The organism is Cognatiluteimonas weifangensis, from assembly GCF_003416885.1.
GTDB lineage: Bacteria > Pseudomonadota > Gammaproteobacteria > Xanthomonadales > Xanthomonadaceae > Cognatiluteimonas > Cognatiluteimonas weifangensis.
In genome coordinates, this window is the sequence record NZ_QVPD01000014.1 from 1 (window position 1) to 54,497 (window position 54,497).

The following is a 54,497-nucleotide window of genomic DNA, read 5'->3' on the forward strand; positions in this document are numbered from 1 at the left end:
GGCCCGGCCTGTGCGGGACCGTCGGCGGCATGGATGCCGCCGAGGAGCCTACAGGGACGTATTCACGGCGTGTCCCGCACAGGCCGGGCCACCGGCTTCGCCCGCGGAGATTCCCGCACTTGCACTTGGAAGGATGTCTTCATGGCGTGTCCCGTACAGGCCGGGCCGCCGGCTTCCCCCCACGGAAGCTTCCGCACTTGAAGGATGTATTCACGGTGTATCCCGCCCAAGCCGGGCCGCAGCTTCACCCACAGCAGCTTCCGCACTTGAAGCATGTAATTACCGCATGTCCCGCACAGGCCGGGCCAGCGGCTTCCTTAATCCGATCCTGCGGATGCGGCTTGGGTTCGCGCCGGGGCGGTCGCATAATCAAGCGATGGACATCCATTCCGACAACCCCGCGCACGGCTTCCAGTTCCCCGGCGAGTTCGAGATCAGCGCGATGGGCGCGGCCGGCAGCGGCCTGGAGGAGCAGGTGCCGTCGCTGCTGGAAGCCGCCGGGCTGCTGGTGCTGCGCGGCACCGTGACCACGCGCGAATCCAGCGGCGGCAAGTTCGTCGCGGTCAAGCTGAGCTTCCGCGCGCAGTCGCGCGAGCAGTACGACGTCGCCCATGCGGTGCTGCGCGAACATCCGGAAGTGAAGTGGACTCTGTGACGTGGACGCCCTAGCGCGGCCGCATGCCGGCCTGGTCCGCGACCTCGGCCGGCAGCCCTACGAACCGGTGTGGCGCGCGATGCAGCGTTTCACCGACGAGCGCGGCGACGACACCCCCGACGAGCTGTGGCTGGTCGAGCACGAACCGGTGTTCACCCTCGGCCAGGCCGGCAAGCCCGAGCATGTGCTGGCGCCCGGCGACATCCCGGTGCTGCACGTGGACCGCGGCGGCCAGGTGACCTACCACGGCCCCGGCCAGATCGTGGCGTATCCGCTGCTGGACCTGCGCCGGCTCAAGCTCGGCGTGCGCGAGTACGTGCGGCGGATCGAACAGGCGGTGATCGACACCCTGGCCGAGTGGAACATCGAAGGCCAGCGCCGCGACGGCGCCCCCGGGGTCTACGTCGCCGGCGCCAAGATCGCCGCGCTCGGCATCCGCGTGCGCCGCGGCTGCAGCTTCCACGGCCTGGCCTTCAACATCGCCATGGACCTGGCGCCATTCGCGCGCATCAACCCCTGCGGTTACGCCGGGCTGCAGGTGACCGCGATGCTGGACCTGGGCGGCCCCGCCAGCCTCGACGCGGTCAAGCCGCGGCTGCTGGATCACCTGGCCACCGGTTTCGGCCTGCGCCTGCGCGCCGCGCCGCCGCCGCCCTGGGCCTCCCCCGCATCGCAAGTCGCCTGAGCGCGTGAGCGGCGCCCCGCCAGAACCCGGCGCCGGTGGCCGGCGTCCCCGGCGCAGCCACCGTTCACCCGACCCGCGGGCGATCCCGCTAGAGTGGACGGCGCAACTTCCGGCACTGTGCGGCGGTCTCACCGGCCCGCACCCTGAGTCCACCCCCACCGGCGGCCGCCCGCGGCCGTGAGAGCCTCGATGAAAGCCCATCCCGCCTTGCTGCTCCTTGCCCTGATCGCACCGCTGGCGCTGCTGGCGCGCGCCCCGGGCAGCGACCCCGGCAGCGCGCTGCCGGCCGGGCCCAGCGCCGACCAGGCCACCACCGCCCGGCTGGTGTACGGCCTGCTGTCCGACAGCCGCTACGCCTACCGTCCGCAGGCGCTCGACGACGCGCTCTCGCAGGACATCTTCAAGCGCTACCTGGAGGCGCTGGACGGCGGCAAGATGTTCTTCACCGCGCAGGACGTGGCCAGGTTCGCGCCGTATCGCACGACCCTCGACGACGCGCTCAAGAGCGGCAAGCTCGATCCCGCCTACGCGATGTTCGCGCTGTACCAGCAGCGCGTGGCGCAGCGTTCGGCCTATGCGCGCCACCTGCTGCAGCAGGACATCTTCGATTTCAGCGGCAACGACCGCTGGTACTACGACCGCGAGGACGCGCCGTGGGCGGCCGGCGGCGCCGAGCTCGACACGCTGTGGCGGCAGTCGGTGCGCAACGACTGGCTGCGGCTCAAGCTCGCCGGCCAGCAGCCGGCGGAGATCCGCAAGACCTTGGACAAGCGCTACGCCAACTTCGCCAAGGCGGTCGCCGAGCTCGACGGCACCGATGCCTTCCGCAGCTTCCTCAACGCCTACACCGGCTCGATCGACCCGCATACCGACTACTTCGACCCGCGCAGCGCCGAGCGTTTCAACCAGTCGATGTCGCTGTCGCTGGAAGGCATCGGCGCGCAGCTGCAGAAACAGGACGACGTGGTGGTGATCCGCGAGGTGCTGCCCGGCGGCCCGGCGATGAAGAGCAACCGGCTGCAGGCCGGCGACCGCATCGTCGGCGTCGGCCAGGGTGCCAGCGGGCCGATGGAGGACGTGGTCGGCTGGCGCATCGACGACGTGGTGGAGAAGATCAAGGGGCCCAAGGGCACCAAGGTCCGGCTGGACATCATCCCGCCGGAGGCCGGCCTGGACAGCACGCCGGTGCGCGTGGTGCTGGTGCGCGACAAGATCCGCCTCACCGAGCAGGCGGCCAAGGCCAAGACCCTCGACATCCCGGCGCGCGGCGCGATGCCGGCCAAGCGCATCGGCGTGATCGAGCTGCCGGGGTTCTACCAGGACTTCGCCGGCCGCCGCAGCAACAACGGCGACTACGTGTCCGCCACCCGCGACGTGGCGCGGCTGCTGGCGCAGTTCCGCGCGGCCAGGGTCGACGGCGTGGTGATGGACCTGCGCAACAACGGCGGCGGTTCGCTGACCGAAGCGGTGGAGCTCACCGGCCTGTTCATCGACAAGGGCCCGGTGGTGCAGGTGCGCGAATCCGGCGGCCGCGTCAGCGTCGAGAACGACCGTGCCCCGGGCGTGGCCTGGGAAGGCCCGCTGGCGGTGCTGGTCAACCGCGGCTCGGCTTCGGCCTCGGAGATCTTCGCCGGCGCGATCCAGGATTACGGCCGCGGCCTGGTGATCGGCGAGACCACCTTCGGCAAGGGCACGGTGCAGAACCTGGTCGACCTGGACCGCTGGCCGGCCAACGAGACGCCGCGCTTCGGCCAGGTCAAGCTGACCGTCGCCCAGTTCTTCCTGCCCGGCGGCAGCAGCACCCAGAACAAGGGCGTGGTGCCCGACATCCGCTTCCCGGCCTCGGTCGACGCCAGCGAATTCGGCGAGAGCACCTACGACAACGCGCTGCCGTGGACCCGGATCGCGGCCGTGCCGCACACCCGCTACGGCAACTTCACCCCGCTGCTGGCCAAGCTCGATGCGCTGCACGACGCGCGCATCGCCGGCAACAAGGAATTCCAGTGGTGGTCGCAGGACGTGGCCGAGTTCCGCGCGGAGCGGGCGAAGAAATACGTGTCGCTCAACGAGGCCGAGCGTCGCGCCGAACGCGACAAGGACGAAGCCAAGCGCCAGCAGCGCCAGGCGCAGCGCAAGGCGCTGGGCCTGCAACTCGACCCGCTTGCGGCCGACGCTTCGGACGACGGCCTGCAGGCGGGCGAGCGCGACATCGTCGCCGACGCCGCACGCGAGAAGGCGGCCGAGAGCCGGCCCGATCCGCTGCTGCGCGAGTCCGCCACGATCCTCGCCGACGCCACCACCCTGCTCGCCGGCAGCAAGCAGCTGTCGGCGCAGGTGCTGCCGGAAACCGGGATGGCGACGCGCTGGGCGGAGTAGGGGCCGGGAGCCGGGCTGCTCCCTCGGGAGCTTGGCTTCGGACGCTCTCGTCAGCCGGCGGCTCGGGTGCTGCGTCCGCCGGTGACGTCGTGGCTTCGAGGAAGGCCTGAAGCGTCGTCGTCATCCGTCTTCGAGTCGGGTGCGGGATCGGCTGCGGACGGAGTCGCCGCCCGGCGGGCCGGGGGGTGCTGCGCCTTCCTGACGACCTCCTGTCTTTTAGTCTGGGCGCGGGTGATGCCTGGCCTGACGTCGAGTCATGGCCTGGACTCGGGAGATCGGCTTCGGCAGGAGTCGCCGCCCGACGGGCTGGGGGTGCTGCGCCCTCCTGACGACCTCCTGTCTTTAAGTCGGGTCGTGGACCATCCATGGTCCACTCTCCGCACCCCCAGCCCGCCGGGCGGCGACTGCGCGAGACTGGAGGTTCGTCGCTTCGGCTGGTTGTTCCCACGCACGCCGACTCACTTGCCGGAAGCCGGTGGCCCGGCCTGTGCGGGACCGTCGGCGGCAGGGATGCCGCCGAGGAGCCTACAGGGACGTATTCACGGCGTGTCCCGCACAGGCCGGGCCGCCGGCTTCCCTCGCAGAGGCTCCCGCAGTTGGGAGAAAACCGGATTGAGGGTCGCTTGCGCAGGAATCGGATAGCGGTCGCTGCCCGCCGCCGTTAGGGTGTCGTCATGGACCAGCGCAGCCGCCGCAAACAAGCCACCAAGGCCGCACCCGGCAATGGCCTCGATCCGCGCCTGGACCGCGCCCGCGCGCTGCTGCACGCGGGCGAACCCACGCTGGCGCAGCTGGCCGCCGCGGTCGGCCTCAGCGCCGGCCACCTGCAGCGCCGCTTCCGCGCGCGTTTCGGCCTGAGTCCGGCGCAATACCTGGCCCAGCGCAAGCTCGGCGCATTGAAGACGGCGCTGCGCGCGGGCCGCGACGTCAGCGCCGCGCTGTACGACGCCGGCTACGGCTCGCCCTCGCGCGTGTACCGCGACGGCGCGGCGCGGCTGGGCATGACCCCGGCGCGGTTCCGCGCCGGCGGCGCCGGCGAGGACATCCGCTGGAGCCTGGTCGAGACCGCGCTCGGCACCGCGCTGGTGGCGACGACCCGGCGCGGCATCTGCATGGTCGAACTGGGCACCGAGGCGGCGGCACTGGAAGCCCGGCTGCGCGCGGAGTTCCCGCGTGCGCAATTGCAGCGCGTGGACGCCGGCCGCGACGAGTTCCTCGCCCCGCGCCTGCAGGCGGTGGCCGCGCGTCTGGCGGGGCGCCAGGCCGAGGTCCCCGTGGACCTGCTCGGCACCGCGTTCCAGACCCAGGTCTGGGATGCCCTGATGAAGATCCCGCTGGGCGAGACCCGCAGCTATGCCGAGCTTGCGGCGCAGCTCGGGCAGCCGCGCGCCGCGCGCGCGGTCGCCGGCGCCTGCGCCCGCAACCGGGTCGCGGTGGTGGTGCCCTGCCACCGCGTGATCCGCGGCGATGGCGCGCCCGGCGGCTACCGCTGGGGCTTGCCGCTGAAACAGCGGCTGCTGCGACGCGAGGCCGCGCAACGGCGCTGACCCCGGCGGATGCCGGCGAGGCGTGACCAACGGCGCTGCGCATCGCTGCCGGGATCGCGTACGCTGCGCGCTTGCCGCGTGCCCCGCGTGCGTCCTGCCGGTCCCCCGCCCATGCCTTCCCCCGCTGCTCCCGCCGCTGCCCCCGGCGGCGTCGCCATTGCCATCGCAATGGCCGCCGTCTACCTGATCTGGGGCTCGACCTATCTGGCCATCCGCTTCGCGCTGGAAGGCGGCTTGCCGCCGCTGCTGATGGCGGGCGTGCGCTTCGTGATCGCCGGCGGCCTGATGTACGCCGCGTTGCGGTTGCGCGGCGTGCCGGCGCCCACGCGCGCGCAATGGCGCAACCTGGCGGTGATGGCGCTGCTGCTGCTCGGGCTCGGCAACGGCATGGTGTGCATTGCCGAGCAGACGGTGTCCTCGGGCATGGCCGCGGTGGCGGTGGCGTCGTCGCCGCTGTGGATGGCGGTGTTTGCCGCGATCCGCGGGGATCGGCCGACGCGGGTGGAGTGGGTCGGCCTGGCGATCGGCTTCGCGGGCGTGGTCTGGCTCAATGCGGGCAGCAGCCTGGCCGCGTCCACGACCGGCCTGGTCGCGCTGGTGGTCGCGACCATCGCCTGGGCGTACGGCTCGATCTGGAGCCGCGACCGCGACCTGCCGTCGCCGTTCATGGGCGCCGCCGGGCAGATGCTGCTGGGCGGGGTGATGCTGCTCGCGGCCGGCGCCGCCATCGGCGAACGCGTGCACGCATGGCCGACGCCCAAGGGCATGCTGTCGGTGGCCTATCTCGCCGGCTTCGGTTCGATCGTCGCCTTCAGCGCCTACATCTGGCTGCTGCACCACGTGCGCCCGGTGCTCGCGGGCAGCTATGCCTACGTCAATCCGGCGATCGCGGTGGCGCTGGGCGCGTGGCTCGCGCACGAACGGTTCAGCGCTGCGGAACTCGTGGCGATGGGCGTGATCCTGCTGGGCGTGGTTGCGATCACGCTGGCCAAGGCCATGCCGGCGAAGACGCGGGCGCCGGGCGCAAGGGTTTCGCGGTGAGCGCGGCGCGGATCGACCGCCGCGGCTTGTGGGTGGCGGTCGCCTCGTTCGTGCTGTGGGGCGTGATGCCGCTGTACTGGCACCTGCTGAAAGCGGTGCCGTCGCTGCAGATCATCGCCCACCGCATCGTCTGGAGCGCGCTGCTGGTGGCCGGCTGGCTGCTGTGGAAGTACGGCCGCGGCTGGCTGCGGCAGACCCTGGCGATCCCGCGCGCGGGCTGGATGCTGGCGCTCAGCGGCACCCTGATCGCGTTCAACTGGGGCCTGTACATCTGGGCGGTCAACGCCGGCCACGTGGTCGAGACCAGCCTGGGCTACTTCATCAATCCGCTGCTCAACGTGGTGCTGGGCGTCGCGGTGCTGCACGAGCGGCTCAACCGGGTGCAGTGGACGGCGGTGGCGATCGCGAGCGGCGGCGTGCTGTGGCTGACCGCCAATTACGGCAGCTTCCCGTGGATCGCGCTGGCGCTGGCCGCTTCGTTCGGCAGCTACGGCCTGATCCGCAAGCTGGTCGCGGTGCCGCCGGTGCGCGGCCTCGGCGTGGAGAGCCTGTACCTGGTGCTGCCGGCGCTGGCGCTGCTGCTGTGGGGCGAGAGCCACGGCGACGGCGGCTTCGTCGCCCACGGCGCGGTGCCGGCCTGGGGCTGGGGCGCGGCGGCGCTGCTGGTGTTCGGTGGCGTGCTCACCGCGCTGCCGCTGATCGGTTTCGCCGACGCGGTGCGGCGCATCCCGTTTTCGCTGGTCGGGCTGCTGCAGTACATCGCACCGACCCTGCAGCTGCTGTGCGGGGTGCTGGTGCTGGGCGAGGCCTTCGACCGCGACCGCGCGATCGGCTTCGCCTTCATCTGGGTGGCGCTGGCGATCTACGCCGTCGACGGCCTGCTGCGCAATCGCGCCGCGCCGGCGCTGCCCGGGTAAGGCCGCAAGTTCCCGCCGCGGGCGCGGCCCGCGCCGCGCTCACGCCCCGCGCAGCGCGACCGTCACCGGCAGCCGCGCGGCGCGCAGCGCCGGGAACAGGCCGCCGACCAGGCCGATGCCCAGCGCCCACTTCAGCCCGGTCCACAGCAATTCCGGCCCGACCCTGAACTGGAACACGACCTGGCTGAAGTTGCTGCCCAGCGTGGACACCGTGTAGCCGTTGAACACCAGCCACGCGACCGCCGCGCCGAGCACGCCGCCGGCCAGCGCCAGCAGCATCGTCTCCAGCATCACCGACACCACCACCGGCAGGCCGCGGAAGCCGAGCGCGCGCATGGTCGCGATCTCGCGCGCGCGGCCGGCGACCGCGGCGTACATGGTGTTGAGCGCGCCGAACACCGCGCCGATGGCCATGATCGTGCCGATCACCGTGCCGAGGATGCGGATCAGCTTGCTCAGGCCCTCGGACTGCTTGGCGTAGTAGTCATGGGTGGTCAGCACGTCCAGCTTGAGCCGCGGGTCGCCGGCGAGCGCGGCCTTGAGCTGCTTGAAGCCGGCCTTGCCGGCGAGCTTCACCGTCACCGACTGGAACGCGCTGCGCTGGTAGGCCGGGCCGAGCACGTCGGCGTCCGCCCACAGTTCCGACTCGTGCGCGTCGCCGGAGGCGAACATGCCGACCACCGTCCACTGCTGGTTGGCGAGCTCCAGCTGCCTGCCGACCTCGAGCCCGGCGAACTGCGCCTGCGCGCCCTTGCCGACCACGAGCTCGCGCAGGCCGGGGTTGAAGCGGCGGCCTTGCAGCAGTTCCAGGTCGGGCCGCAGCTCCCACGCCGCCGGGCCGACGCCGCGGAACTGCACGTTGGCGTCGGTGCCGTCGGCCTTGCTCGGCAGGTTGACCACCTGCGACAGCTCCGGCGACACCAGCGGGCGGCCGTCCTTGCCGCGCGCGATGCCGGGCAGCGCGGAGATCAGCGGCACCTGGTCGCGGGCGATCACCGAATTGGTTTCCGCCTGCGAACCGCCGCGCAGGATGATCGCGGTGGTGTCGCTGCCGGTGCGGTCGAGCGTGGCCTTGAAGCCTTCGCCCATCGCCAGCATCGCCACCAGCACGCCGACCACGCCGGCGATGCCGATCACGATCACGCTGGAGGCGCCCCAGCGCTGCGGCAGGCCGGCGATGCCGATCTTCGCCGCGGCCAGCGCCAGCCGGCCGCTGCGGGTGAGCGGCAGCCACAGCGCGACCAGCCCGGCAAGCGCCAGCACGCCGGCCCACGGCAACGCGATCCAGGCGGCGAGGCCGGCCGCCAGGGCCAGCACCACGCCGACGTTGCCGAACCACTTCTGCGCACGCTTCATTCAGGCTTCTCCGCGAAATATCCAGCGCCGGTCCGGCGCCGCGCGCCGGGCGTTCGCCGAGGTCGCGCGGCGGCGGCGCGCAGGCAGCCCCGGCGCACCGTCAGCGCCCGGCCAGCGCATCGACGATGCTCAGCCGCATCGCGCGCAACGCCGGCAGCAGGCCGACCAGCACGCCGATCGCGACCATCAGCGCCAGGCCGACGGCCCAGGTCTGCGGCATCACCGTCGGCAGCTGCAGCATGCCGCCGCTGGCGGCGCTCACCATCGGCATCAGCGCCGCCGCGGTCGCCAGCCCGAGCGCACCGCCGAGCACCACCAGCAGCACCGATTCGGCCAGCACCAGCCACAGCACGCTGCGATTGGAAAAGCCGATGGTCTTCAGCACCGCCAGCTCCGGGATGCGCTCGCGCACCGCCTGCGCCATGGTGTTGCCGGTCAGCAGCAGCAGGGTGAAGAACACCGCGCCCATGATCGCGGTGACGATCAGGCCGATGTCGGCGAACTGCTTGGCGAAAGCCTGGTTGAAGGCCTGCTCGGTCTGGGTCTTGGTCTCGTGGTCGGAGTTGGCGCTGAGCGCATCGATTGCCTGCGCGACGCGGTCCGACGCCGACGGGTCCGCCACCCGCACGATGTACCAGCCCACGCGCCCCTTGACGTAGTCGTTGGCCTCGTCGAAGTACGTCCAGTGGAACAGCAGCTGCAGCTCCTCGCCGCGGCGCTTGGGATCGGCGAGGCGGAAGATGCCGCGCACGGTCAGCGGCCAGTCGTTGCTGCCCTGGCGCGGGAAGATCGTCGCCTGCAGCGGGACGGTGTCGCCGACCTTCCAGCCGAAGCGCTCGGCCAGCGCCTGGCCGACGATGGCGCCGGTGCGGTCGGCGTCGAAGGCCTTGCGCTGCGCGTCGGCCAGCAGGTACTCGGGATAGAGGTCGAGGTAGTCCTCGCTCACCGAGAAGTTGGGGAAGAAGTTCTTCGGATCCCGGTAGATGCCGCCGAACCAGGCCGCGTAGGCCGCGCGCTTCACGCCCGGTACCGACTTGATCTGCGCGTCCAGGCTGAGCGGCAGCATCTGCGTGATCGACAGCCGCGAGGCCACCACCAGGCGGTTGGCGCCAGCCACGCTGCCGCCGGAATTGAAGGCGACGCGCACCGAGTCGAGCATGCCGAACAGCAGGAAGGCCGCGACCACCGACAACAGGGTCAGCAGGGTGCGGGTCTTGCTGCGGAACAGGGCGGCCCAGATCAGGGGCAGGTATTTCATGCTGGAAGCTCCCGTCGCCTGCCCGTGCGCGGGCGGGCGTTCCGATTCACGCCGGTGCGACCGACTCGACCAGGTGGCCCTTGTCGAGGTGCAGGATGTGGGTCGCGTACTCGGCGGCCTTGGGGTCGTGGGTCACCATCACGACGGTCTTGCCGTGGGTGCGGTTGAGCTCCTGCAGCAGGCCCAGGATTTCCTCCGCCGAGTGGCGGTCGAGGTCGCCGGTGGGTTCGTCGCAGATCAGCAGGGTCGGGTCGGACACGATCGCGCGCGCGATCGCCACGCGCTGCTGCTGGCCGCCGGACAGTTCGGCCGGGCGGTGCCGGCCGCGATCGGCCAGGCCGACCAGCTGCAGCGCGATCTCGGCGTTGCGCCGGCGCTGCGCCGCCGACAGGTTGGTCAGCAGCAGCGGCAGCTCGACGTTCTTCTGCGCGCTCAAGGTCGGCATCAGGTTGTAGAACTGGAACACGAAGCCGACGTTGTTGCTGCGCCAGTGCGCGAGCTGGCCGGAACCGAGGCGATCGATGCGGGTGCCGCCGACTTCGATCTCGCCCGCGGTCGGCGTGTCCAGCCCGCCGATCAGGTTGAGCAGGGTGGTCTTGCCCGAGCCCGACGGCCCCATCAGCGCGACGAAGTCGCCCTGCTCAATGTCGAGGTCGATGCCGTGCAGCACGTCCACCTTTTCCGGGCCGCGCTGGTAGGTCTTGTGCAGGTTGCGGATGCCGACGAGGGCCATGCGCTTGCTCCGTGGCTGTCTGTCTTGGGGTTGCGATCGTCTCGTCCGCCATCCGCGCCGGCGCGGGGTTGGCGGCTCATTCGTTGCCGGCGTCGGCCGCGTCGGGCTGCACTTTCACCCGCGCGCCGTCGGCCAGTCCTTCGGGCGGAGCCAGCACCACCGTCTCGCCGTCGCCGACGCCGGCCAGCACCTCGCGATCCTCGCCCAGCGGGCGTCCGAGTTCCAGCGTGCGCCGCTGCGCGTGGCCGACGCCGTCCTTCAGGCCGGCGACGACGAACGCGACCTGCGTGCCCTCGCGCTCGACGATCGCTTCGGCCGGCACCAGCACCCCCGGCTTGCGCTGCCCGGACTGCGGCGGGGCTTTCTCCAGGAAACTCACCCGCACGCCCATCTCCGGCACGATCCGCGGATCGCGCGCGTCCAGCGCGATGCGCACCTTGACTGTGGCCTTGCCGCGGTCGGCGGTGGGGACGATGGCGATCACGTGCGCCGGGATCTTCCAGTCGGGATAGGCGTTGAGGACCGCCTCCACCGGCATGTCGGGCTGCACCCGGCCGATGTAGGCCTCGCCGACGTCGACCTCGATCTCCAGCGACTCCATGTCCACCACCGTGCCGATGCCGGTGCGGGTGAAACCGCCGCCGGCCGACAGCGGCGACACGACCTCGCCCGGCTGCGCCGCCTTGGCCACCACCACCCCGGCGAAGGGCGCGCGCACGATGGTGTTGTCGACGCCGTGCTCGGCGATGCGCAGCTGGTCGGCGGCGACGTTGGCGTTGCGTTGCGCAGTGGCGAGCTGCGCGCGCAGGGCGTCGCGCTGCGCGATCGCCTGGTCGTACTGCGCGCGCGACACCAGTTGCTGCCGGACCAGGTTCGACAGCCGCGACGCATTCGTTTCCGCCTCGCGCAGCTGCGCCTGCACGCTGGCGATCTGGCTGCGCGCGGCGCTGAGCTGGGAGGCGGCGAGGTCGCGCTGGGCGTCGGCGTCGATCGGGTCGAGCGTGGCCATGATCTGGCCGGCCTCCACGCGCTGGCCTTCCTCGATCAGCACCTCGCGGACCTTGCCGGTGATCTTCGCCGACACCGTCGCCATGCGCCGGGCGACGACGTAACCGGTGGCGTCGAGGACCGACGCCGCGACGGCACCGCCGGCGCCCATCGCCACGGCCGTCTCGGCGCGCACCTGCACCGGACCCGGCCGGCCCAGCCACCACCATGCGGCCAGCGCCAGCAGCAGGACCACGAGCGCGGCCACGCCGACACCCAGCCACAGGCCCTTGCGCGGCGGCGGCGGGGCCTTGCGGTCGATGCGCAGTTCCTTGAGGAGTTCGGCCGAAGCGTTCATGCGTCCTGTTGCCTGGGGAAAGCCCTAGTGTGCGGGTCCCGGAGGTGCCATTCCACCCGTTCAGCCTAGGCAGGCGGCCCCGTCCTGTCAGGTGACGCCTGTCATGCGAATGGGGTGATACGCCGGACTGTGGCCGCGTCCGGCGCGGCGGCATCCTGCCCGCCATCCAGGAGAACGCCCTGCGGAGGCGGTGATGGACAGATCGGATCGGAGCACGCTGGCGACGCTGCGCGGGGTGCACAAGCAGTACGGCGCGGTGCACGCCTTGCGCGGCATGGAGCTGTCGCTGCGCGGCGGCGAACTGCTGGCGCTGCTCGGGCCCAATGGCGCCGGCAAGACCACGGCCATCGCGCTGCTGCTGGGCCTGCTGCGCGCGGACCAGGGCGAGGTGGCGCTGTTCGGCCGCGACCCGCAGGACATCGTCGCCCGCCGCCACATCGGCGTGATGCTGCAGGACGCGCAGCTGCCGCCGACGCTGACGGTCGGCGAGCTGCTGCGGCAGGGCGCCAGCTATTACCCGGCGCCGCGCGAGGTGGGCGCTTGCGCGGTGGTCGCCGGCGTGGACGACCTGCTGCGCCGTCGCTACGGCAAGCTCTCGGGCGGACAGCAGCGTCGCGTGCAGTTCGCGCTGGCCCTGGTCGGCAACCCGCGGCTGCTGTTCCTGGACGAGCCGACCGTCGGCCTCGACCTGCAGTCGCGGCAGGGGCTGTGGCGCGCGATCCGCCAGCTGGTCGCCGAAGGCTGCGGCGTCGTGCTCACCACGCATTACCTGGAGGAGGCCGAGGCGCTGGCCGACCGCGTCTGCGTGATGGCCGGCGGGCGCATCGTCAGCGAGGGCAGCGTGGACGCGCTGCGCGCGCGGGTGGCGATCAAGCGCGTGCGTTGCCGCTCGCGCGTCGGCGCGGAGGAAGCCGCGGCCTGGCCGGAAGTCGTGGAGGCGGGCATCGAGGGCGGGCACCTGTGGATCGCCACCGCGCGGCTCGAGGACCTGCTGCGTCGGCTGCTCGCGGCCGATGCCGGCCTGGACGGGCTGGAGGTGCGCGCCGCCGGCCTCGCCGAGGCCTTCACCGAGATCACCAATGCCGCGCGTGCCGATGCCGCGCGTGCCGAAGCCGCGCTCGAGGAGGCCGCCTGATGGACGCCATCGCCACCCTGCCGATGCCGCGCGCGCGCCTGCTGCGCGCCTATGCCGAGGAAGCCCGTTGCGAGCTGATGCGCTACCTGCGCGAGCCCGCGTTCCTGCTGCCGATCATGCTGTTCCCGGCCGTGTTCTACCTGATGTTCGGGATCCTGCTCGCGCGCGGCGACGGCGCGCAGCAGGCCGCGCGCTACCTGCTGGCCAGCTACAGCACCTTCGCGGTGATGGCGCCGGGCCTGTTCGGCTTCGGCGTGTCGCTGGCGCTGGAGCGCGGCGACGGTTTGCTGCAGCTCAAGCGGGCGATGCCGATGCCGCCGGGCGCCTACCTGCTGGGCAAGTTGCTGATGGCGGTGCTGGTGGCGCTCGCGGTGGGCGTGCTGCTGGTGCTGATGGCCATGTCGCTGGCCGGCGTGCCACTGTCCCCGTCGCAGATCGGTGCGTTGCTGCTCACCGACGCACTTGGCGTGGTGCCGTTCTGCGCGCTGGGCCTGCTGGTGGGCACGCTGATCCGCGGCCAGGGCGCGCCGGGCCTGCTCAACCTGCTGTACCTGCCGATGGCCTTCCTGTCCGGGCTCTGGTTCCCACTGCAGATGATGCCGGCTTTCCTGCGCGGGCTGGCGCCGATCTGGCCGAGCTACCACCTCAATGCGCTGTCGCTCGCGGCGGTCGGCATGGACGACGGGGCGCGGCTGCCGCACGTCCTGGTTCTGGCCGGGTTCTCCATCGCGAGCCTTGGGTTCGCGGCGCGCCGGCTGCGGCGCCACGGCTGAAGTAGGATCGCGCCATGGACGTCGCGCTGTTCCGCCGGTTCGCCCCCGCGCCCGACTCCGCCGTGGCCGATGCGCTGCGCTGCGGCAAATCGCCGTGGCACGACGCCGTCCACCTGCTGTGGTCGGCGTGGCTGTTCATCACGCCGATGTTCGGCAGCGGGTACGACTGGACGTGGGCGGGGTTCACGCTGCTGTCCTACCCGGTGTTCCTCGGCCTGTACGCCGGCGCGCTGCTGGCCTCGCGGCGTTCGGCCTGGCGCTATGCGATCGGCATGGTCCTGCTGTGCTTCGCGCTGTTGCGCTGGTATCCCTCCGGCCTCAGCTACTTCGTGTTCGGTTGCGTGATGCTGCACGTGGGCACGCGCGTGGCGCTGTGGAAATACCTGGTCCAGGTGCTGGCGCTCAACGGTGCGCTCGCCCTGCTCGCCACCTGGATCGGCTACCCGTGGCAGGTGCTGGCCTGGATGCTGCCGATGACCCTGGTGATCGGCATCATCGTCAACGTCGAGCGCTCCAACGAGGTGCGCGACGCCGCGTTGCGGCTGTCGCAGGAGGAAGTGCGGCGACTGGCCGCCACCGCCGAGCGCGAACGCATCGGCCGCGACCTGCACGACCTGCTGGGGCACACGCTGTCGCTGATCACGCTCAAGCTGGAGCTCTCGCGCAAGCTGCTGGACCGCGACGCCGCGGCGGCGCGGCTGGAGATCGCCGAGGCCGAGAAGGTCGCGCGCCACGCACTGGCCGAGGTGCGCAGCGCGGTCACCGGGTTCCGCGCCGCCGACCTCGCGGCAGAACTCGCCGCCGCGCGCCTGCTGCTGGAATCGTCCGGCGTCGCGCTGGAGTACGCGCCGCCGCCCGCCTTGCCCGGCGAACTCGAGCGCCCGCTGGCCCTGGTGCTGCGCGAGGCGGCGACCAACATCGCCCGCCACGCCGGCGCCAGCCGCGCGGAAGTCATCTTCGAGGCCACCGAGGCCTGCCTGTGCATGCGCATCGTCGACAACGGCCGTGGCGGCGTGGCGGCGCACGGCAACGGCCTGAGCGGCATGGCCGAGCGCGTGCGCGCGCTGCGCGGCCAGCTGCAGGTGCAGTCGCCGCCGCGCGGCGGCACCTGCGTCGAAGTGCAGGTGCCGCTGGGGGCCAGCGCGCCGGCGACGGTCGCGGCCGTGGAGCCGCCCGCGCCGGTGGCGGCGCTGGAGCGCCCGGCATGATCCGCGTGCTGCTGGCCGAGGACCAGGCGATGGTGCGCGGCGCGCTGTCGGCGCTGCTGTCGCTGGAATCCGACATCGAGGTGCTCGGCTCCGCGCCGGACGGCGAGGCCGCCTGGCGCGAGGTGCAGCGCCACAAGCCCGACGTGCTGGTCACCGACATCGAGATGCCCGGCCTTACCGGCCTGGAACTGGCGCAGCGCGTGCAGCGGCACGAGTTGCCGATCCGCGTGGTGATCCTGACCACGTTCGCGCGCCCCGGCTTCCTGCGCCGCGCATTGGACGCGGGCGTGTGCGGCTACCTGCTGAAGGACTCGCCGGCCGAACAGCTGGCCGACGCGATCCGCCGGGTACGCCACGGCGGCCGCGCGATCGATCCGCAGCTCGCCATCGACGCCTGGTCGGAGGCCGACCCGCTCAACGACCGCGAGCGCCAGGTGCTGCGCCTCGCCGGCGACGGACTGTCGGCCGGCGACATCGCGACGCTGCTCAACCTGTCGGCCGGCACGGTGCGCAACTACCTGAGCGAGGCCATCGGCAAGCTCAATGCCGGCAACCGGATCGAAGCGTTCCGGCTCGCGCGGCAGAAGGGTTGGCTGTAGGGTCGATCCGCGATCGGCCGTCCTTGCCGGCCATGGGCCGGCCCTACGCGAAACGGCCCTTCAGCATCGCCCACGCCGCGCGCAGGCCCTGCGCCTCGCCGCCGGCGGGATGGCCGGGGCGGTCGTTGTCGTTCCAGGCGTAGACGTCCAGGTGCGCCCAGGGCTGGCCTTCGGGCACGAAGCGCTCCAGGTACAGCGCGGCGGCGATGCTGCCGGCCATCTTCGACGGCCCGGAATTGGCGATGTCGGCGACGGGGCTGGTCAGATAGCGCAGGTACGGGCGCCACAGCGGCATCCGCCACAGCGGGTCGCGCACCTGCAGCCCGGCGTCGAGCCAGGCCGCGGCCACGGCGTCGTCGTTGGCGTACAGCGCCGGCAGGTCCGGGCCGAGGGCGATGCGCGCGGCGCCGGTGAGCGTGGCGAAGTCCAGCAGCAGGGCGGGCGAGGATTCGCCGGCATAGGCCAGCGCGTCGCACAGCACCATGCGGCCTTCGGCGTCGGTGTTGTCGATCTCCACCGACACGCCCTTGCGCGTGGCCACGATCTCGCCCGGGCGGTAGGCCTGCGGCCCGATCGCGTTCTCCACCGCCGGCACCAGCAGCGTCAGCCGCACCGGCAGCTTGCGCGCCATCACCAGCTCGGCCAGGGCGATCGCGTGCGCGCCGCCGCCCATGTCCTTCTTCATGTTGCGCATGCCGTCGCCGGCCTTCAGGTTCAGGCCGCCGGTGTCGAAGCACACGCCCTTGCCGACCAGCGTCAGCTTCGGGTGCGATTGGTCGCCCCACTGCAGCTGCAGCAGCCGCGGCGCGCGGTGCGAGGCGCGGCCGACGGCGTGGATCGCGGGGAAGTTCTGCGCCAGCAGCGCGTCGCCGACCACCGCCTCGAACACCGCGCCGTGCGCCGCGGCGATCCCTTCTACCACCGCGTGCAGCTGCTCCGGGCCCATGTGTTCGGTCGGCGTGTTGACCAGCTCGCGCACGCGCAGGCAGGCGGCCAGCACGTCGGCCACCTCCGCCTCCAGCCCCCCGTCGACCAGCAGCCGCGCCGGATCGCGCAGCGGCGTGCGGTAGCGCGTGAAGCGGTAGCTGCCCAGGCCCCAGCCGAGCTGCAAGGCGCGCAGCGTCTCGACGTCCAGGTCGCCGGCGGGCGCCCAGTCGCCTTGCGGCAGCGCGAACGGCGCGTGCGCATAGCTGTAGGGATCGCGCGCATCGCCGATGCCGACCACCGCGCCGCCAACCCCGTCCGCCCCCGGCAGCACCAGCACGCTGCCGGCCGCCGCCTCGAAGCGGTGCGCGTCCAGCCACGGCCCGAGCTCCCGCGGCTGCCGATCGCGCCATGCGGCCAGCTGCTCGCGGCCGACCAGATGCAGCGGGCGGGCGGCCTGGCCCGGGGCAGCAACGAATCCGTGCGGAAGGGTCATGGGGTGTCCTGCATGGGGTGGGGCGCCGCGTCCAGCCAGTCGGCCAGCGCGGCGAGGGTGGGGAATTCCAGGTCCGGGCGCGCTTCGCCCGCGGGCCACGCGCGCCGCACGCCGGCGGCGTCGGGCCGGTTGATCCAGCAACTGCGCAGGCCCGCGCGGCGCGCGCCGAGCACGTCCATCTCGATGTCGTCGCCCGCGTGCAGCACCTCGCCGGGCGCACAGCCCAGGCGTTCGCAGGCGGCATGGAAGATGCTCGCCGCCGGCTTGGCCGCGCCGTGCTCGCGCGCGCCCAGCTGAAACGCGAACACGTGCATCAGCCCGATCCGGTCGAGGTCGGCGTTGCCGTTGCTCAGCGCCGCCAGCGGCACCCGCGCCGCCAGCCGGTCCAGCGCAGCGAGGCTGTCGGCGTAGTGCTCGACCTCGCAGCGCGCGGCGAAGAAGGCATCGAACGCCGGTTGCACCAGCGCGAGGTCGTCGCCGGCCGCCTGCAGCATCCGCTGCAGCGAAATCAGGCGCTGGCGGGTGAAGTCGTGCGCCAGGTGCGGGTGTTCGGCTTCGACCGCGTCGCGCAGCGCCCGCCTCGCCTGCAGCGGAAAGGCCGCGGCGGTGCGTGGCGCGTGCGCCTGCAGCCAGGCGCCGAGCGCGGCCTCGGCGCGCGCCATCACCGGCGCGATCGGCCAGATCGTGTCGTCGAGGTCGAGGGTGATCGCGCGGACGGAAAAGCTCACGCGGCCATTCTATCGCCGCGCCGCGCGCGGCCCGCCGGCAGGCCGCGCGGCGTTTTTGCGCGCGCCGCAGCGTGCCGCGGAAGCAGGCTGCGCGCGGCGGCACCGCTGTTCACTCCAGCAGTTTCGCCCACCCCTCCATGCCCTCGATCTTCGCCAGCACGATCTTCACGCACACCAGCAGCGGCACCGCCAGCAGCAGGCCGACGATCCCCCACAGCCAGCCGAACAGCATCAGCGCCAGGATCAGCACCAGCGGCGACAGCGCCATCCGCGCGCCGAGCACGATCGGGGTGACGAGCTGGCCTTCCAGCGTGTGCAGGCCCAGGTAGATCGCCGCCGGCAGCAGCGAGCGCCACGGGTCGTCGAAGGCGACGAAGCCCATCAGCAGCATGATCAGGATCCCGATCAGCGGGCCGACATAGGGCGCGAAGTTGAGCAGCGCCGCCATCGTGCCCCACAGCAGCGCCTCGTCGGCCGCCACCCCGAGCCAGTACAGCGCGGCGGCCAGCGCCAGCCCGACCAGCGCGTTGATGATGCTGATGGTCAGCACGTAGCGCGAGATCTCGCGCTCGATCGACTGCAGGATCTCCACCGTCAGCCGTTTCTGCTGGCGGTCGGGCAGCAGCGCCAGCGCGTTGCGCTGCAGGCTCTGGCCGTAGACCATGAAGAAGAACGTCAGCAGCACCACCGCCAGCACCGAGGCGAGCAGGCGCGGGGTCGCGGTCAGGGTCTTGTAGGGGTCGTTGACTTCGGTCTTGACCACCGGTGCCGGGCGCGCGCTGCTCTCGCCGCCGGCGGCGCGGGCGATGTTCTCGGCAGCCTTGTTGGCTTCCTGCACCGGCTTGACCAGGTGCCGCAGCTTGGGCGCCAGGTCGCGCATCTCGCGCGGCGCCTGCCGCACCCACTCGCCGGCCGGCGCCACCAGCTGCTGGCCCAGCGCGATCGTGCCGGCGATGCCCAGCGCCAGCACCAGCAGCGCACTGACGAAGCGCGGCACGTACAGGCGCTGCAGCACGCGGATGATCGGATTGCCGACCAGGGCGAAGAACATCGCCAGCAGCACCGGCAGCAGCAGCCCGCGCGCCGCCCACAGGCTGGCGCCGACCGCGAGCGTGGCCAGCAGCAGCAGCGCGGTCGACGCCCGCGGGCGCGGCGGCAGCGGCGGCCGCGGTGCCGGCGCGGCGGCGGGGACGGGACCGCCGGCGGCGCCGCTCATGGCAGGCCCGCGTGCCGGTAGAGGTCCTGGGTGGCTTCGGGCGTGAGCTCGGGCGCGGTGGCGGGTGCGGCTGCGGCGGCAGGTGTGGGCCCGGGCTCGGTCCCGGCCGCGTCGGCGGTGGCGGCGGCGGCCTGCTGCGCGGTGGCGGCCGCCTCCCCGGCCGCGGCCTGCGCGCTGCCGCCGGCGAACAGGCCGGCCAGTGCGCTCAGCAGCTGCAGCGTGCCGCCGCCGGTCGCGTTGCGCGGCAGCTCGACCCGGCCGACCACGAATCCCGACACCAGGCCCGCGATCACGATCCGCCCCGGCGTCCACGCCTGGCGCCAGGACGCCCGCAGCTGGCGCCAGTCGGCCGCGGTCCGGCGTTCCTGCGCCTCCAGCGCGGCCTCGGCCTGGGTCACTTTCTGGATCAGCGCATCGAAGCCCATGTTCCGTCCCTTGCCTCGCCGTGCGGGGATGCCCGGGTCACGGCGGAGTGATGTCCACGCCCAGGCCTTTCTTCAGCGGCGTGCCGTCGCCGGCGGCGGCGACCTGCTGCGCGGCCTCGGCGCTGCTGGCGCCGCTGCCGGCCGCGGGCATCAGCCCGGACAGCTCGCCGATCCCCAGCCGCGCCAGTTGCCGCCGCGTCGCCTGCAGCCGGGTGTGCTCGAAGTAGCGCAACGCCCTCCACGCCGCGGCGACGGTGACCGCCACGCTCAAGCCCGCCGTCGCCAGCAGCGCCAGCGGCCACGACCAGCCCAGGCCGCGGCTCAGCCCCACCACCAGCGTGGCCATCAGCAGCAGCCAGGCCGAGGCGCCGAAGGCGATCGCCACCGCGGTGAACGCCAGCGTGCGGCCGAAGGCGCTGCGTGCCAGCGAGATGTCCGCCGCCAGCAGGATGCGCAGCGCCTTGCCGGCGTCGCGGCCGGCCTCGAGCGTGGCGCGGCCGCCGGCACCCAGTTCGCGCAGCGCCTCGGCGATGCCCGCGGCGGCGCGCTCGTGCGCCGCGGCGTCGGCGTGCGCCTGCGCGCCGTGCGGCGGGTCGGCAGCGTCCTGCCGGGCGTCGCCGTCGGTGCGCGCGCCCCCGGTTGCGCTCATCGCGTCGGCTACTTGTCGCCGCCGCGCGCGAGCTTGGCGATGATCCAGCCGGCGGCGAAGGCCACGCCGAAGGACGCCAGCGGGCGCTCGCGGATCAGGTCCGAGGCGCTCTCCAGCAGGTCGCGGCCCTTGTCCATCAGCGCGTCGACCTGTTCGCGGCTGGCGGCGCCGGCCTGTTCGACCGCGGCCAGCCCGGCGAGCGCGCTGTCGGCCAGTTCCGACTTCACCTGGGCCTTGCCCAGGCGCACCTCGTCGCCGGCGGCGCCGGCCGCGCCCTTGATCGCTTCGCCGGCGTAACCGGCGGCCTGCTTGAGGTGGCTGCCGGCTTCGCCCAGGTTGGTCTTCAGGCTGTCGGTGGCGTTGGGGCTCATCGTCGCTCTCCTCGGTGGGTTCGTCGCGGCGCGGCATGCGCCGGGACGGAAAGGCCGCGCGTCCGGCGCGGCGTCATTGCATCAGCAGGTCGCCCTGGGCGTTGCCGCGCACGATCCGCAGCACCAGCTGCGGCGGCTGTCGGGAAAAACTCAGGCGAAAGCCGGACAGGTCGTCGAAGCGGCCGCTGTTGGCGGCGATCACGACATCGCCCTGGCGCAGGCCGTTGTCGGCGGCGCGGCTGCCGCGGGCGACGCTTTCCACCAGCACGCCGCCGATGCCGGCCTGGCGCGCGCTGGCCGGCAACTCGGCGAAGCTCGCCCCGGACAAACGCGGGTCCAGAGTGGCGCCGGTCACCGAGCGCGGCTGCTCGCGCAGGGTCGCGGTCAGCTGCAGCGGCCGGCCGTCGCGGCGCAGGTCCAGCGTCACCTGGCTGCCCACGGCCTGCAGGCCTTCGAAGTTGCGCAGGGTGTCGCGGTCGTCGATGCGCTGGCCGTTGGCGGCGAGGATCACGTCGCCCACCTGCAGCCCCGCCGCGGCCGCGGCCGACTGCGGATACACCCGGGTCACCACCGCGCCGCGCGCCGCGTCCAGGCCGAGGCCGCCGGCGATCCGCGCGTCCACGTCCTGGGTGTCGATGCCGAGGCTGCCGCGGTGCACCTCGCCGGTGGCCAGCAGCTGGCGCATGACGTCGCCGGCGAGGTTGGACGGGATCGCGAAGCCCAGGCCGATGTTGCCGGCCATCGAACCGCGCGGATTGAAGCTGGCGGTGTTGATGCCGACCAGCTGGCCGTCGAGGTTGACCAGCGCGCCGCCGGAGTTGCCGGGGTTGATCGAGGCGTCGGTCTGGATGAAGTTCTGGTAGCCCAGCCCCTGCAGGCCGCTGCGGCCGACCGCCGAGACGATGCCGCTGGTCACGGTCTGGCCGATACCGAACGGATTGCCGACCGCGACCACGAAGTCGCCGACCTGCAGCCGGCTGCTGTCGGCCAGCGGGATCGCGGTCAGCGGCGTGTCCTTGGGCACCGGGATGCGCATCAGGGCGACGTCGGTGTCGGGGTCGGAGCCGACGAACTCGGCCTGCAGCGTGCGCCCGTCGGCCAGCGTCACCGAGACCTCGTCGGCGCCCTCGATCACGTGGTGGTTGGTCAGCACCAGCCCGCGCTGCGCATCGACGATCACGCCCGAGCCCAGCGACTGGTTGATCCGCTCCTGCGGGATGTTGGGGAACATGCGGCGGAAGAAGGGATCGTTGGCGAAGGGGTTGCTGATCCGCACGCGCTGCTGGCTGTGCACGCTGACCACCGCCGGCAGCACCCGCTTGAGCATCGGCGCCAGCGACGGCAGCGGGGTGCCGGCGACCGCGCTGGGCAGGGCCGCGGCCGCGGGCACCGCGGCGGGCGCCGCGGCCGCGGCGTCCGCGGCCAGCGCCGGCGCGCGCATGCCTTCGTGCACCGCGGTGGCGGCGAAGCCGCCGAAGGCGGCGGCCAGGGTCAGGGCGAGCAGGGTGCGGGTGGAGGCGTTCATGCCGTTTAGTTTGCCGTCAAACCGCGAACCGGGGATGAAGGCCGCCGCACCGGCTGCCGGCGGGGCGGTCGGGCCGCGCCGCGCCGGCGCGCGCGGCCACGAAAAAGCCCGGGGCATGCCCGGGCCTTTCGCGCACATCCGGCGTGCGGGGCTACAGCCGCTCGGACGTCTCCGAGCCGCAGAAGTCCATGTACTTGCTGTCGTTGGCCAGGTAGCGCGCGGCGCGGATCGGGCCGGACAGCTCCAGGCCGTCGGCGCTGAGGGTCACGCCCTCGCGGTGGATGCTCTGGTAGCCGTGGTAGTAGCCGTTGACGAACCAGAAGAAGCGGAAGTCGATCGTGTACGAGTTCGTGAGCGGGTTGTAGGACCAGGTGCCGAAGCCCGGTCCGCGGGTGTGCAGGCCGCTGATGCCGTGCAGGTTGGGGATGCCCGCCAGCGGCATGGTGTTGGTCTCCGACAGGGTGCCGCCGGCATTGAAGACGACATTGGCCTGGATGCCGCCCGACGGCGTGCCGCCGCAGGGGCCGACGGCGCCGACCGCATGCCACAGGCCGACGATGCGGTTGGCCGGCATCTGCATGGCGCCGTGGTGGACGAGGTCCACCGCCGCGGCCGGAAAGGCGGCGAGCGACAGCGGCGAGAGCGCGAAGGCAAGCACGAGGGGATGCAGTTTCATGGTGCGGCTCCTGGGTGATCGCCATGCCCCCATGGCGTGGCGTACGCGTATGCTTGGCCGGCGCTGGCCGGGAAGTCCTGAAAAATCCGCTGAAACCGGCTGAAATTTGCTGAAATGCGGTGGTCGCGTACCGCCTTCGCCCCCAGGAGCCATGCCGGACGCCCCGCGCCACTACCGCTTCGCCGGGTTCCTGCTCGATACCCGCACCCGCGAGCTGCGCGGCCCCGGCGGCACGCCCGTGCACCTCACCGCGAAGGCGTTCGACACCCTGTGCTGCCTGCTTGCCCACCGCGACCGGGTGGTCGGCAAGGACGAGCTGCTGGCGACGGTCTGGGCCGGCCGCGTGGTGGAGGAGAACAACCTCACCCAGGCGGTCTCCGCGCTGCGGCGCGCGCTCGGCGAAGCCGGCGGGCAGCGCTGCATCGTCACCGTGCCGGGGCGCGGCTACCGCTTCGCGGCCGAGGTCGCCGAAGGCGCGGGCGACGCGGACGACGCAACCGCCGGCCCCGCTGCCGGGCCGGCGGCGGCCGCGACGCGACCGGCGGGCATGCGTCGCGCCATCGTGCTGGGCGCCCTGCTGTTCGGCGTGGCGCTGTTCGCGATCGTCGCCTGGCGCCGCGAGGAGCCGGCGCGTGCGCATCCGGGTGCGGGGCCGGCGACCACCCTGGCCGTGCTCCCGTTCCGCTCCCTCTCCGCCGGCCCGCGCGACGACCTGCTGGAACTCGGCCTCGCCGAAACCCTGGCCACGCGCCTGCAACGCGCCGGCGCGCTGCGCGTGCGGCCGCTGGCCGCGACCCAGCGCCTGGCCGCGACCCAGCCCGACGCGCTGGCGGCGGGGCGCCAACTCGGCGCGACCTATGTCGTCGCCGGCTCCACCCAGCGCGTCGGCGACCTGGTGCGGGTCAACGCGCGGCTGCTGGCGGTGGCCGATGGCGCGACCGTGTGGGCCGACACCTTCGACACCCGCATCGACCGCGTGTTCACCCTGCAGGACCGCATGGCGGGAGCGCTGGCCCGCGCCCTGGCGCTGCCGCCGCTGCCGCCGCCGGCACGGACGCGCAGCGCCTGCGACGGGCAGGACCCGCAGGCTTACCGGGCCTGGCTGCGCGGGCATTACCTGCTGTATCGCCCCAGCCGCGAGAACCTGTCGGCGGCGCTGGCCGCCTTCCGCCGCGCCATCGACCTGGACACCGCGTGCACCCGCGCCTACGCCGACATGGCGCTGGCCTACCGCGGCCTGGCGCACACCGATCTGGACCCGCGCGAGATGTTCGCCCTGGCCAAGGCCGCGACCGCGCAGGCGCTGGCGATCGACCCGGACTCGGCCGACGCGCTGCTGGCGCAAGGCCGCAACCAACACCTGTACGACTGGGATTGGGCCGGCGCCGAGGCCTCGCTCAAGCGCGCGATCGAGCTCGACCCGGCCTCGGCCGAAGCGCATTTCGGCTACGCGCATCTGCTGATCGACCTGGGCCGTTTCGAGGAAGGCCTGGCGCAGGCGCGGCAGGCGCGCGAACTGGATCCGCTGTCGCCGATGATCAACGCGCTCACCGGCGGCTTCCTCACCGCCGCGCGGCAACCCGGCGCGGCGCGCGCGCCGCTGCAGCGGGCGCTCGAACTGCAGCCGGAGTTCTGGGTGGCCTTGCTGGTGCGCGGCGGCATCGCCCTGGATCGGGGCGACGTCGCCGCCGCGCACGCCGACTGGCAGCGCGCGGCCGCGCGTTCCGGGCGCGCCAGCCAGGTGCTGGCATTGCTGGCGGTCGCCGAAGTGGCGAACGGCCGCCGCGCGCAAGCGCAGGCGATCCTGCGCGAACTGCAGGCGCGCGACGCCGCCGGCTACGTCCCGGCCACCAGCCTGGCCGCGGTCGAGAACGCGCTGGGCCACACCGAGGCCGCCCTGGACCTGCTGGAGCGCGGCTACCGGGAGCGCGACATCCGCATGGCGTTCCTCGGCATCGACGCGCGCTGGAACAACCTGCGCACGCAGCCGCGGTTCCGGGCGCTGGCGCGGCGCCTGGGGCTGGCGGACGGCCGCGCCTACGGCCGCTATTGATCCGGTATCGCTCCGGCGCCGGCGCGTCCGCTTTGTGACCGCATCTGCGTTTTTGGTCGGCGCATTTACCCCATCGGCGCAAGCGGGCGCAATGCACTTCAATCCGGTTGACACCGGGTTGGGCCCCGGATAGCGTGACCCCCTGCGTCGCCACAACATCTTGGGGTGTGCGGAGCAGGCCGGGCCCAGTGCTGGGGTTGGCATCGGCAGGCGACAAGGGGCCGGTACCGGCCTGGAAACACGCCGACGGGGGTGGGCGGATGCGTGCAATGACAGGGTCGCCAGCGGCCCGCAGGTCACCACAACCAGGACACAAGGCGGCGCGCATGCTGTAAGGCAACGCGGTCGTCGCCGTCCCTCCGTCGCCGCGCGGCGCGGTGCGGCCAGGAAGCTTCACCGGCGGCGCCCACCCGGGCGCCCCGGCCAACAACAACGACGCGGCCCAGCCGCGCACGCAGGACGAAGGAGAAGGGACGGGATGAGCACAGTGCGCCTCGAGGCGGTGAAGACCGGCATGGACCAGAACACCGACGCCGGACAGGCCGGAAGCGACCGGGAGATCCCGATGCAGCCGGCTTCCCAGGACATCTGGGACAAGAAATACCGGCTCAAGACCAAGGCCGGCGTGCCGGTAGACGCCGACATCGACGGCACCTACCAGCGCGTCGCCCGCGCCCTGGCCGACGCCGAGCCGAGCGCCGAGAAGCGCCGCTACTGGAACGAGCGCTTCGTCTGGGCGCTGCGCCGCGGCGCGATCCCCGCCGGCCGCATCACCTCCAATGCCGGCGCGCTGGAGCACAAGCCCGCGACCAGCACCATCAACTGCACGGTCAGCGGCACCATCGAGGACTCGATGGACGGCATCCTGGAGAAGGTCCACGAGGCCGGGCTGACGCTCAAGGCCGGCTGCGGCATCGGCTACGAGTTCTCGACCCTGCGCCCGCGCGGCGCGTTCGTCGCCGGCGCCGGCGCCTACACCTCGGGGCCGATGTCGTTCATGGACATCTACGACAAGATGTGTTTCACCGTGTCCTCCGCCGGCGGCCGCCGCGGCGCGCAGATGGGCACCTTCGACGTCTCCCATCCCGACGTGCGCGACTTCATCCGCGCCAAGCGCGAGGACGGGCGCCTGCGCCAGTTCAACCTCTCGCTGCTGATCACCGACGGCTTCATGGACGCGGTCGAGCACGACGCCGACTGGCCGCTGGTGTTCCCGATCAACGAGCAGGAGGCCGGCGACCTCGACCTGGCCGACGCCGCCAGCGTGGTCTGGCGCGACTGGCCCACGCACAAGCACTACATCGTCCGCGACGACGGCCTGGTCGCCTGCAAGGTCTACGGCCACATCAAGGCGCGGCACCTGTGGGACATGATCATGGTCTCGACGTACGACTACGCCGAGCCGGGCTTCATCCTGATCGACCGCGTCAACGAGATGAACAACAACTGGTGGTGCGAGACCATCCGCGCCACCAACCCCTGCGGCGAGCAGCCGCTGCCGCCCTACGGCGCCTGCCTGCTGGGCTCGGTCAACCTGACCAAGTTCGTGCGCAAGCCGTTCACGGACGAGGCCAGCTTCGACTGGGACGAATACAAGGAAGTCGTGCGCGTATTCACCCGCATGCTCGACAACGTGGTCGAGGTCAACGGCCTGCCGCTGCAGCGCCAGCGCGACGAGATCATGCGCAAGCGCCGCCACGGCATGGGCTTCCTCGGCCTGGGCAGCACCGTGGCCATGCTGCAGATGAAGTACGGCAGCAAGGCCTCGTGCGAGTTCACCGAGCGCATCGCCCGCGAGATGGCGGTGGCCGGCTGGGAGATGGGCCTGGCGCTGGCGCAGGAAAAAGGCCCGGCGCCGATCATGGCCGAGGAGTTCGAGGTCACCGCCGAGATGCTGCGCAAGCGCCCGGAGATGGCGAAGGACGGCTGGAAGGTCGGGCAGAAGGTGCCCGGCCGCGTGCTGCACGCGCGCTACAGCCGCTACATGCAGCGCCTGGCCACGGTGGCCCCGGAGCTGGTCGACGCGCTGGCCGAGACCGGCGCCCGCTTCACCCACCACAGCTCGATCGCGCCCACCGGCACCATTTCCCTGAGCCTGGCCAACAACGCCAGCAACGGCATCGAGCCGTCCTTCGCCCACCACTACAGCCGCAACGTGATCCGCGAGGGCAAGAAGACCAAGGAAAAGGTCGACGTCTGGTCCTACGAGCTGCTGGCCTACCGCGCGCTGGTCAACCCCGCCGCGGTGCCCTTCGCCGAGGACCCGGCGGCGAAGCTGCCCGACTACTTCATCGCCGCCGACGACATCACCCCGAAGGAGCACGTCGACGTCCAGGCCGCCGCGCAGAAGTGGGTGGACTCCTCGATCTCCAAGACCGCCAACGTCCCCACCGACTACCCCTACGAGGACTTCAAGGACATCTACCGCTACGCCTACCAGCAGGGCTTGAAGGGCTGCACCACGTTCCGCTTCAACCCGGCCGCCTTCCAGGGCGTGCTGGTCAAGGAGCAGGACCTGGAAAACACCCTGTACCGGTTCGAGCTGGAGGACGGCAGCGTGGTCGAGGTCAAGGGCAACGAGCAGATCGAGTACGACGGCGAGCTGCACACCGCCGCCAACCTGTTCGACGCGCTCAAAGAGGGCTACTACGGCAAGTTCTGAGGGCTGCCGCGCGGGGCCGGGGCGTGCCTCGCGCCGGCCGCCGGCGGCAGCGGCCGGGAGGCGCCGTCACCGCCTCCGGATGGAACCCGGGCCGTGTTCCATCGCCGTCCTTCCCGTCGGCCCGGCGCGGACGCGCACGCCCCCTGCGCGCCCGCGGCAGGTATAGCATCGCGGGTGCGCCCCGGGGCGGCGCAGCAGGCGCGGTTCACAGCAGCTTCCAACAGCCAGACGTTTCCAGACGAGGAAGACACATGAGCAACGGCAACGGGGTGACGGCGACCCTTTCCAACGCCGCCGAAGCGGTGGCCGAAACGGCTTCGGAAATCGGCAGTGCGGTGGTGAAGACGGCGGGCAATGCGGTCAAGACGGTGCGCACCTCCGCGAAGAAAGCGGAGAAAGCCGCCAAGAAGACCGTGAGCAAGGCGCGCAAGGCGGCGAAGAAGGCGGTCGGCACGGCGAAGAAGAAGCTCGCCAGCGCCAGCGCCAGCGCCAAGCAGGAAGTCGCCGCGCTCAAGCGCGCCGGCAGCGCCAAGAAGCGCGCCGCCAAGAAAGCGGTGAAGAAGGCCGCGAAGAAGGCGACCGCAAAGAAGGCCGCGGCCAAGAAGGCCGTCCGCAAGGCGGTGAAGAAAGCCGGAACCGCCGCCCGGCGCCCGGCCAAAAAGGCCGCCGCAAAGAAGGCGCCGGCCCGCAAGGCCGCCCCGGCACGCAAGGTCGCAAAGAAAGCCACGAAGAAAGCCGCCAAGCGCCCGGCCAAGAAGGCCGTCCGCAAGGCAGTGAAGAAGAAGTAGGCGCCGCCTCCCTCTCCCCGCCGCAGCGGGGAGAGGGACCGCTGCGCGCAGCGCAGCAGGGTGAGGGGTGAGTCATCGCGCCCCTCGCCGCCGCCAGGCAGCCCGCACCACCGCCGCACCCCACAGCAACAGCCGCTCCCAGGAACACACATGGCCGTCAAGATCGACCAGAAAATCAAGGGCTACGCCGTCGTCACCGCCGAGGACAAGGCCAAGGCCGTGCAGGCCGAGGCGGTCTCGCGCAGCGCCGCCGAGGCCGGGCTGCCCGCCGAGCCGCACGTCGCCGACGTGATCCAGATGCACGAGCGCATCGAGCGCCCCGAGGTGCTGATCGGCAGCACCTACAAGATCAAGTCGCCGCTGGTGGAGCACGCCATGTACGTGACCATCAACGACATCGTGCTCAACGCCGGCAGCGAGCACGAGCAGCGCCGCCCGTTCGAGATCTTCATCAACTCCAAGTCGATGGAGCACTTCCAGTGGATCGTCGCGCTCACCCGGATCATGTCCGCGGTGTTCCGCAAGGGCGGCGACGTCACCTTCCTGGTGGAGGAGATGAAGGCCGTGTTCGACCCCAAGGGCGGCTACTTCAAGGCCGGCGGCGTGTACATGCCGTCGCTGGTGGCCGAGCTGGGCAGCATCGTCGAGGACCACCTCAAGTCGATCGGCATGATCCACGACCCCGACATGAGCCCCGAGCGCCGCGCGCTGATCGCCGAGAAGCGCCGCGCCTACGACGAACGCTCAAAAAAAAACGCTGAAATAAGCACCGCCGGCGAGATGGGCGGTGCGATGGTGGACCCCGCCGCCGCGCACGAGGAAGACATCGAAGTCACCGGCGAGGGCGCCTCATTCCCGCCGAGCGCGACCATGTGCCACAAGTGCAGCGCCAAGGCGGTGGTGATCATGGACGGGTGCGCGACCTGTTTGAATTGTGGTTATTCGAAGTGCGGGTGATGAATATCACTTGAAAGCATATTGAGGGTCAGGCACAGACATGAGCCTGACCCTTTTTCTTTTCGGGCAGCAGTTGTTGGGCTACCTCCGCCATGAGCATCGATATGAGTTTTCCTATATGCCTTGCCGCAACGGTTTCCGCTCACAACGGTTCCTACCAGCGACGCATAACCCTAAATAGGGGTCTTACCGTCCTGCTTGGTCCCAACGGATCCGGGAAAACCCATCTATTGAGATCACTAAAGAATAGCCTGCCTGCGCATATGGCCGGCAAACAAGTGCGTTTTCTTTCTGCGGGTCGAATGGGACTCATGGAGCGTTTTCGTTCGGACTACGACGGACAGCGTGGAAATATTAGGTATGACGAGGCTACCTACGGAAGCAAGGCGGATGCCGCTCGGCGACACCGAACGGAAACATTGAGTGGCGACTTTCAGACGCTCGCTGAACGCGCGGATATCCTCATAAAGATCCAGGAGCGCCTCAGAAAACTATTCCGACGTGACGTTCTAATTGACTGGGATGGAGGAAATCTCAAGGTTTCCTTCTCTCGAACCGATCATGCGGGTAACCCCTACTCCTCCGGCCGTGAAGCTTCTGGGTTAATGCATTTGGTCGGCATTTTGGCCGCCCTGTATGACGATGATGTAGGAGCACTTCTGCTCGATGAGCCAGAAGTTTCAATGCATCCCCAGCTTCAGGCATTTCTCTTGCGTGAAATGATTGGAGTCGCGGGTTTTCCAGCAGTTGGATCAAATAAGAAGATTATTGTTATTGCCACGCATTCAACCGAGATGCTTCAGATTCAGAGTGCCGACGATCTGTCATCGCTGGTTTTCTGCTACGACCTTGCTGTTGACCCGGTGCAAATTGAGAATGACGCGGCTGAGCTCAAGAACAAGAAGATTCAAGGCCTAATTTCTAGGTTGGGTCAGGAGCACAAGCTCTCGCTATTCTCTAAGAGGCCGCTGCTGGTGGAGGGGCCGTCCGACGTGATCATTTGCAGTGCTCTTGCGCAGAAGGCTAACGTGCATCTTGAGGGGGCTGGATCGCAACTCCTTCCCGTCATTGGGAAGGGGCAGATGCCAATAGTTGTAAAGTTGCTTCGTTTGCTTGGCAAAGAGCCGATCTGTCTTGCAGATGCTGATGCAATTGCAGACGGGCTTGATCTAGCGAATGCCTACATTGCTGATGATCAAAAGGCGGCAGATATAGCCGGAACGCATGGATTCTGCGATGCCAACACGATGGCATCCAGCATATTCTCTGACTTCTGCAAACTGGTTGAGGCTCGTTGGGAAGAGGTGGCGTCTTATGCAGAGTCTCACTCATACTGGATCGAACGAAGTCAGAGCGAGGAAGTGCAGGCAAAGCGCAGAGCAACACTCTGCACACTATTCCTGATTGCCGACTGTGAGCTAGAAAAGCTAGCTGATGATAGGGCGTGGATTCAAATAAAGCAGCGCTTTAAGGTGCTGTTCGAAATGTTCGCAGAGTGCGGGCTTCATATCCTGCGAAAGGGTTCAATTGAGTCCTACTACAACGAAGGTGACTGCAGCCGTTCAATCGGAAAGCCCATTGATGCGGTTAACGAGATCGGTCGTTTGAATGAGTTGAGCGGCTCGACAATTGAGACTCAATACGCCGACGTCCTCCGGTGTCTGCGCTATGCGGCCAGCGTCGAGCCAATTCGTGAAGCTGACGCACTTAGGGATCTGTTGCTTTCAGTAGTTGCTCCAGCGCATGCGCGACTAAAGGCCGGTGAAGAGTCGTACGATTTTAATATGCTCGCGCGCCAGATCCTTGGGGATCGCTCGAAGATATTTCGCCTAAGTGTGATAGATAGGAAATTAGTAGTTGAGATCGCAAGCAAGATTATCGATTTGGGCAGGTTCCCAATTTCAATTGCGCGAGATGAAGATCCTCTTGCTCGAATCAATGCGGCGCTAGCTAGCTCATGATCACAGACATTTGAGAGGAATAGGGGATGGGGGAGTTAGCGGCGATGACTTGTTTCAATATTTTCCGCTGCATGGCCCTTGCGACTGAAAAATAGGGGTTAGAGTGCAATTTTCTACGGGTAAGCCGTAAACCGGGAGCGGACCCGGGTTCGCCGGCGATGCCACAGGGAAGCGCACCGACAAGGGCGTTACGCAGTACCAATCGTAGCTGGACCGACAGCGACAGCAGGGGACAACCATGATTCCACGTCGTGCCTTCGCGGCCGCGTTGCTTTGCGCCTCGTTCTGCATGCCCGCGTTCGCGGCGGAGGATGCCGCGGCGCCCACGGTGCAATGGGTGATGCCGTGGAAGGCGGGGACCACGCTGGTGTACGCGATGGAAGACACCACGACCGAAGTGCGGGGCGACCAGCGTTCGCGTTCGCGCTCGACCTCGACCACCGAGGTGCGCATCACCGAAGCGTCGAAAGAGGGATTCGTGCAATCCTGGACGGGCACGGGCGGCCGGTTCCAGGTGCTGGAGGGGGACCGCGCAGCCGAAGCGCTGATGCAGCAGTTCGCCAGTGCGTTCGACGGCGTCGCCCTGGAAGTGCAGTTGAATGCAGCCGGCAACTACGCACGGGCCGGCAACATCGCCGAACTGGCGCCACGCCTGCGCGAGGCGTTCCTCGCCGGGGCGCAACTCGGGCTCGACCAGCAGTTGGCGAAGACGGGTGAGGACGTGAGCGGCGAAGCGCGGCTGAAGGCAATGGAACGCATGCAGGGCATCGTCGACCGCATGACCGCACCGGCCGTGCTCGAGGCGATGCTCACCCGCAACGTGCAGTGGTACAACGGCTTCGTCGGCATCGACGTCGAGCCGGACGAGACCTACGAGTTGCACACCGAGCTACCGAATCCGTTCGGTGGCCCCACTTTTCCGGCGACGCTGACCTTCTCGCTGGCTGTCTCCTCTGAGGACCCCGAAGACCTGTTCGTGTCGTTCGACCAGCGCATCGATCCGGAGAAGGGCAGGGCCGCAGTGATCGGCGCCACCCGCGCGCTGCTCGGCGAGGACGTGCCTGAAAACAGTTTGCAGGCGCTGGCATTCTCGATGGTGGACGAGGGCCTGTTCGTGGTACATCGCCCGACGGGAACGGTCGAGATGTTCGAGGCGGTGCGCACCACCAAGTTCGGCGACTTCGAGAAAGTGGAGCGCCACCGGCTGCGCCTGACCAGCGGCGGCCACGGCCACGTCTGGCGCGACGAGCAGGAAGCCGAGGCCGCTGCAGCAAAATAGGGGTCAGAGTGCAATTTCCGTCCAAGCCGACGTGGGATTCCGCGCGCGGCGTCCTGGGCCGGTTGTCTGAACCGATGCACAGCGCGGGCGACGCTGCGCCGGTAGCGCGTCCAAAAAAACACTCCCGCATCACCGCGCCGCGGCTATCACCTTGCGCACGCTCTGCAACGGAGGCGGTCATGCGCAAGTCGATCCTCGGGTTGGGCCTGGTCCTGGCGACGTCGCTCGCGGTGGCGTCAGGGGTGGAAAACAAGTGGCGCCTGGAAGTCAGCGGCGACGCCGAATCCGCCGGCCGCATCGTGCTGGAGCTGGCGCCGGCGCAGGGCGAGCCGCTGCGCGCCACCGCGCAGATCGTCGCCGGCCGCAGCGAGAACGGCGTGGCCCGCGACCTTGCCGCGGCGCTGCAGGCGCAGGCCGGCCAGCGCTACAACGTCGAGGTCGACGACGGCGAGGACGTGCTGGTCAAGAAGCGCGACGGCGAGCGCGACTTCGTGATCACCATCGTCGAGAACAGCGTGCGCGGCGTGCGCATCGAACCCGACGCCGAGTAAGCCGGCCGCGCGTCGCTGCCGCGGCACCGCGCGGCGCCGACGGCCGGGCCGGCGCGCTCGCGGGCACGATGGCGTGGGTCAACTGGACAGCAGCAGCGGCAATGGCGCCTGCTCCAGCACCGTGCGCGTGGCGCCGCCGAACACGATTTCGCTGATGCGCGCGCGGCCCATCGCGCCCATCACCAGCAGGTCGGCGTCCAGCGCCGCGCAGCGGGCGAGCAACACCGCGCCGGCGTCGTCGCCCTTGCACTGCTCCAGCGCGACCGGCACGCCGTGGCGCGCCAGGTGCGTGGCCATGTCCGCGCCGGGATCGGCGCCGAGCAGCGTGCGGGTCTTGGCTTCCGGCACGACCACCAGCTGCACGCTTGCGGCCGCGGCCAGCAGCGGCATGGCGTCGGCGATGGCGCGGGTGGCCTCGCGCCCGCCGTTCCAGCCGACCACGATGCGCTGCGGCAGCCGTTCGCCGGGCCAGCTGTCCGGCAGCAACAGGCACGGGCGACCGCAGGCTAGGAGCATCTGCTCCGACAGGCCGAGCGCCGAGACGTCGTTGCGCTGCCGCTGCGGCGGCCCGAGGACGGCGAAGTCCGCATGCCGTGCGTGCAGCATCAGGGCCTCGCCGCTCTCGTCGCGCGAACTGCGGAACTCGGCGCTGAAGCTGCGCCGCTGGGTGAGCGCTGCGAACTCGGCGCGGGCGCTGTCGAGCGCCGCGGCCGCGGTGGCCTCGTGCTCGGCGAGCATCTGCGTCAGCGCCGGGCCGGCGGCAAACCCGGCATGCGGATCCAGCGCCAGCGGGCGGACCACATAGGTCGCGATCAGGTGCGCCTGCCAGTGGCGGGCCAGCGCGGCGGCGAACGCGAGCCGCCCGGCCCAGGCCTGGCGCTCTTCGAGAAACACGACCAGATCCTTGGGCACCATGGCGTTCGCTCCCTTGCGACGGACCCAGTGTCGCGGCCCGGCGCGGCGGCTTTTTGACCCGGATCAACAAGCCGCAACGCGGCCGCGCCGCCGGCGCAATCGCCTGCGATACTGCGGCCCATCGGGGAACAGGGGAAGACCATGCTGCGTTTCATCGCTGCCATCGCGCTGGTGCTGGCATCGGGCCTTGCCGCGGCGCACGCCGGGGAAGTCGCGCCGGTCACCGTCGGCGCCACGCAGGTGCGGATCGCGGTGCCGGACGGCTACCTGCGCGGCAGCGAGAAGGCGCCGGCGCTGTACGCGACCTCGGTGGCGGCGCTGCCGCCGCCGATCCGCCTGGTCGAGATGCTGCTCGACGAGGGCGACCTCAAGCGCATGCTGACGGGCCAGCCCGCGGCCAAGCCCTACCTGCAGGTGCAGGTGCTGCGCGATGCCGAGGCGCTGGAATTCAATGCCGAGGAATGGGCCGCGCTGCAGCCGCAACTGGCCGCGCAACTGGGTGCCACCGACCTCGATGCGGCCACGCAGGCCATGCAGGCCGGCATGGGCGAGCGCATGGGCGCCGCGTCCGGGACCACGGTCGAGGTCGCCTTCGGCGAGGTCGGCAAGCCGCAGGTGTATTCGCAGGCCGGCGGGGTGATCCGCTTCGCCGTGCGCCTGCCGATCGCCGGCAACGTCGCCGGTCAGCCGGTGCAGATGGTGGTGGACTGCGCCGGCGCCGCGCTGCTGCTCGACGGCAAGCTGCTGATGCTCAACGCCTACCTGGTCGAAGAAGACGAACCGCAAGCCAGCATGGACCGCGTGCGCGCCTTCCTCGCCGACGTGGTCGAGCGCACCCAGGCGCTGCGGGCGGCGCCGCAGACCGGCGCTAAAACGGCGACGGCCGCCGGGCAACGCTGATTCGCGCGCATTACCGGCCGCGGCCTGCGGCTTCCCGTGTCCTGCGTTGCTTCCCGTTTGCGTTTGGATTCATTGGCCGTATCGGCGGCCATCCAAGGGGAGGACGGGAGATGAGCGGACGCCTGCGGGAACTGCTGGTCATCATCGGCGCGCTGCTGCTGGGGGCGACGGCGCATGCGCAATCCACCGCGACGCAGCAGGCCGTGGGCACGCAGCCCGCCGCCCCGGCGTTGCGGCTCGCCACGCCGCCGCGGATCGCGCCTGCCGCTGGGGCACAGTCGACGACGCTGCAGGCGCTGCCGCCGGAACTGGCGCGGCGGATGCGGCAGGGTGCGGCTGCGCCGGCGTTCCGCCCGCTGGCGACCAAGCTGCAGCGGCTGCCGGCCGACCTGGGCAAGCTGCAGGCCGAGGATGCCGGCGCGCCGTTCCGCATCGGCCCCGGCGTGGCGGCCGCGTCCGGCAGCGACTGGTCGGCGGCGTACGCCACCTTCGGCAGTGCGGCCGGGCCGGTCTACCTGTTCGCCGACGAACGCTTCCAGCGCACCGGCCAGCTGATCGGTCGCGCCGGCATCAGCTTCCAGGCGCGCGCGGGCTATCGCTACCTGATCGACTGCGCGGTGGCCGAGGCGCCGGAGTTCGAAGTGAGCCTGCAGGTGCCCGGCGCGGCGGAGCAGAGCCTGCGCCAGGCGCCGACCGCGGGCCTGCTGAGCGTGGTGACGCCGCCGGCTGCCAGCAGCGGGAAACTCGCGCTGGGCCTGCGCGCGCTGCGCGCCGGCAGCGCGTACTGGGACTGGTACGGCTGCGAGGTCACGCCGCTGCGCGCGGGCCGCTGACGGTCCGCGCGGGCTTGGCCGGCCGCGGGCGACCCGCGGCTTGACCCATGTCAGGGCCGCACGCCGGGGGCGCCGGCAAGCTGGCAAGCCCATCCCGCGGGCGTCGCCATGACCGAGTCTGCCTTCGAATACGCGCTGCAGCGCTGGGGCGGCGCGGCCGAGTTCCGCCAGGCCGCCGGCCTGGACGGCCGCCTGCCGGCGCGCGGGACATCGGACGACGGCGGCCGCGGCAGCGGCGGCCCGCGTCCGGTCGCAGCGCCGGAGCCGACCCGATGAGTGCCGCGCTGCCGCTGGTGTATTCGTGCTCCGGCTGCTCCAGCGCCGCGCAGATGGCCAACCATCTGGCGCTGCGGCTCGACCGCGACGGCGCGGCGGAAATGTCGTGCATCGCCGGGGTCGGCGGCGGCGTCGCCGGGCTGGTGCGCACCGCGCAGGCCGGGCGTCCGATCCTGGCGCTGGACGGCTGCGTGCTCAAGTGCGTGTCGGCGTGCCTGGCCAAGGCCGGGGTGGTGGCCGATACCCACGTGCTGCTGTCCGACCACGGCGTCAGGAAGCGCAAGCACGCCGACTTCGACCCGGACCAGGCCGCGGCCGTGTACGCGCACGCGGTGCTGCCGGCGGCGCAGGCGCTGCGCCCGCGCAAGGCGCCGGCCGGCGGCGCCAGCGATCCACCCGCAGGCCGCCAGGCCGCGCCGGCCGCGGTGCCCGGCCACTGAGTTTCCGGCGCGCCGCGGAGCGGCCCGCCCGTCCCCGCACGCGACGGATCGCCGTCCCCACTCCCTACCCGCAGGAACCCACATGCAAGGCAACAGCGCCGCCGTGGCGGCCCCGCAATGGCGCGATTCGCTGCTCGACGAATACGCCGAGCTGCGCACCACCCTGGAACGGCTGATGCCGTGCATGGAGGTGTCGCTGCACCTGCCCTGGATCGATGCCATCCGCAAGCTGAAAAAGCAGCGCGGGGCGCTGATCCTGGCCCACACCTACCAGTCGCCGGAAATCTTCCACGGCGTGGCCGACATCACCGGGGACTCGCTGGCGCTGGCGCAGATCGCGGCCGACTGCGACAGCGAGCTGATCGTGCTGTGCGGGGTGCACTTCATGGCCGAGAGCGCCAAGATCCTGGCGCCGCACCGCACCGTGCTGATCCCCGACCGCGAGGCCGGCTGCTCGCTGGCGTCCTCGATCACCGCCGCCGACGTGCGCGCGCTGCGCGCGCAGCACCCCGGCGCGCCGGTGGTCAGTTACGTCAACACCTCGGCCGAGGTCAAGGCCGAGTCCGACGCCTGCTGCACCTCGGCCAACGCGGTGCAGGTGGTGGAGTCGATGGGCGCCGACAAGGTGATCTTCCTGCCCGACAACTTCCTCGGCAAATGGGTGGCCGGGCGCACCGACGTCGAACTGGTGCTGTGGCACGGCACCTGCGAGGTGCACGAGAAGTTCACCGCGCAGGAAGCGCGGCACACCCGCGAGCGCTTCGACGCGGTGGTGCTGGCGCACCCGGAATGCGGCCCGGAAGTGCTGGCGGAGGCCGACTTCGTCGGCTCCACCAGCGGCATGACCAAGTGGCTGGAACGCGAGCGCCCGGCACGGGTGGCGCTGATCACCGAATGCTCGATGGCCGACAACCTGCGGGTGCGGTTCCCGGAGACCGAGTTCATCAAGCCCTGCAACCTGTGCCCGCACATGCAGAAGATCACCCTGCCGAAGATCCACGCCTGCCTGCGCGACCTCAGCAACGAGATCGTGATCGCGCCGGAGGTCACCGTGCGCGCGCGCGCCGCGCTGGACCGGATGCTGGCGGTGGGGCGCAAGGAAACGGTGTAGTGGCCGCGCCGCGGCAGCCGCTGGTGGTGGTCGGCCACGGCGTCGCCGGGCTCAGCGCCGCGCTGGCCGCGGCGCCGGCACCGGTGCTGCTGGTCAACCGCGCGCGCCATGGCGAGGGCGGCGCCAGCCTGCTGGCGCAGGGCGGCATCGCCGCGGCGCTGGCGCCCGGCGACAGCACCGCGGCGCACGCGCGCGACACCATCGCCGCCGGCGCCGGGCACAACGACCGCGACGCGGTCCTGCGCCTGACCGCGGCGGCGCCGGCGGCGATCGCCTGGCTGCAGGCGCAGGGGGTCGCGTTCGACCAGGACGCGCGCGGCGGACTCGCGCTCGGACGCGAGGGCGGGCACGGCGTGGCGCGGATCGTGCACGCCGGCGGCGACCGCAGCGGCGCGCGGGTGACCGCGGCGCTGCTGGCGCGGGCGCGTGCGGCGGCGCATATCCAGTGGCGCGAGCAGGTCGATGCCGATGCGCTGCTGCTGCGCGCGGGCGCGGTCGTCGGCGTGCGCCTGCGCGATGCCGCCGGGCGCTGCGAGCCGGTCGAAGCCGGCGCCGTGGTGCTGGCCACCGGCGGGCTCGGGGCGCTGTTCGCGCATACCACCAATCCGGCCGCCAGCGCCGGCTCCGGGCTGGCGCTGGCGCTGGCCGCCGGCGCCCGGGTGCGCGACCTGGAGTTCGTGCAGTTCCACCCCACCGCGCTGCGTGCTGACGCCGACGGCGCGACCTTGCCGTTGATCACCGAAGCGCTGCGCGGGGCCGGCGCGCGCCTGCGCGACCATCGCGGCCAACTGCTGATGGCGTTCCATCCGCTGGCCGACCTGGCGCCGCGCGACATCGTCGCGCGCACGGTGTGGCAGGCGCAGCGCAAGGGTCCGGTGTGGCTGGACGCCAGCGCGCTGGCGCCGGGCTGGGAGGCGGGCTTCCCGACGGTGCTGGCGGCGTGCCGGGCGCAGGGCATCGATCCGCGCAGCCAGCCGATCCCGGTGACGCCGGCGGCGCATTTCCACATGGGTGGCATCGCCGTGGATGCCGACGGCGCCAGTTCGCTGCCCGGCCTGTACGCGGTCGGCGAGGTCGCCTGCAACGGCGTGCACGGCGCCAACCGCCTGGCCAGCAACTCGCTGCTGGAAGGCGTGGTCTGCGGTCGCCGGACCGGGCAGGTGGCCGCGCAGCGCGCGCGCGCGTCGACGCCGTCGGGGGCGGCGACCCGGCTGTGCGAGCGCGGCCCGGACCTGGGCGACGCCGAGCGGACTGCGCTGCGCGACCTGCTGTGGCGCGCCGCCGGCCCGGTGCGGACGGGGGAGGGGCTGCGGCAGGCGCAAGTCGCGCTGCGCACGCTGGCCGACAGTGGCTGGGAGGCGCGGCTGGCCACCGCGCTGCTCGAGGCCGCACTGCGCCGGCCGGGCAGCCTGGGCGCGCACTGGCGCGAGGCGGACGCCGCGCCCGCCGGCGTCGCGCCTGTCGTCGGGCTCCGCGCCGGCGCCGACGCGCCGCGCCGCGCGGCCCTGGAGAAGGCCTGACGGCACCGCGCCGCACGGCCCTGGAGTAGGCCTGCCCGGGCGTTGACCACCGTTTCCGCGCAGGCAGGGCCTGTGCTTGTCGAGGCGGAGGTGTCGCCGACATCGGGTCGGTGCCGGCGCTGTCGAGGCCTGGAAGTCGCGGCATTCCCCCTTTACGCAGGATGCCGACAACGCTTCGGATCGATGTCGCGGCCGCGGCCGACGGGGCTCAGCGTCGGGGCCGCCACCGCGACAGCGGCGGCAGGGCCGGGAATTCGCGGGTGACGCGGCTGCCGGAGGCCAGCCCCCAGCGGATGCCGAGCCGGCGCAGGCGGGCCCTGGCCGTCGGCAGCAGCGCCGGCGGGGTGCGCGCGAGGATCGCGTCGTGGCGCTCGGCCCAGGCGTGGGCCAGCGCGAAGACCCCGCCGCTGCGCACCTGCAGCTGCGGCAGCTCGGCTTCCAGGGCGTGGATCAGCTGGTCGAGGGTGGCGCCGTCGAGGGTGGCGGCGGGTTCGGTGCCGTCGGCAACGCCGCGGGTCGCGGCGTGGTCGGGGCTGACGGCGGCGCGGCCGGGACCGTCGGCGCGTCCGCGGCGCCGGGCCGCGGGGTCGGCCGGCCTGCCGTTGGCAGCGGTGTCGGGCAAGTCGTCGCGCTGGAGGTTGCGACGTCGGGAGCGGGGAGGGGGGGCGTTGCCGTCCATGTCGGGAGCCGCGGCGGAATCTGCGGCCGGAGGTCGTCTCGGCGTGAGGAAAACGTGACCATCGTCCGCAAAGGGTGAATGTCGCTTGACCGGGCCGGCCCCGTTGCCGCGACCCGGCGTAGGCGGGGCTGCGGGGTCGCGAGGGGCCTGCCCGGCCGGCGCGGCTGCGCGGGATCGACGGCGGACTACCGCGTTCAGGCAACCGCCGGGGCGTGCGGCTTCCGCTACGTCCTCCCCGGCAACCACAGCTCCGGCACCGCCACGGGGCGCGGCCTGGCGCCGACCCGGGAGCGGGCGCTTCAGCAGACCAGTGCCGCTTCCAGCGGCAGCGTCGGGTCCCAGTGCGCGCGGCCGCCGAGCGCGGCCAGTTCCACCAGCACCGCCGCGCCCACCACCTGCGCGCCCTGCCGCCGCGCCAGCGCCAGCGCCGCCTGCAGGGTGCCGCCGGTGGCCAGCACGTCGTCGACGATCAGCACGCGCGCGCCCGGCTCGACCGCGTCGGCGTGGATTTCCAGACGGTCGCTGCCGTATTCCAGCGCGTAGTCCTGGGCATGGATCGTCGCCGGCAACTTGCCGGCCTTGCGGATCGGCACGAAGCCCAGGCCCAGCACCCGCGACATCGCCGCGCCGAGGATGAAGCCGCGCGACTCGATCGCGAACACCGCGTCGAGCGCGACCCCGCGCCAGGGCGCCGCCAGTGCGTCGATCGCGGCGTTGAAACCGTCGGCATCGGCCAGCAACGGGGTGATGTCCTTGAACACGACCCCGGGGCGCGGGAAGTCGCGGACGTCGCGGATCAGGTCTTGCCAGCCGGGCATGCGCGGACTCCGAAGGCTACTGTCGGCGATCCTAGCCGCAATTGCGGCGCGCGCGTGCCGCCGGCGCGATAATCCCCGGTCCCGGGCTGACGCCCGCTGCGGGGACCGCGATGACCCTTTCCATGTACCAGGCTTCGGTGCCGGTGTTCGTGCGCGCGCTGGGCAACCTCAGGCACGTGCTGCAGACCGGCGAGGCGTTCGCCGCGGACAAGGGCATCGCGCCCGACGTGCTGCTGCACACGCGCCTGATCCCGGACATGCTGCCGCTGCTGCAGCAGGTGCAGATCGCCGCCGACACCGCCGCGCGCGGCAGCGCCCGCCTGGCCGGGGTCGAGCCGCGTGCGTTCCCGGACGAGGAGACCACGTTCGCGCAGCTCTACGCGCGCATCGACGGCGCGCTCGAGTACATCGGCGGTTTCACGCCGGCGCAGATCGACGGCAGCGAGACGCGAGCGATCACGCTGCCGCTGCGCAGCGGCGAGTTGCAGTTCGACGGCCAGAGCTACCTGCTGCACTACCTGCTGCCCAACCTGTTCTTCCACACCACCACCGCCTACGACATCCTGCGCCAGGCGGGGGCGCCGCTGGGCAAGGCGGATTTCCTCGGTCGCCGCTAGGGCGGCCGAGGCAGCGGGCCGGCAGAGCAGCTCCGGCAGATCCCCGGGCCGGCCCGCGGCGACGGGGATGCGGCGCGCGCGTGCGCGCCTTGACGCGGACTTCAACTTGCCCGCCGCCGCGACAACGCGTTCCTTCGCGGGGCGTTAAACGCGGGCGCATTCAGGGCCGGGCTCATCGTGCGTACAGCGCCGCGCGACCAGGGTCGTCCGCGCTGTGCGATGCCCGACATCGCAAGTCCCCGACGCACGAAGACGCCCGAACCGGAGAAGCCCCATGCAAGCACGCCCCCGTACCCTGCTCGCCACGGCGCTGGCCGCCGCCCTGTGTGCCCCGCTCGCCCTGGCGCAGAACAGCCACGCCCGGGGCGCCGTCCCCGCGCCTGTCGACCTGCCGGCGGCCCGCCTGCCGCAGGCGCCGTTGCTGCCGCCGCCTGCCAGCCCGCGCGCCGACGCCGCGGTGGCGGCGCTGCCGCCGACCGCACCGGTGCCGGCTGCAGTCCCGCCGCCGCCGCCCGCCCAGGCGCAAGCCGTCACCCGCGCCCAGGCGCATTCGGCGGTGGTCACGCGCGACGTGTTCGGCAGGCTCGATGCCGACGGCGACGGCCGCATCAGCGCGACCGAAGCCGAGGCCGAAGCCGATTTCGGCTTCGCCGCCAGGGATGCCGATGGCGACGGTTACGTCACCGAGGCCGAATACCGCACGACCGCCCAGGACGCGATGGCGCCCGCGCAGGGCGCCGCGCATGCCGCACCGCCGTCGGCGGTGGTGACGCGCGACCGCTTCGTCACGCTCGACGCCGACGGCGACGGCCGCCTCAGCGCCGCCGAAGTCGAGGCCGATGCCGATGCCGATGTCGACATCGGCTTTACGCAGATGGACGCCGACGGCGACGGTTACGTCACCCAGACCGAATACCGCGCCCACGCCCGGGCCGAGCTGCCGCCGCGGCCGTAAGCGCGCGGCCGTCGCGCGGGCGCCCGCCCGGCCCGCGCGGCGGTCCTCGCCCGGTCCCGGCCTGCCGCACGCTGACCACCCCATGCTGCCTGCCGTCGCCGTGCACTGCCCGTATTGCGGCGAGCCGATCGAGTTGCTGATCGACGCCGCCGCCGGCGCGCAGCGCTACGTCGAGGATTGCCCGGTGTGCTGCCGCCCGATCGCGGTCGACGTCGACGCCGATGCCGGCCGGGTCCGGGTCGCCACCGGGGACGAGGCCTGAGCGGCCGTCGCCGCTACACTGCGCGCATGCAGACCGACATCCGCCTGGTGGGCTTCGACGGCGACGACACCCTGTGGCGCAGCGAGGACTACTACCGCGCCGCGCAGCAGGCGTTCGAGCGCATCCTCGCCGTCTACGTCGACCTGGACGACATGCACGAGCGCCTGTACGCGGTCGAGAAGCGCAACCTGGCGCTGTTCGGCTACGGCGCCAAGGGCATGGTGCTGTCGATGCTGGAAGCGGCGATCGCGCTGACCGACGCGCGCATCGCCGCCGCCGACGTGCAGCGGATCGTGGAGCTGGGCAAGGCGCTGCTGCGGCATCCGGTGGAACTGCTGCCGGGGATCCGCGCGGCGGTCGCGCAGATCGCGCGCGAGCACGACGTGGTGCTGATCACCAAGGGCGACCTGTTCCACCAGGAAGCCAAGGTGCGCGAGTCCGGGTTGGCCGATCTGTTCCCGCGGATCGAGATCGTCAGCGAGAAGGACGCGGCGACCTACACGCGGGTACTGGCGGAGTTCGGGCTGGCGCCGGCGCAGTTCGTGATGATCGGCAACTCGCTGCGTTCGGACATCGTGCCGGTGGTCGAGCTCGGCGGCTGGGGCGTGCACATGCCCTACCACGTGACCTGGGCGCACGAGACCGAAGCCGAGCTGGGCGCCGACGACGCCGCGCGCGTGCGCCACGCGGCGGGCCCCGCGGAGTTGCCGGCGGCGTTGCACGCGATCGTCGCGGCCGCGACCTGCGGCGGCGTCGCGACGCTGGCCGGCGGATGAATACGGCCGGGCGCGGTTAAAAACCCGTTCACCGTCGCCGTCGCAAGGTGGTCCCGGGTTCGCGATCCGCGCGGACCGAAGGAGGGCCCATGAACATCCTGTCCCGCTGGTTCGCTCCTGCCGTGCTCGCCGCCGGCGTCGGTTTCGGCGCGCTGGCGCCGGCCCCGGCGCAGGCGCAGGACAGCCTGACCCGGGTGCTGGTCGACGTCGCCGACGTGGTGCTGCGCAGCGGCGTGCCGTATTACCGCTACGGCGACTACGGCTACAACGACCGCCTGGTCGTGGCCCGCGACCGCTACGGCCGCGTGGTCTATTACCGCACGCTGCCGCGCGGTTACGACGGCTACCGTTACCGTCGCGATTACCGCAGCGGCCCGCCGTACGGCAACGCCTACGGTTACTGGCGCAACGGCCCGGGCAGCAGCCGGGTGAAGTGCGACCGCCACGGCAAGTGCAAGGCGCAGTACTACGACGCGCGCTACGATCGCGGCCGCTACGACGGCCGTCGCCATCCCGATCATTGGCGCGACCGCGACTGGGACGATTGACCCCGCAGCGGTCGTCGCCGCAGCGCGCAGGCGTTGCGGCGACGGCCGGGTTGCGCCCCGGCCGCACGGGTGCGACCGACCGCCTGCGCGATTCGCCGGGGATCCCCCCGCAACCACGTCAACGGCGGCAAACTGCCGCCACCCGTCCCCTCCGCACGAGGCCGTCATGTCCAGACCCCTGTTCCTGCTGCTGCCGCTGGCGTGCGCGCTGGCCATCGCCCCGGCCGCCTCGACCCGGGCCGCGCCCGGCCCGGTCGATTGCAAGCTGCGTTTCAGCCTGTCCGGCTGGTCGCTGTTCTACAAGACCGCCTCGGGCGAGGGCACCGTCAGCTGCGACAACGGCCAGCGCCTGGCGGTGCGGATCCGCGCCAAGGGCGGCGGGCTGAGCGTCGGCAAGTCGCGGATCGAGAACGGCACCGGCGAGTTTTCCGGCGTGCGCGACATCCGCGACGTGCTGGGCAGCTATGCCGCGGCCGAGGCGCACGCCGGTGCGGTCAAGTCGAGCAAGGCGCAGGCGATGACCAAGGGCGACGTGTCGCTGGCGCTGGCCGGCACCGGCCGCGGCTGGGACATCGGCGTGGCGTTCGGCAAGTTCGTGCTGGAGCCGCGTTGAGCGCCGACGCCCGCGCCCGACCGCATCCGGGCGGGCCGCGTCAGTCCGCGTCGTGGCCGCGCTCGTGCAGCAGCGCCGGCAACGGCTGGATGCTGCGTTCCACGCCGGCCTCCACCCGCCGGGTCAGCCACGTCAGCGCACCGGCGTAGACGCCCAGCACCAGCGCGAACGCGAGCAGCCGCCGCCACCCGCGACGGCGCCGCGCGGCACGGCGGGCGAGGTCGGCGTGCAGTCGCAGTTGTGCGGATGGCGTGCTCATGACGTGCATCCTGGCCGCCACGGCGTCATGGCGGCGTGCACGCGGCTGCGGCACAATCGCGCGATGAAGCGGCGACTGCCTGCGTTCGCGTTGCTGCCGTGCGTCGTGCTGGCGGCGTGCGATGCGCCGGCGCCGCGCGCGCCGCCTGCACCGGTTCCGGCGCTGGCGGCCGGCGACGGCAGCATCCAGTGGCAGGGCCGGCTGCCGTGCGCGGATTGCAGCGCGATCGAGGTCCAGCTGCAGTTGCAGCGCGCCGGTACGCGCCGCGACTACATCCTGACCGAGGTCTACCGGGCCGCCGCCGGCGACGCGCGTTTCCTCGAGCGCGGCCAGTGGCGCCAGCAGCAGGCCCTGCTGCACCTGCGCGGCAGCGACGGCAGCCGCCGCGTCTACGCCCTGCTGCCCGACGGCCGGCTGCAGCCGCGCGACCGCCACGGCCGCGCGCTGTTGCCGCGCCGCGACGATGATGCCCTGGTGCCGGTCGCGGCCACGACCGCGCCTTGACGGACGCCGCCCGGGCCGCGCGCGCCGTTCGTCGCGGCGCTGCCGACGGTCGCCGGAAATGTCGACGACAGGTTCAGCGGCGGCGGGCATGATGGCCTCCCGCGATCCGGCTTCCCCTGGAGACACCCGCATGCATCGCACACTCAAGGCCCTCGTACTGGCGGCCGCATTGGCGACCGCCGCCGGCGGCGTCGCCGCGCAGGATTTCGTGTTCGGCTGGAATCCGCGCAGCGGTGACGTCTGGGTCGACACCCAGCTCGGCGACATCAACCAGTACGGCTACCGCTACCGCGAACCGTTCGTGGACGAGCTGGTGCGTTACTACGGCGCGCCGCGCGACCTGGTCACCGACCTGCTGCTCCACCGGCGCTGGGCGCCGGGCGACGTGTACTACGCCTGCGCCATCGCCCAGGTGATCGGCCGGCCGTGCCGCTACGTCGTCGACCAGTGGCAGCAGGACCACGGCCAGGGCTGGGGCGCGCTGGCGCAACGGCTGGGGATCAAGCCCGGCTCGCCGGAATTCCACCGCCTGAAGAAGGGCTTCGTGCCCAGCTACGACCGCTGGGCGCGGCCGATCCGGATCGACGACAGCCTGCGTGCGGAGTTCCCCGGTCGCGGCCGCGGCCCGCACGGCGTCGCCGCGGGCGGGCCGCCGGGCAACGCCGGCAAGGCCGACGGCAGCCGCGGCAATGCCGCCCGCGGCCAGGCCGGCGCACCCGGCAAGGCCGGACAGGGCCGCGGCAACGCCGGCCAGTCCGACCACGGCAATGCCGGCAAGGGCAACGCCGGCAAAGGCCAGTCCGGCAAGGGCAACTCCGCTAAAGGCAATTCTGGCAAGGGCCACGGCAAGGATTGATTAGACTGGGCGGGTGCACGCTTCCGTTCCGCCGCTGGCCGAGTCACCCGCACTGGTCACCCACCGCGGCGGCTGCCATTGCCGCCGCGTGCGCTTCGAGGTCGACGCGCCGGCCGCGCTGCAGGTGCTGGACTGCAACTGTTCGATTTGCCGCATGAGCGGCTTCTGGCACCTGATCGTGCCGGCGGCGCGCTTCCGCCTGCTGGCCGGCGCCGCGGATCTCGCCGAGTACCGCTTCAACACCGGCGTGGCCCGGCATCGGTTCTGCCGCCATTGCGGGATCAAGGCGTTCTACGTCCCGCGCAGCCATCCCGACGGCATCGACGTCAACGCCCGCTGCCTGGACCCGGGCAGCGTTGCCGCGCTTGAAATCGTGCCGTTCGACGACCGCAACCGCGCGGCCGCGACCGCCGCGATCGCGCACCTGGCGCGCGCCTGACGCACGCTACCGGCACGGCGACGCGACGATGAGCACGACAGCCCCGGCCGACCTGCGCATCGTCGACTACGCGCCGCGCTGGCGCGAGGACTTCGCGCGCCTCAACCTGGAGTGGCTGCGGCGCTGGTTCGTGGTCGAGCCGATCGACGAACAGGTACTGCACGATCCGCAAACCCACCTCATCGCCGGCGGCGGGCGGGTGCTGTTCGCGTTGTCGGGTACGGGCGCGGAGCAACGCGCGGTCGGCACCGTGGCCTTGCGCTTCGATGGCGACGGCGTGTTCGAGCTGACCAAGATGGCGGTGCAGCCGGACCGGCGCGGCGCCGGCATCGGCCGCGCGCTGCTGCTGGCCGCGATCGACGCCTACCGCGCGCTGCACGGGCGCGAGCTGTACCTGGAATCCAGCAGCGTGCTCGCGCCGGCGCTGCAGCTGTACGCCAGCGCCGGCTTCGTCCACCGCCCGGCGCCGCGTCCCGGCTCGCACTACGCGCGTGCCGACGTGTACATGGTCTGGCAGCCGCCGGCCTGAGCGCGCCGGCGCCTGATGCTCAGTCGCCGACCCTTACAATGCGGCCCGCATGCCGCACACCACCGCCATCCCCGCCGCCTCCCTGCGCCTGTCCGTCGCCCCGATGATGGACTGGACGGATACGTTCTGCCGGGTGTTCCACCGGCTGCTAGCGCCGCACGCGCGGCTGTATACGGAGATGGTGCATGCCAACGCGGTGATCCACGGCGACCGCCGCAAGCTGCTGGCGCTGGATCCGGCGGAGCATCCGGTGGCGCTGCAGCTGGGCGGCAGCGCCCCGGACGCGCTGGCGCAGGCGGCGCGGATCGGGGCCGACACCGGTTTCGACGAGATCAACCTCAACTGCGGCTGTCCGTCCGACCGCGTGCAGGCGGGGCGTTTCGGCGCCTGCCTGATGCGCGAGCCGGGGCTGGTGGCCGACAGCGTCGCGGCGATGATCGCGGCGGTCGCAAGTTTGCCGCGGCCGGTGCCGGTGACGGTGAAGTGCCGGCTGGGGGTCGACGACGATCACGACTACGACCGCTTCCGCGCCTTCATCGATGCGGTCGCCGCGGCCGGCTGCCGGATGTTCGTGGTGCACGCGCGCAACGCCTGGCTGCAGGGGTTGTCGCCGAAGGAGAACCGCTCGGTGCCGCCGCTGCGCTACGACTGGGCCTACCGGCTCAAGCGCGAGCGCCCGGAGCTGCAGGTGGTCGTCAACGGCGGCATCGCCACCGCCGAGGAAGCCGCCGCGCACCTGGCGCACGTCGATGGCGTCATGCTCGGCCGCGCCGCCTACCACGACCCCTATCTGCTGCACCGGCTCGACGTGCCCTGGTTCGACGGCCCGCCCTTCCACGGCGCGCTGCGCAGCCGCGCCGCGCTGTTGCGCGCACTGCAGCCGCAGGTCGAGGCCTGGCTGGCGCAGGGCGTCGCGCTCAAGCACCTCACCCGCCACCTGCTGGGCCTGTTCGCCGGGCAGCCGGGCGGTCGCGCCTTCCGCCAGGTGCTCAGCGAGGGCGCGCACAAGCCGGGTGCCGACTGGGCGCTGGTGGAGCGCGCGCTCGCCGTCGCCGGGGCCCGCACCGACGCCGCGTCCGCGGCCTGACCCGTCGCGCCGGCCGATGATCACCCGCGATGCCGCCGCTTTCCTCGAGGTCGCCCGCGCCCTTGCGCCCGACTTCGGCCCGGCGACCGCGCGCGCCGCATTCCTGGTCGCGCCGGACGGCTTCGCCCTGGCCGCGCAGTCCGCGTCCGACAACCGCTACATGGCCGACGCCGATGCCTTCGATCCGGCTCGTGCGCACGCCCAGCATCGCGACCTGCACCGCGCGCTGTCGCAGGTGCTGCCGACCGTGTGCTTTGCCGGCGATCCGGCCACCCCCGACGCGCTGTTCCCCAACAACGTCTTCGCCACCGCCCGGGTCGACGGCCGGCCGCGCTACGTGGTCGGACGCATGCGCCACCCGGTGCGCCAGCGCGAGGCGACGCGTGCCGACATCCGCGGCTTCTTCGACGACGTGCTCGGCTACGCCGGGGTCGACCTGTCGACGCAGCCGCATCCGTGCGAGCTGACCGGGGCGCTGGTGATCGACCGCGCCCGCGGGATCGGCCTGTGCGGGCTGTCGGAGCGCTGCGACGAGGCCGGCGCACGGTTGCTGCACGCGGCCCTGGGCCTGCGCGCGACACTGCTGTTCGAGCTGGCGCCGGGCGAATACCACACCAACGTGGTGCTGGCAGTGCTGGCCGGGCGCGCGGCGCTGGTCTGCCCGCGCGGCTTTGCCGACCCGGCCGTGGTCGCCGCGATCGCCGCGCTGTACGCGCCGCATGCCGTGCTGCTGTCGCCGGCCGAGCACGCCGCCTTCGCCGGCAACGCGATCGCGCTATCGGAGGATCTGGTCTGGATGAGCGCCGGGGCCGAGCGCGCGCTGACGCCGGCCAGCCGCGCCGCGCTGGCGGCGGCCGGCTTGGCCGTGCGCAGCGTCGAGCTGGACGCGATCGAGGCCGCCGGCGGCTCCCTGCGCTGCTGCGTGGGCGAGGTGTTCTGAAGCTGCGCAGGCTCGGCTACCGGCCCGGAATGCTGTCCGCAGCCGAACCCGGCGCCGGGGCAGGGGCAAAAGTTAAGGACTAATTCACTGCCGGGTTTCGACAATCTGTCGCACGCCAGTCCCGACGGCCCGAGTTCCCGCGGCCGCCCGGCTGGCGTCGACGGTTCCACGCCCCGCCATTTCCCACTAGGATCACTCCGATGTCGCTGTCGCCCCGCCCCCTGCTGCCGCTGCTGCTGCTCGCCCTGCTGGGCGGGACGAGCGCGGCCGCGCTGGCGGCGCCGCAGCAGGGCAACCGCCGGCCGCCGCCCGCCCCGACCCAGCGCGACGACCACGGCCGCGACCGCCCCGCGCGCAGCGACGACGCGCTGTCCGACAGCGTCCGCCGGGTCCAGCGCAGCACCCGTGGCCAGGTCCTGAGCGCCGAGCGGATTCCCTACGAGGGCCGCAACCTCAACCGCATCAAGGTGGTCGACGACAGCGGGCGGGTGCGGGTCTACATGGACGATCCGCAACAGCCGCCGCCGCGCCGCGGGCAGCCACCTACACGCGGCGACAACGACTGAATAGCCAATCTGGCGTCTCAACGACCGGCAACGGTCGCCGAATCGGGAGTGACCATGCGTATCCTGCTCGTCGAAGACGAAGCCCCGTTGCGCGAGACCCTGGCCGCGCGCCTGAAGCGCGAAGGCTTTGCGGTGGATGCCGCCCAGGACGGCGAGGAAGGCCTGTACATGGGCCGCGAGGTGCCGTTCGACCTGGGCATCATCGACCTGGGTCTGCCGAAGATGTCCGGCATGGAGCTGATCCGCGCGCTGCGCGAGGAGGGCAAGCAGTTCCCGGTGCTGATCCTGACCGCGCGCTCGAGCTGGCAGGACAAGGTCGAGGGTCTGAAGCAGGGCGCCGACGACTACCTGGTCAAGCCGTTCCACGTCGAGGAACTGCTGGCGCGGATCAACGCGCTGGTGCGCCGCGCCGCCGGCTGGAGCAAGCCGACCCTGGACTGCGGTCCGGTGGTGCTGGACCTGGCCGCGCAGACGGTCACCGTCCACGGCAGCAACGTCGACCTCACCAGCTACGAATACAAGGTGCTGGAATACCTGATGATGCACGCCGGCGAACTGGTGTCCAAAGCCGACCTCACCGAGCACATCTACCAGCAGGACTTCGACCGCGACTCCAACGTGCTGGAGGTCTTCATCGGCCGCCTGCGCAAGAAGCTGGATCCCGACGGCGCGCTGAAGCCGATCGAGACCGTGCGCGGCCGCGGCTACCGCTTCGCCATTCCGCGCAGCGGCGACTGACCGCCGCGCCTGCCGCGCAGTGGCGACTGCCGCTCCCAGGCCCGCGTCCGTCGGGACAGCGCTGACGGCGCGCGGGCTGCAGCCGGCCGGGAGGGGCGATGGCGGTCGGGCGTGAACCGCTGCTGCGCTGGCGCCCGCGCTCGCTGCAGTCGCGGCAGCTGTGGGCCGCCAGCTTCGGCCTGGTGGCGTTCCTGGCGCTGACCGGCTACGCGCTGGACCGCGCCTTCGTCGACGTCGCCAGCCAGGGCCAGCGCGACCGCCTGAAGGCCTACGTCGATGCCTACGCCGGCGACGTCGATTTCGCCCGCGACGGCACCCTGATCCCGCCCTTCACCCCGCCCGACGGCCGCTTCGACCGTCCCGGCAGCGGCCTGTACGCGGAGGTGGTGCTGGAGAACGGCGGCTGGGCTTCCAACTCCACCCGCGGCCCGACCATGCCGGATGCCGAATTGCTGCCCGGCGGCGAGGAGCGCTTCGACGGCCCGCTGCCGATCACCAAGAGCGACGGCAGCGCCGGCGAGGTGTTCCGCTATGGCCGCGGCTTCATCTGGGACGTGGAGCGGCGGCCGGAAGCCGAGTTCCCGTACACCATCTACGTGATGGAGGACGCCGGGACCCTGCCGCGGCAGGTGCGCGTGTTCCGGCAGGCGCTGTGGGGGTATCTGGGCATCGCCGCGGTGGTGCTGCTGCTGCTGCAGGCGCTGATCCTGCGCTGGAGCCTGCTGCCGCTGCGGCGCGTGATTACCGAGCTCAAGCGCGTGCAGCGCGGCCAGCTGGCGCGCATGAGCAGCCGCCACCCGCGCGAGCTGGAACCGCTGACCGACAGCATCAACGCCTTCGTCGAGAGCGAGCGCGAGAACCTGGAGCGCCAGCGCAACACCCTGGCCGACCTCGCCCACAGCCTGAAGACGCCGCTGGCGGTGTTGCGCACGCGCCTGGACAGCGGCGCCGGCGAGGCCGAGCTGCGCGAGGAGCTCGACGCCCAGCTGCGGCGCATGAACGATCTGGTCGGCTATCAGCTCACCCGCGCCGCTTCCGGCGGCCACAAGCTGTTCGCCGCGCCGGTGGCGATCGAGCCGCATGCCGAGCAGATCGTGCGCGGGCTGGAGAAGATCTACGCCGCCAAGGGCGCGGTCTGCGAATTCGAGATCGAGCCGGACGTGCATTTCCACGGCGAACCCGGCGACCTGCAGGAGCTGCTCGGCAACCTGCTGGAGAACGCGTTCAAGTGGGCGCGCTCGCGGGTGCTGCTGACGATCCGCTCCGGCGCCTCCGCGCCGAACCGGCGCCCGGGGCTGCTGATCGCGGTCGACGACGACGGCCCCGGGATCCCGCCCGAGCAGGTCGCGGCGGTGCTGCAGCGTGGCGTGCGCGGCGACGAGCGCGTGCAGGGCCACGGCATCGGTCTGGCGATCGTGCAGGACATCGTGCGCAGCTATCGCGGCGAGCTCGAGGTCGGCACCTCGCCGGAACTGGGCGGGGCGCGCTTCGAGGTGCAGCTGCCGCCGGGGCTGTAGCAGCCATTGCTTTCGGCAAAGTCTGAAAGCATTTCGGTCAGGACGAAGGATCGGGCGGGCGGAGATGGACCGGGTGTCTGCGCCTCCTGGCGACGCCCTGTCTTCAAGTCGGGGCGCGGGCCATGCCTGGCCTGACTTCTAGTGATGGCCTGCTCTTGTGGGATCGAACTTCGGCAGGAGTCGCCGCCCGTCGGGATGAGGTGCTGCGTCCTTCTGACGACGTCCTGCCTAGTGGCGGCGCGGGCCATGCCTGGTCTGACTTCTAGTCATGGCCTGCTCTTGTGGGATCGAGCTTCGGCAGGAGTCGCCGCCCGTCGGGATGAGGTGCTGCGTCCTTCTGACGACGTCCTGCCTAGTGGCGGCGCGGACCATGCCTGGTCTGACTTCTAGTCATGGCCTGCTCTTGTGGGATCGAGCTTCGGCCGGAGTCGCCGCCCGGCGGGCTGGGGGTGCTGCGCCCTCCTGACGACCTCCTGTCTTTAAGTCGGGTCGTGGACCATCCCTGGTCCACTCTCCGCACCCCCAGCCCGCCGGCCGGCGACTTCGCGAGATTGGCGTCCATCGCTTCTGGTTGGTTTTCTCTACAAGCGCCGACTCACTTGCCAGAAGCCGGTGGCCCGGCCTGTGCGGGACCGTCGGCGGCATGGATGCCGCCGAGGAGCCTACAGGGATGTATTCACGGCGTGTCCCGCACAGGCCGGGCCACCGGCTTCCCCCGCAGAGATTCCCACGCTTGAGGGATGCATTCACCACGTGCCCCGCACAGGCCGGCTGCCGGCTTCCCCCACGGAGGTTTTCGCGCTTGAGGGATGCATTCACCACGTGCCCCGCACAGGCCGGCTGCCGGCTTCCCCCACGGAGGTTTTCGCGCTTGAGGGATGCATTCACCGCGTGCCCCGCATGGGCCGGCTGCCGGCTTCCCCCATGGAGGTTTTCGCATTCGGGAGAAGAACCTTTTCCGCAGCATCCGCCGGCGAACTGCGGTGCCGGCTTTGATCGCCCCTCTCCGCAAGAGAACAGGGCATCGGCTGCAGGGAGCGCCACTTCTCGGCGCTTGCACCACGCACCCTCCATCCTGCCCTCCCTGCAGGCAGGGGAGACGAGGGTGTCGCGCTGCGCGCAACGGTTTACCCGATGGGGCCGTAGAACCTGTCCAGGTGCGCGGCCACCTGCGGCATCGCGTGCTTCAGGGTGCGCGGATCGCTGAAGTGGTATTCGCTGACGACGGCGAAGAATTCCTCCGGCGCCTCGGCGGCGTAGGGATCGATCGCGCTGCGGCGGCCGCGGTCGACGCTGCGGACGAGGGCGTCATAGGCCTGCTGGAAATCGCGCGCCCATTCGCGCTGCCAGGCGCGCGGCAGCGGCGGGGTGCCGTCGAGCACGCCGTCGAGCGCGTCGAGCTTGTGCGCCATCTCGTGCACCGCCACGCAGTAGCCGGCGCCCGGGTCGGCGATGTCGGCCTGGACGTCGGCCCAGGACAGGATCAGCGGCCCGGCTTCCCAGGCTTCGCCGATCAGTTCGTCGTCCCACTGGTGCAGCACGCCGGCGGCGTCGACATGGCTGCGCTCGACCCGGAACGCGTCCGGATACACCAGCAGTTGCGCCCAGCCGTGCAGGCCTTCGGCGCCGAAGCGCAGCAGCGGCAGGCAGCACAAGGCTGCCAGCTGCACGCGCTGGCCGGGGTCGAGCGTCAGGCCGCCCAGCGGAGTGATGGTCTTGTCGGCGAGGAAGCGCGCGGCGAGCGCGGCCAGCGTCGCGTCGCGTGCGGGGTCCAGCGCCCGCAGCCACGGCAGGTCGTGGCGTGCGGCCTGCCACAGGGCGGGGTCGATCGGGGCGGGGCCGCGGCGCAGGCGGCGGATCAGTCCGAACATGCGCGGAGCGCGCGCTCCGGGGTCAGCGGAACATGCCCGGCAGGAAGCTGTGCCAGCGCGGCGTGTGGCTGCTGCCGTCGTCGCTGCCGCTGCCGCGCACCGTGATCACCGGCTTGATCTTGCCGTTGCGGCTCGCGGCCGCGGGCGCAGCCGGCTTGTCCGCCGGGGTGGCCGGCGCTGGAGTGGCGTCGGGGCAGCTGCCGCCGTCGCCGTTGGGACCGTGCAGGCGCACGTCGCGCCCCGTCGCCATCGCGCCGGCGGACAGCAGCAGCAGGCAGGGCAGCAGGTAACGGGAGCCTTGGATGGAGCGCGAGGCGGGCATGGCGGCAATCCTGACGGGACGCACGGGCCGAGGGGCAAGCCCGCACTATAGCGTGGATGCCGGCGGGGCGCGGAAGGTTGCATGCTGCGGCGCAGCAGATTTTCCCCGTCGCTTCCGGCAGACTGCCGGCGTGAGCGCCGATCCCGACCTGTCCCCCCGCGCCGCGGCGCCTGCCGTCGCCTGCGCGTCGTGAACGAGCGCGACCTGCTCGTGCGCCTGCTGCAGGGGCCGGCCAGCGGTGCGGCCCTGGCCCGCGCCGCGGGCCAGACCCGGGCGGCGATCTGGAAGCACGTGCAGGCCCTGCGTGCGGCCGGCGTCGCCATCGCCGTGCAACCCGGGCGCGGCTACACCCTGGCGCAACCGCTGCAGCTGCTCGACGCCAAAGCGATCCTGGCGCAGCTGGCGCCGGTGTCGCGCGCCGCGATCGCGACCCTGGACGTCGCCTGGTCGCTGGATTCGACCAACTCGGAGCTGCTGCGGCGGCCGCCGCCGGCGCACGGCGCCGCAGTGCTGCTGGCCGAGCGCCAGAGCGGCGGTCGCGGCCGCCGGGGCCGGCACTGGGTCTCGCCGCTGGCGGCCAACCTGTACCTGTCGCTGGCACGCAATTTCGGCGGCGGCCTGGCGCGGCTGCCGGGGTTGAGCCTGGTGGCCGGCATCGCCAGCGCCGAAGCGCTGCACACGCTGGGCTTCAAGCAGGTGCGCCTGAAATGGCCCAAC

The 54,497-nt window shown here is 71.8% G+C and carries 57 protein-coding genes (1 of these 57 running past the window's edge); 39 read left to right on the plus strand and 18 right to left on the minus strand.

The window, feature by feature from the left end:
• Positions 1-376 precede the first annotated feature (376 nt).
• From D0Y53_RS11295 to rarD, 6 genes are all read left to right on the plus strand, one after another.
• A complete protein-coding gene (locus D0Y53_RS11295; RefSeq protein WP_117203428.1) occupies positions 377-655 on the plus strand; it encodes a DUF493 family protein in 279 nt (92 codons plus the stop codon).
• Position 656: 1 nt separating this feature from the next.
• A complete protein-coding gene (gene lipB / locus D0Y53_RS11300) occupies positions 657-1,340 on the plus strand; it encodes a lipoyl(octanoyl) transferase LipB (protein ID WP_117203429.1) in 684 nt (227 codons plus the stop codon).
• Positions 1,341-1,529: 189 nt separating this feature from the next.
• The gene (locus tag D0Y53_RS11305; protein ID WP_117203430.1) at positions 1,530-3,716 is read left to right on the plus strand and encodes a carboxy terminal-processing peptidase; all 2,187 of its coding nucleotides are present in this window, start codon (positions 1,530-1,532) and stop codon (positions 3,714-3,716) included.
• Positions 3,717-4,390: 674 nt separating this feature from the next.
• Positions 4,391-5,263: a bifunctional transcriptional activator/DNA repair enzyme AdaA gene (locus D0Y53_RS13225; RefSeq protein WP_117203431.1), complete on the plus strand. Its 873-nt coding sequence runs from the start codon at positions 4,391-4,393 to the stop codon at positions 5,261-5,263.
• Positions 5,264-5,374: 111 nt separating this feature from the next.
• Positions 5,375-6,304 (plus strand): drug/metabolite exporter YedA, encoded by a 930-nt coding sequence (yedA, locus tag D0Y53_RS11315; protein ID WP_117203432.1) that lies wholly within the window; start codon positions 5,375-5,377, stop codon positions 6,302-6,304.
• The gene (gene rarD, locus D0Y53_RS11320; RefSeq protein WP_233511764.1) at positions 6,301-7,221 is read left to right on the plus strand and encodes an EamA family transporter RarD; all 921 of its coding nucleotides are present in this window, start codon (positions 6,301-6,303) and stop codon (positions 7,219-7,221) included. Before yedA ends, rarD begins: the two co-directional genes overlap by 4 nt.
• 39 nt (positions 7,222-7,260) lie before the next feature.
• Here the strand turns inward: rarD and D0Y53_RS11325 are convergent, their stop codons facing one another.
• The 4 genes from D0Y53_RS11325 to D0Y53_RS11340 form a co-directional block, all read right to left on the minus strand.
• On the minus strand, positions 7,261-8,577 hold the full coding sequence (locus D0Y53_RS11325; RefSeq protein WP_117203433.1) for an ABC transporter permease: 1,317 nt from the start codon (positions 8,575-8,577) through the stop codon (positions 7,261-7,263).
• Positions 8,578-8,677: 100 nt separating this feature from the next.
• Positions 8,678-9,835 (minus strand): ABC transporter permease, encoded by a 1,158-nt coding sequence (locus tag D0Y53_RS11330; RefSeq protein ID WP_117203434.1) that lies wholly within the window; start codon positions 9,833-9,835, stop codon positions 8,678-8,680.
• Between the two features lie 46 nt (positions 9,836-9,881).
• Positions 9,882-10,568 (minus strand): ABC transporter ATP-binding protein, encoded by a 687-nt coding sequence (locus tag D0Y53_RS11335; RefSeq protein WP_117203435.1) that lies wholly within the window; start codon positions 10,566-10,568, stop codon positions 9,882-9,884.
• A 76-nt stretch (positions 10,569-10,644) separates the two neighbouring features.
• Positions 10,645-11,913 (minus strand): efflux RND transporter periplasmic adaptor subunit, encoded by a 1,269-nt coding sequence (locus D0Y53_RS11340; RefSeq protein WP_117203436.1) that lies wholly within the window; start codon positions 11,911-11,913, stop codon positions 10,645-10,647.
• 193 nt (positions 11,914-12,106) lie between these two features.
• Between D0Y53_RS11340 and D0Y53_RS11345 the strand changes: the two genes are divergently transcribed.
• From D0Y53_RS11345 to D0Y53_RS11360, 4 genes are read left to right on the plus strand one after another with little or no spacing between them, the layout of a single operon-like run.
• Positions 12,107-13,048: an ABC transporter ATP-binding protein gene (locus D0Y53_RS11345; protein WP_117203437.1), complete on the plus strand. Its 942-nt coding sequence runs from the start codon at positions 12,107-12,109 to the stop codon at positions 13,046-13,048.
• Positions 13,048-13,821: an ABC transporter permease gene (locus D0Y53_RS11350; protein ID WP_233511765.1), complete on the plus strand. Its 774-nt coding sequence runs from the start codon at positions 13,048-13,050 to the stop codon at positions 13,819-13,821. The genes D0Y53_RS11345 and D0Y53_RS11350 overlap by 1 nt, the downstream gene beginning before the upstream one ends.
• 14 nt (positions 13,822-13,835) lie before the next feature.
• Entirely contained in the window at positions 13,836-15,029 is a 1,194-nt protein-coding gene (locus D0Y53_RS11355) for a sensor histidine kinase (protein ID WP_117203438.1), read from the plus strand.
• Entirely contained in the window at positions 15,026-15,628 is a 603-nt protein-coding gene (locus tag D0Y53_RS11360; RefSeq protein ID WP_117203439.1) for a response regulator transcription factor, read from the plus strand. The genes D0Y53_RS11355 and D0Y53_RS11360 overlap by 4 nt, the downstream gene beginning before the upstream one ends.
• 43 nt (positions 15,629-15,671) lie before the next feature.
• Here D0Y53_RS11360 and D0Y53_RS11365 read toward each other — a convergent pair whose 3' ends face one another.
• The 8 genes from D0Y53_RS11365 to D0Y53_RS11400 all read right to left on the minus strand — a co-directional run bounded on the left by D0Y53_RS11365 (position 15,672) and on the right by D0Y53_RS11400 (position 22,638).
• Positions 15,672-17,048: a leucyl aminopeptidase family protein gene (locus D0Y53_RS11365; protein WP_117203440.1), complete on the minus strand. Its 1,377-nt coding sequence runs from the start codon at positions 17,046-17,048 to the stop codon at positions 15,672-15,674.
• Complete coding sequence (locus tag D0Y53_RS11370) at positions 17,045-17,776, minus strand: HAD family hydrolase (protein ID WP_117203441.1); 732 nt, start codon at positions 17,774-17,776, stop codon at positions 17,045-17,047. The genes D0Y53_RS11365 and D0Y53_RS11370 overlap by 4 nt, the downstream gene beginning before the upstream one ends.
• A 109-nt stretch (positions 17,777-17,885) precedes the next feature.
• Positions 17,886-18,992 (minus strand): AI-2E family transporter, encoded by a 1,107-nt coding sequence (locus D0Y53_RS11375; protein ID WP_117203442.1) that lies wholly within the window; start codon positions 18,990-18,992, stop codon positions 17,886-17,888.
• On the minus strand, positions 18,989-19,417 hold the full coding sequence (locus D0Y53_RS11380) for a hypothetical protein (protein ID WP_117203443.1): 429 nt from the start codon (positions 19,415-19,417) through the stop codon (positions 18,989-18,991). Before D0Y53_RS11380 ends, D0Y53_RS11375 begins: the two co-directional genes overlap by 4 nt.
• Before the next feature lie 37 nt (positions 19,418-19,454).
• Positions 19,455-20,066 (minus strand): phage holin family protein, encoded by a 612-nt coding sequence (locus D0Y53_RS12975; protein WP_199492056.1) that lies wholly within the window; start codon positions 20,064-20,066, stop codon positions 19,455-19,457.
• Positions 20,067-20,074: 8 nt separating this feature from the next.
• On the minus strand, positions 20,075-20,437 hold the full coding sequence (locus tag D0Y53_RS11390) for a hypothetical protein (RefSeq protein WP_117203444.1): 363 nt from the start codon (positions 20,435-20,437) through the stop codon (positions 20,075-20,077).
• Positions 20,438-20,510: 73 nt separating this feature from the next.
• Positions 20,511-21,962 (minus strand): Do family serine endopeptidase, encoded by a 1,452-nt coding sequence (locus tag D0Y53_RS11395; protein ID WP_117203445.1) that lies wholly within the window; start codon positions 21,960-21,962, stop codon positions 20,511-20,513.
• Between the two features lie 151 nt (positions 21,963-22,113).
• Complete coding sequence (locus tag D0Y53_RS11400) at positions 22,114-22,638, minus strand: hypothetical protein (protein ID WP_117203446.1); 525 nt, start codon at positions 22,636-22,638, stop codon at positions 22,114-22,116.
• A 151-nt stretch (positions 22,639-22,789) separates the two neighbouring features.
• Here D0Y53_RS11400 and D0Y53_RS11405 point away from each other — a divergent pair, with 151 nt between their 5' ends.
• The 7 genes from D0Y53_RS11405 to D0Y53_RS11435 all read left to right on the plus strand — a co-directional run bounded on the left by D0Y53_RS11405 (position 22,790) and on the right by D0Y53_RS11435 (position 32,889).
• Positions 22,790-24,691 (plus strand): winged helix-turn-helix domain-containing protein, encoded by a 1,902-nt coding sequence (locus tag D0Y53_RS11405; RefSeq protein WP_117203447.1) that lies wholly within the window; start codon positions 22,790-22,792, stop codon positions 24,689-24,691.
• A 478-nt stretch (positions 24,692-25,169) separates the two neighbouring features.
• The gene (locus D0Y53_RS11410; RefSeq protein ID WP_117203448.1) at positions 25,170-27,353 is read left to right on the plus strand and encodes an adenosylcobalamin-dependent ribonucleoside-diphosphate reductase; all 2,184 of its coding nucleotides are present in this window, start codon (positions 25,170-25,172) and stop codon (positions 27,351-27,353) included.
• A gap of 23 nt (positions 27,354-27,376) precedes the next feature.
• Positions 27,377-28,141, plus strand: a complete 765-nt coding sequence (locus tag D0Y53_RS12905; RefSeq protein ID WP_158550649.1) for a hypothetical protein — start codon at positions 27,377-27,379, stop codon at positions 28,139-28,141.
• A 150-nt stretch (positions 28,142-28,291) separates the two neighbouring features.
• Positions 28,292-29,098, plus strand: coding sequence for a TSCPD domain-containing protein (locus D0Y53_RS11420; RefSeq protein ID WP_117203450.1), 807 nt, complete (start codon positions 28,292-28,294; stop codon positions 29,096-29,098).
• A 92-nt stretch (positions 29,099-29,190) separates the two neighbouring features.
• The gene (locus tag D0Y53_RS11425; protein WP_199492057.1) at positions 29,191-31,059 is read left to right on the plus strand and encodes an ATP-dependent nuclease; all 1,869 of its coding nucleotides are present in this window, start codon (positions 29,191-29,193) and stop codon (positions 31,057-31,059) included.
• Between the two features lie 238 nt (positions 31,060-31,297).
• Positions 31,298-32,338: a hypothetical protein gene (locus D0Y53_RS11430; RefSeq protein ID WP_147319064.1), complete on the plus strand. Its 1,041-nt coding sequence runs from the start codon at positions 31,298-31,300 to the stop codon at positions 32,336-32,338.
• Positions 32,339-32,517: 179 nt separating this feature from the next.
• On the plus strand, positions 32,518-32,889 hold the full coding sequence (locus D0Y53_RS11435; RefSeq protein WP_117203452.1) for a hypothetical protein: 372 nt from the start codon (positions 32,518-32,520) through the stop codon (positions 32,887-32,889).
• A 78-nt stretch (positions 32,890-32,967) separates the two neighbouring features.
• Here the strand turns inward: D0Y53_RS11435 and D0Y53_RS11440 are convergent, their stop codons facing one another.
• Positions 32,968-33,804, minus strand: a complete 837-nt coding sequence (locus tag D0Y53_RS11440) for a universal stress protein (protein WP_199492058.1) — start codon at positions 33,802-33,804, stop codon at positions 32,968-32,970.
• A gap of 141 nt (positions 33,805-33,945) precedes the next feature.
• Here D0Y53_RS11440 and D0Y53_RS11445 point away from each other — a divergent pair, with 141 nt between their 5' ends.
• The 6 genes from D0Y53_RS11445 to nadB all read left to right on the plus strand — a co-directional run bounded on the left by D0Y53_RS11445 (position 33,946) and on the right by nadB (position 38,884).
• Positions 33,946-34,704, plus strand: coding sequence for a hypothetical protein (locus D0Y53_RS11445; RefSeq protein WP_117203453.1), 759 nt, complete (start codon positions 33,946-33,948; stop codon positions 34,702-34,704).
• Between the two features lie 110 nt (positions 34,705-34,814).
• Entirely contained in the window at positions 34,815-35,537 is a 723-nt protein-coding gene (locus D0Y53_RS11450; protein ID WP_117203454.1) for a hypothetical protein, read from the plus strand.
• Positions 35,538-35,645: 108 nt separating this feature from the next.
• Complete coding sequence (locus D0Y53_RS12910) at positions 35,646-35,813, plus strand: hypothetical protein (protein WP_158550650.1); 168 nt, start codon at positions 35,646-35,648, stop codon at positions 35,811-35,813.
• On the plus strand, positions 35,810-36,253 hold the full coding sequence (locus tag D0Y53_RS11455) for a putative zinc-binding protein (protein ID WP_117203455.1): 444 nt from the start codon (positions 35,810-35,812) through the stop codon (positions 36,251-36,253). Before D0Y53_RS12910 ends, D0Y53_RS11455 begins: the two co-directional genes overlap by 4 nt.
• 82 nt (positions 36,254-36,335) lie before the next feature.
• On the plus strand, positions 36,336-37,364 hold the full coding sequence (nadA, locus tag D0Y53_RS11460) for a quinolinate synthase NadA (RefSeq protein ID WP_117203456.1): 1,029 nt from the start codon (positions 36,336-36,338) through the stop codon (positions 37,362-37,364).
• On the plus strand, positions 37,364-38,884 hold the full coding sequence (nadB, locus tag D0Y53_RS11465; protein ID WP_117203457.1) for an L-aspartate oxidase: 1,521 nt from the start codon (positions 37,364-37,366) through the stop codon (positions 38,882-38,884). Before nadA ends, nadB begins: the two co-directional genes overlap by 1 nt.
• Positions 38,885-39,092: 208 nt before the next feature.
• On the opposite strand, the gene D0Y53_RS11470 is transcribed toward nadB, so the two are convergent.
• Positions 39,093-39,506 carry a hypothetical protein gene (locus D0Y53_RS11470; protein WP_147319065.1) on the minus strand — a complete coding sequence of 138 codons (414 nt, stop codon included), beginning with the start codon at positions 39,504-39,506 and terminating at the stop codon, positions 39,093-39,095.
• Between the two features lie 356 nt (positions 39,507-39,862).
• A complete protein-coding gene (locus tag D0Y53_RS11475; RefSeq protein ID WP_117203459.1) occupies positions 39,863-40,381 on the minus strand; it encodes an adenine phosphoribosyltransferase in 519 nt (172 codons plus the stop codon).
• A 110-nt stretch (positions 40,382-40,491) separates the two neighbouring features.
• On the opposite strand from D0Y53_RS11475, the gene D0Y53_RS11480 reads away from it, so the two are divergent.
• From D0Y53_RS11480 to D0Y53_RS11505, 6 genes are all read left to right on the plus strand, one after another.
• Positions 40,492-40,998: a DUF1993 domain-containing protein gene (locus D0Y53_RS11480; RefSeq protein ID WP_117203460.1), complete on the plus strand. Its 507-nt coding sequence runs from the start codon at positions 40,492-40,494 to the stop codon at positions 40,996-40,998.
• A gap of 274 nt (positions 40,999-41,272) precedes the next feature.
• Positions 41,273-41,953, plus strand: a complete 681-nt coding sequence (locus tag D0Y53_RS11485) for an EF-hand domain-containing protein (RefSeq protein WP_117203461.1) — start codon at positions 41,273-41,275, stop codon at positions 41,951-41,953.
• Between the two features lie 82 nt (positions 41,954-42,035).
• Positions 42,036-42,215 carry a CPXCG motif-containing cysteine-rich protein gene (locus D0Y53_RS11490; RefSeq protein WP_117203462.1) on the plus strand — a complete coding sequence of 60 codons (180 nt, stop codon included), beginning with the start codon at positions 42,036-42,038 and terminating at the stop codon, positions 42,213-42,215.
• 26 nt (positions 42,216-42,241) lie between these two features.
• Positions 42,242-42,991, plus strand: a complete 750-nt coding sequence (locus D0Y53_RS11495) for an HAD family hydrolase (protein ID WP_117203463.1) — start codon at positions 42,242-42,244, stop codon at positions 42,989-42,991.
• 89 nt (positions 42,992-43,080) lie between these two features.
• Positions 43,081-43,539 carry a hypothetical protein gene (locus D0Y53_RS11500; RefSeq protein ID WP_117203464.1) on the plus strand — a complete coding sequence of 153 codons (459 nt, stop codon included), beginning with the start codon at positions 43,081-43,083 and terminating at the stop codon, positions 43,537-43,539.
• 166 nt (positions 43,540-43,705) lie between these two features.
• On the plus strand, positions 43,706-44,152 hold the full coding sequence (locus D0Y53_RS11505) for a hypothetical protein (protein ID WP_117203465.1): 447 nt from the start codon (positions 43,706-43,708) through the stop codon (positions 44,150-44,152).
• A 40-nt stretch (positions 44,153-44,192) separates the two neighbouring features.
• On the opposite strand, the gene D0Y53_RS11510 is transcribed toward D0Y53_RS11505, so the two are convergent.
• Entirely contained in the window at positions 44,193-44,411 is a 219-nt protein-coding gene (locus D0Y53_RS11510) for a hypothetical protein (protein ID WP_117203466.1), read from the minus strand.
• Positions 44,412-44,474: 63 nt separating this feature from the next.
• Here D0Y53_RS11510 and D0Y53_RS11515 point away from each other — a divergent pair, with 63 nt between their 5' ends.
• The 9 genes from D0Y53_RS11515 (at position 44,475) to D0Y53_RS11555 (ending at position 51,587) form a co-directional block, all read left to right on the plus strand.
• A complete protein-coding gene (locus tag D0Y53_RS11515) occupies positions 44,475-44,915 on the plus strand; it encodes a copper resistance protein NlpE N-terminal domain-containing protein (RefSeq protein ID WP_158550651.1) in 441 nt (146 codons plus the stop codon).
• A gap of 130 nt (positions 44,916-45,045) precedes the next feature.
• Entirely contained in the window at positions 45,046-45,771 is a 726-nt protein-coding gene (locus D0Y53_RS11520; RefSeq protein WP_117203468.1) for a hypothetical protein, read from the plus strand.
• Positions 45,772-45,784: 13 nt separating this feature from the next.
• A complete protein-coding gene (locus tag D0Y53_RS11525) occupies positions 45,785-46,210 on the plus strand; it encodes a GFA family protein (protein ID WP_233511766.1) in 426 nt (141 codons plus the stop codon).
• 28 nt (positions 46,211-46,238) lie between these two features.
• Positions 46,239-46,739 (plus strand): GNAT family N-acetyltransferase, encoded by a 501-nt coding sequence (locus D0Y53_RS11530; RefSeq protein WP_117203469.1) that lies wholly within the window; start codon positions 46,239-46,241, stop codon positions 46,737-46,739.
• A gap of 49 nt (positions 46,740-46,788) precedes the next feature.
• Complete coding sequence (gene dusA, locus D0Y53_RS11535) at positions 46,789-47,826, plus strand: tRNA dihydrouridine(20/20a) synthase DusA (RefSeq protein WP_117203470.1); 1,038 nt, start codon at positions 46,789-46,791, stop codon at positions 47,824-47,826.
• A 16-nt stretch (positions 47,827-47,842) separates the two neighbouring features.
• Positions 47,843-48,766: an arginine deiminase-related protein gene (locus tag D0Y53_RS11540; protein WP_117203471.1), complete on the plus strand. Its 924-nt coding sequence runs from the start codon at positions 47,843-47,845 to the stop codon at positions 48,764-48,766.
• A gap of 200 nt (positions 48,767-48,966) precedes the next feature.
• Complete coding sequence (locus D0Y53_RS13230) at positions 48,967-49,332, plus strand: hypothetical protein (RefSeq protein ID WP_325048072.1); 366 nt, start codon at positions 48,967-48,969, stop codon at positions 49,330-49,332.
• Between the two features lie 54 nt (positions 49,333-49,386).
• Positions 49,387-50,070 (plus strand): response regulator transcription factor, encoded by a 684-nt coding sequence (locus D0Y53_RS11550; RefSeq protein ID WP_117203486.1) that lies wholly within the window; start codon positions 49,387-49,389, stop codon positions 50,068-50,070.
• A gap of 98 nt (positions 50,071-50,168) precedes the next feature.
• Positions 50,169-51,587, plus strand: coding sequence for an ATP-binding protein (locus D0Y53_RS11555; protein ID WP_117203472.1), 1,419 nt, complete (start codon positions 50,169-50,171; stop codon positions 51,585-51,587).
• Between the two features lie 1,127 nt (positions 51,588-52,714).
• Here the strand turns inward: D0Y53_RS11555 and D0Y53_RS11560 are convergent.
• Both D0Y53_RS11560 and D0Y53_RS11565 read right to left on the minus strand, forming a co-directional pair.
• On the minus strand, positions 52,715-53,458 hold the full coding sequence (locus D0Y53_RS11560; RefSeq protein ID WP_117203473.1) for a M90 family metallopeptidase: 744 nt from the start codon (positions 53,456-53,458) through the stop codon (positions 52,715-52,717).
• 22 nt (positions 53,459-53,480) lie between these two features.
• Positions 53,481-53,780, minus strand: coding sequence for a hypothetical protein (locus tag D0Y53_RS11565; protein ID WP_117203474.1), 300 nt, complete (start codon positions 53,778-53,780; stop codon positions 53,481-53,483).
• Between the two features lie 189 nt (positions 53,781-53,969).
• On the opposite strand from D0Y53_RS11565, the gene D0Y53_RS11570 reads away from it, so the two are divergent.
• A protein-coding gene (locus D0Y53_RS11570; protein WP_233511767.1) for a biotin--[acetyl-CoA-carboxylase] ligase crosses the window boundary here: on the plus strand, positions 53,970-54,497 show its 5' portion. It continues 471 nt past the right edge of the window; the window shows 528 of its 999 coding nt (coding positions 1-528); it begins with the start codon at positions 53,970-53,972; its stop codon lies off the right edge, out of view.

What these genes read in the sequence shown, in the direction of transcription:
- D0Y53_RS11505 (WP_117203465.1), top strand. Translation starts at nt 43,706, where the DNA reads ATGTCCAGACCCCTGTTCCTGCTGCTGCCGCTGGCGTGCGCGCTGGCC.
- D0Y53_RS11455 (WP_117203455.1), top strand. Translation starts at nt 35,810, where the DNA reads ATGAGTGCCGCGCTGCCGCTGGTGTATTCGTGCTCCGGCTGCTCCAGC.
- D0Y53_RS11400 (WP_117203446.1), bottom strand. Translation starts at nt 22,638, where the DNA reads ATGAAACTGCATCCCCTCGTGCTTGCCTTCGCGCTCTCGCCGCTGTCG.
- D0Y53_RS11305 (WP_117203430.1), top strand. Translation starts at nt 1,530, where the DNA reads ATGAAAGCCCATCCCGCCTTGCTGCTCCTTGCCCTGATCGCACCGCTG.
- nadA (WP_117203456.1), top strand. Translation starts at nt 36,336, where the DNA reads ATGCAAGGCAACAGCGCCGCCGTGGCGGCCCCGCAATGGCGCGATTCG.
- D0Y53_RS11380 (WP_117203443.1), bottom strand. Translation starts at nt 19,417, where the DNA reads ATGGGCTTCGATGCGCTGATCCAGAAAGTGACCCAGGCCGAGGCCGCG.
- D0Y53_RS11355 (WP_117203438.1), top strand. Translation starts at nt 13,836, where the DNA reads ATGGACGTCGCGCTGTTCCGCCGGTTCGCCCCCGCGCCCGACTCCGCC.
- D0Y53_RS11395 (WP_117203445.1), bottom strand. Translation starts at nt 21,962, where the DNA reads ATGAACGCCTCCACCCGCACCCTGCTCGCCCTGACCCTGGCCGCCGCC.
- D0Y53_RS11540 (WP_117203471.1), top strand. Translation starts at nt 47,843, where the DNA reads ATGATCACCCGCGATGCCGCCGCTTTCCTCGAGGTCGCCCGCGCCCTT.
- D0Y53_RS11495 (WP_117203463.1), top strand. Translation starts at nt 42,242, where the DNA reads ATGCAGACCGACATCCGCCTGGTGGGCTTCGACGGCGACGACACCCTG.
- D0Y53_RS11520 (WP_117203468.1), top strand. Translation starts at nt 45,046, where the DNA reads ATGCATCGCACACTCAAGGCCCTCGTACTGGCGGCCGCATTGGCGACC.
- D0Y53_RS11560 (WP_117203473.1), bottom strand. Translation starts at nt 53,458, where the DNA reads ATGTTCGGACTGATCCGCCGCCTGCGCCGCGGCCCCGCCCCGATCGAC.
- D0Y53_RS11295 (WP_117203428.1), top strand. Translation starts at nt 377, where the DNA reads ATGGACATCCATTCCGACAACCCCGCGCACGGCTTCCAGTTCCCCGGC.
- D0Y53_RS11500 (WP_117203464.1), top strand. Translation starts at nt 43,081, where the DNA reads ATGAACATCCTGTCCCGCTGGTTCGCTCCTGCCGTGCTCGCCGCCGGC.
- D0Y53_RS11390 (WP_117203444.1), bottom strand. Translation starts at nt 20,437, where the DNA reads ATGAGCCCCAACGCCACCGACAGCCTGAAGACCAACCTGGGCGAAGCC.
- D0Y53_RS11335 (WP_117203435.1), bottom strand. Translation starts at nt 10,568, where the DNA reads ATGGCCCTCGTCGGCATCCGCAACCTGCACAAGACCTACCAGCGCGGC.
- D0Y53_RS11325 (WP_117203433.1), bottom strand. Translation starts at nt 8,577, where the DNA reads ATGAAGCGTGCGCAGAAGTGGTTCGGCAACGTCGGCGTGGTGCTGGCC.
- D0Y53_RS11340 (WP_117203436.1), bottom strand. Translation starts at nt 11,913, where the DNA reads ATGAACGCTTCGGCCGAACTCCTCAAGGAACTGCGCATCGACCGCAAG.
- D0Y53_RS11430 (WP_147319064.1), top strand. Translation starts at nt 31,298, where the DNA reads ATGATTCCACGTCGTGCCTTCGCGGCCGCGTTGCTTTGCGCCTCGTTC.
- D0Y53_RS13230 (WP_325048072.1), top strand. Translation starts at nt 48,967, where the DNA reads ATGTCGCTGTCGCCCCGCCCCCTGCTGCCGCTGCTGCTGCTCGCCCTG.
- D0Y53_RS11350 (WP_233511765.1), top strand. Translation starts at nt 13,048, where the DNA reads ATGGACGCCATCGCCACCCTGCCGATGCCGCGCGCGCGCCTGCTGCGC.
- D0Y53_RS11480 (WP_117203460.1), top strand. Translation starts at nt 40,492, where the DNA reads ATGACCCTTTCCATGTACCAGGCTTCGGTGCCGGTGTTCGTGCGCGCG.
- D0Y53_RS11440 (WP_199492058.1), bottom strand. Translation starts at nt 33,804, where the DNA reads ATGGTGCCCAAGGATCTGGTCGTGTTTCTCGAAGAGCGCCAGGCCTGG.
- D0Y53_RS11420 (WP_117203450.1), top strand. Translation starts at nt 28,292, where the DNA reads ATGGCCGTCAAGATCGACCAGAAAATCAAGGGCTACGCCGTCGTCACC.
- D0Y53_RS11330 (WP_117203434.1), bottom strand. Translation starts at nt 9,835, where the DNA reads ATGAAATACCTGCCCCTGATCTGGGCCGCCCTGTTCCGCAGCAAGACC.
- D0Y53_RS11425 (WP_199492057.1), top strand. Translation starts at nt 29,191, where the DNA reads ATGAGCATCGATATGAGTTTTCCTATATGCCTTGCCGCAACGGTTTCC.
- D0Y53_RS11565 (WP_117203474.1), bottom strand. Translation starts at nt 53,780, where the DNA reads ATGCCCGCCTCGCGCTCCATCCAAGGCTCCCGTTACCTGCTGCCCTGC.
- D0Y53_RS11490 (WP_117203462.1), top strand. Translation starts at nt 42,036, where the DNA reads ATGCTGCCTGCCGTCGCCGTGCACTGCCCGTATTGCGGCGAGCCGATC.
- D0Y53_RS13225 (WP_117203431.1), top strand. Translation starts at nt 4,391, where the DNA reads ATGGACCAGCGCAGCCGCCGCAAACAAGCCACCAAGGCCGCACCCGGC.
- D0Y53_RS11365 (WP_117203440.1), bottom strand. Translation starts at nt 17,048, where the DNA reads ATGACCCTTCCGCACGGATTCGTTGCTGCCCCGGGCCAGGCCGCCCGC.
- D0Y53_RS12910 (WP_158550650.1), top strand. Translation starts at nt 35,646, where the DNA reads ATGACCGAGTCTGCCTTCGAATACGCGCTGCAGCGCTGGGGCGGCGCG.
- D0Y53_RS11435 (WP_117203452.1), top strand. Translation starts at nt 32,518, where the DNA reads ATGCGCAAGTCGATCCTCGGGTTGGGCCTGGTCCTGGCGACGTCGCTC.
- D0Y53_RS11450 (WP_117203454.1), top strand. Translation starts at nt 34,815, where the DNA reads ATGAGCGGACGCCTGCGGGAACTGCTGGTCATCATCGGCGCGCTGCTG.
- D0Y53_RS11405 (WP_117203447.1), top strand. Translation starts at nt 22,790, where the DNA reads ATGCCGGACGCCCCGCGCCACTACCGCTTCGCCGGGTTCCTGCTCGAT.
- D0Y53_RS12975 (WP_199492056.1), bottom strand. Translation starts at nt 20,066, where the DNA reads ATGAGCGCAACCGGGGGCGCGCGCACCGACGGCGACGCCCGGCAGGAC.
- D0Y53_RS11410 (WP_117203448.1), top strand. Translation starts at nt 25,170, where the DNA reads ATGAGCACAGTGCGCCTCGAGGCGGTGAAGACCGGCATGGACCAGAAC.
- yedA (WP_117203432.1), top strand. Translation starts at nt 5,375, where the DNA reads ATGCCTTCCCCCGCTGCTCCCGCCGCTGCCCCCGGCGGCGTCGCCATT.
- dusA (WP_117203470.1), top strand. Translation starts at nt 46,789, where the DNA reads ATGCCGCACACCACCGCCATCCCCGCCGCCTCCCTGCGCCTGTCCGTC.
- D0Y53_RS11445 (WP_117203453.1), top strand. Translation starts at nt 33,946, where the DNA reads ATGCTGCGTTTCATCGCTGCCATCGCGCTGGTGCTGGCATCGGGCCTT.
- D0Y53_RS11530 (WP_117203469.1), top strand. Translation starts at nt 46,239, where the DNA reads ATGAGCACGACAGCCCCGGCCGACCTGCGCATCGTCGACTACGCGCCG.
- D0Y53_RS11475 (WP_117203459.1), bottom strand. Translation starts at nt 40,381, where the DNA reads ATGCCCGGCTGGCAAGACCTGATCCGCGACGTCCGCGACTTCCCGCGC.
- D0Y53_RS11485 (WP_117203461.1), top strand. Translation starts at nt 41,273, where the DNA reads ATGCAAGCACGCCCCCGTACCCTGCTCGCCACGGCGCTGGCCGCCGCC.
- D0Y53_RS11510 (WP_117203466.1), bottom strand. Translation starts at nt 44,411, where the DNA reads ATGAGCACGCCATCCGCACAACTGCGACTGCACGCCGACCTCGCCCGC.
- D0Y53_RS11515 (WP_158550651.1), top strand. Translation starts at nt 44,475, where the DNA reads ATGAAGCGGCGACTGCCTGCGTTCGCGTTGCTGCCGTGCGTCGTGCTG.
- D0Y53_RS11555 (WP_117203472.1), top strand. Translation starts at nt 50,169, where the DNA reads ATGGCGGTCGGGCGTGAACCGCTGCTGCGCTGGCGCCCGCGCTCGCTG.
- D0Y53_RS11360 (WP_117203439.1), top strand. Translation starts at nt 15,026, where the DNA reads ATGATCCGCGTGCTGCTGGCCGAGGACCAGGCGATGGTGCGCGGCGCG.
- D0Y53_RS11550 (WP_117203486.1), top strand. Translation starts at nt 49,387, where the DNA reads ATGCGTATCCTGCTCGTCGAAGACGAAGCCCCGTTGCGCGAGACCCTG.
- D0Y53_RS11345 (WP_117203437.1), top strand. Translation starts at nt 12,107, where the DNA reads ATGGACAGATCGGATCGGAGCACGCTGGCGACGCTGCGCGGGGTGCAC.
- D0Y53_RS11375 (WP_117203442.1), bottom strand. Translation starts at nt 18,992, where the DNA reads ATGAGCGGCGCCGCCGGCGGTCCCGTCCCCGCCGCCGCGCCGGCACCG.